Origin of the sequence: Brevibacillus sedimenti (assembly GCF_020923495.1) — a bacterium.
Lineage (GTDB): Bacteria > Bacillota > Bacilli > Brevibacillales > Brevibacillaceae > Brevibacillus > Brevibacillus aydinogluensis.
This window is the reverse complement of the sequence record NZ_CP064048.1, coordinates 2452551-2509324: the sequence shown is the minus strand read 5'-3', so window position 1 is coordinate 2509324 and position 56774 is coordinate 2452551. Positions and strand designations below refer to the sequence as shown.

The 56774-nt window shown below is 56.8% G+C and carries 55 protein-coding genes, 1 tRNA gene and 4 pseudogenes (2 of these 60 cut by a window edge); 24 read left to right on the top strand and 36 right to left on the bottom strand.

Translation table 11 applies throughout. The features are described from left to right. Positions 1–851, bottom strand: partial view of a virulence factor gene (locus tag IRT44_RS12265; protein ID WP_171565372.1) — the 5' portion only. Its footprint begins 292 nt before the window's first position; the window shows 851 of its 1143 coding nt (coding positions 1–851); the start codon lies at positions 849–851; its stop codon lies off the left edge, out of view. Between the two features lie 313 nt (positions 852–1164). Here IRT44_RS12265 and IRT44_RS12260 point away from each other — a divergent pair, with 313 nt between their 5' ends. Both IRT44_RS12260 and IRT44_RS12255 read left to right on the top strand, forming a co-directional pair. After that, the gene (locus IRT44_RS12260) at positions 1165–1389 is read left to right on the top strand and encodes a hypothetical protein (RefSeq protein ID WP_171565373.1); all 225 of its coding nucleotides are present in this window, start codon (positions 1165–1167) and stop codon (positions 1387–1389) included. A gap of 175 nt (positions 1390–1564) precedes the next feature. Continuing rightward, positions 1565–2551 carry a P1 family peptidase gene (locus tag IRT44_RS12255; protein ID WP_230076750.1) on the top strand — a complete coding sequence of 329 codons (987 nt, stop codon included), beginning with the start codon at positions 1565–1567 and terminating at the stop codon, positions 2549–2551. A 155-nt stretch (positions 2552–2706) separates the two neighbouring features. On the opposite strand, the gene IRT44_RS12250 is transcribed toward IRT44_RS12255, so the two are convergent. The 4 genes from IRT44_RS12250 to IRT44_RS12235 all read right to left on the bottom strand — a co-directional run bounded on the left by IRT44_RS12250 (position 2707) and on the right by IRT44_RS12235 (position 7733). Continuing rightward, positions 2707–3777 (bottom strand): branched-chain amino acid aminotransferase, encoded by a 1071-nt coding sequence (locus tag IRT44_RS12250; RefSeq protein ID WP_230076749.1) that lies wholly within the window; start codon positions 3775–3777, stop codon positions 2707–2709. A gap of 245 nt (positions 3778–4022) precedes the next feature. Beyond that, positions 4023–5957: an ABC-F family ATP-binding cassette domain-containing protein gene (locus IRT44_RS12245; RefSeq protein ID WP_230076748.1), complete on the bottom strand. Its 1935-nt coding sequence runs from the start codon at positions 5955–5957 to the stop codon at positions 4023–4025. A gap of 269 nt (positions 5958–6226) precedes the next feature. Beyond that, complete coding sequence (locus IRT44_RS12240; RefSeq protein WP_171565377.1) at positions 6227–6709, bottom strand: hypothetical protein; 483 nt, start codon at positions 6707–6709, stop codon at positions 6227–6229. A 271-nt stretch (positions 6710–6980) separates the two neighbouring features. Then, the gene (locus tag IRT44_RS12235; RefSeq protein WP_326838917.1) at positions 6981–7733 is read right to left on the bottom strand and encodes an arginase family protein; all 753 of its coding nucleotides are present in this window, start codon (positions 7731–7733) and stop codon (positions 6981–6983) included. Positions 7734–7796: 63 nt separating this feature from the next. Here IRT44_RS12235 and IRT44_RS12230 point away from each other — a divergent pair, with 63 nt between their 5' ends. After that, positions 7797–7934, top strand: coding sequence for a hypothetical protein (locus tag IRT44_RS12230; protein ID WP_171565378.1), 138 nt, complete (start codon positions 7797–7799; stop codon positions 7932–7934). Between the two features lie 71 nt (positions 7935–8005). Here the strand turns inward: IRT44_RS12230 and IRT44_RS12225 are convergent. Together IRT44_RS12225 and IRT44_RS12220 are read right to left on the bottom strand one after the other, a co-directional pair. Beyond that, a tRNA-Thr gene (locus tag IRT44_RS12225) sits at positions 8006–8080 on the bottom strand. Positions 8081–8207: 127 nt separating this feature from the next. Next, a complete protein-coding gene (locus IRT44_RS12220) occupies positions 8208–8936 on the bottom strand; it encodes an NAD-dependent deacylase (protein ID WP_230076747.1) in 729 nt (242 codons plus the stop codon). 85 nt (positions 8937–9021) lie between these two features. Here IRT44_RS12220 and IRT44_RS12215 point away from each other — a divergent pair, with 85 nt between their 5' ends. From IRT44_RS12215 to IRT44_RS12195, 5 genes are all read left to right on the top strand, one after another. Further along, complete coding sequence (locus IRT44_RS12215; RefSeq protein WP_212132419.1) at positions 9022–9810, top strand: metallophosphoesterase family protein; 789 nt, start codon at positions 9022–9024, stop codon at positions 9808–9810. A 205-nt stretch (positions 9811–10015) separates the two neighbouring features. Continuing rightward, the gene (locus tag IRT44_RS12210) at positions 10016–10444 is read left to right on the top strand and encodes a disulfide oxidoreductase (protein WP_171565380.1); all 429 of its coding nucleotides are present in this window, start codon (positions 10016–10018) and stop codon (positions 10442–10444) included. A 3-nt stretch (positions 10445–10447) separates the two neighbouring features. Continuing rightward, positions 10448–10915, top strand: coding sequence for a thioredoxin family protein (locus IRT44_RS12205; RefSeq protein ID WP_171565381.1), 468 nt, complete (start codon positions 10448–10450; stop codon positions 10913–10915). 239 nt (positions 10916–11154) lie between these two features. Then, entirely contained in the window at positions 11155–11943 is a 789-nt protein-coding gene (locus IRT44_RS12200; protein ID WP_212132420.1) for a FixH family protein, read from the top strand. A gap of 247 nt (positions 11944–12190) precedes the next feature. Further along, positions 12191–12628 (top strand): GreA/GreB family elongation factor, encoded by a 438-nt coding sequence (locus IRT44_RS12195; RefSeq protein ID WP_171565383.1) that lies wholly within the window; start codon positions 12191–12193, stop codon positions 12626–12628. A gap of 97 nt (positions 12629–12725) precedes the next feature. Here the strand turns inward: IRT44_RS12195 and IRT44_RS12190 are convergent, their stop codons facing one another. Both IRT44_RS12190 and IRT44_RS12185 read right to left on the bottom strand, forming a co-directional pair. Further along, entirely contained in the window at positions 12726–14345 is a 1620-nt protein-coding gene (locus tag IRT44_RS12190; protein ID WP_230076746.1) for an alkaline phosphatase family protein, read from the bottom strand. 191 nt (positions 14346–14536) lie between these two features. Next, positions 14537–14721: pseudogene (locus IRT44_RS12185) on the bottom strand (hypothetical protein); the annotation flags it as partial. A gap of 87 nt (positions 14722–14808) precedes the next feature. Here IRT44_RS12185 and IRT44_RS12180 point away from each other — a divergent pair. Further along, positions 14809–15390, top strand: coding sequence for an LOG family protein (locus IRT44_RS12180; protein WP_230076745.1), 582 nt, complete (start codon positions 14809–14811; stop codon positions 15388–15390). A 116-nt stretch (positions 15391–15506) separates the two neighbouring features. On the opposite strand, the gene IRT44_RS12175 is transcribed toward IRT44_RS12180, so the two are convergent. Continuing rightward, entirely contained in the window at positions 15507–16181 is a 675-nt protein-coding gene (locus tag IRT44_RS12175; RefSeq protein WP_171565386.1) for an NUDIX hydrolase, read from the bottom strand. Between the two features lie 199 nt (positions 16182–16380). On the opposite strand from IRT44_RS12175, the gene IRT44_RS12170 reads away from it, so the two are divergent. The 9 genes from IRT44_RS12170 to IRT44_RS12130 all read left to right on the top strand — a co-directional run bounded on the left by IRT44_RS12170 (position 16381) and on the right by IRT44_RS12130 (position 23787). Continuing rightward, complete coding sequence (locus tag IRT44_RS12170) at positions 16381–16563, top strand: hypothetical protein (RefSeq protein ID WP_171565387.1); 183 nt, start codon at positions 16381–16383, stop codon at positions 16561–16563. A gap of 193 nt (positions 16564–16756) precedes the next feature. Beyond that, positions 16757–16966: a hypothetical protein gene (locus IRT44_RS12165; protein WP_230076744.1), complete on the top strand. Its 210-nt coding sequence runs from the start codon at positions 16757–16759 to the stop codon at positions 16964–16966. Positions 16967–17401: 435 nt separating this feature from the next. Then, on the top strand, positions 17402–17800 hold the full coding sequence (locus tag IRT44_RS12160; protein WP_171565388.1) for a GntR family transcriptional regulator: 399 nt from the start codon (positions 17402–17404) through the stop codon (positions 17798–17800). Further along, on the top strand, positions 17790–18491 hold the full coding sequence (locus tag IRT44_RS12155) for an ABC transporter ATP-binding protein (RefSeq protein ID WP_230076743.1): 702 nt from the start codon (positions 17790–17792) through the stop codon (positions 18489–18491). Before IRT44_RS12160 ends, IRT44_RS12155 begins: the two co-directional genes overlap by 11 nt. A gap of 13 nt (positions 18492–18504) precedes the next feature. Next, positions 18505–19239 (top strand): ABC transporter permease subunit, encoded by a 735-nt coding sequence (locus IRT44_RS12150; RefSeq protein ID WP_171565390.1) that lies wholly within the window; start codon positions 18505–18507, stop codon positions 19237–19239. 12 nt (positions 19240–19251) lie between these two features. Beyond that, on the top strand, positions 19252–20175 hold the full coding sequence (locus IRT44_RS12145) for an ABC transporter ATP-binding protein (RefSeq protein ID WP_171565391.1): 924 nt from the start codon (positions 19252–19254) through the stop codon (positions 20173–20175). A gap of 25 nt (positions 20176–20200) precedes the next feature. Further along, on the top strand, positions 20201–21352 hold the full coding sequence (locus IRT44_RS12140) for an ABC transporter permease (RefSeq protein WP_230076742.1): 1152 nt from the start codon (positions 20201–20203) through the stop codon (positions 21350–21352). A 622-nt stretch (positions 21353–21974) separates the two neighbouring features. Then, positions 21975–23615, top strand: a complete 1641-nt coding sequence (locus IRT44_RS12135) for a recombinase family protein (protein ID WP_171565393.1) — start codon at positions 21975–21977, stop codon at positions 23613–23615. After that, positions 23578–23787 carry a sigma factor gene (locus IRT44_RS12130; RefSeq protein WP_171565394.1) on the top strand — a complete coding sequence of 70 codons (210 nt, stop codon included), beginning with the start codon at positions 23578–23580 and terminating at the stop codon, positions 23785–23787. Before IRT44_RS12135 ends, IRT44_RS12130 begins: the two co-directional genes overlap by 38 nt. Here the strand turns inward: IRT44_RS12130 and IRT44_RS12125 are convergent. Then, positions 23775–25274, bottom strand: a complete 1500-nt coding sequence (locus IRT44_RS12125; protein WP_171565395.1) for a recombinase family protein — start codon at positions 25272–25274, stop codon at positions 23775–23777. The two genes, IRT44_RS12130 and IRT44_RS12125, sit on opposite strands and share 13 nt — an antisense overlap. A 367-nt stretch (positions 25275–25641) precedes the next feature. Between IRT44_RS12125 and IRT44_RS12120 the strand changes: the two genes are divergently transcribed. From IRT44_RS12120 to IRT44_RS12110, 3 genes and pseudogenes are all read left to right on the top strand, one after another. Then, positions 25642–26418, top strand: a complete 777-nt coding sequence (locus IRT44_RS12120; RefSeq protein ID WP_171565396.1) for an IclR family transcriptional regulator — start codon at positions 25642–25644, stop codon at positions 26416–26418. A gap of 95 nt (positions 26419–26513) precedes the next feature. After that, positions 26514–26888, top strand: a pseudogene (locus IRT44_RS12115) (sigma-70 family RNA polymerase sigma factor); the annotation flags it as partial. Between the two features lie 12 nt (positions 26889–26900). Further along, positions 26901–27158: a hypothetical protein gene (locus tag IRT44_RS12110; RefSeq protein ID WP_230076741.1), complete on the top strand. Its 258-nt coding sequence runs from the start codon at positions 26901–26903 to the stop codon at positions 27156–27158. Positions 27159–27230: 72 nt separating this feature from the next. On the opposite strand, the gene IRT44_RS12105 is transcribed toward IRT44_RS12110, so the two are convergent. Together IRT44_RS12105 and IRT44_RS12100 are read right to left on the bottom strand one after the other, a co-directional pair. Next, entirely contained in the window at positions 27231–28076 is an 846-nt protein-coding gene (locus IRT44_RS12105) for an IS3 family transposase (RefSeq protein WP_230076740.1), read from the bottom strand. 17 nt (positions 28077–28093) lie between these two features. Next, positions 28094–28390, bottom strand: a complete 297-nt coding sequence (locus IRT44_RS12100; RefSeq protein ID WP_171566349.1) for a helix-turn-helix domain-containing protein — start codon at positions 28388–28390, stop codon at positions 28094–28096. A 78-nt stretch (positions 28391–28468) separates the two neighbouring features. Here IRT44_RS12100 and IRT44_RS12095 point away from each other — a divergent pair, with 78 nt between their 5' ends. After that, positions 28469–28684 (top strand): hypothetical protein, encoded by a 216-nt coding sequence (locus IRT44_RS12095; protein WP_230076739.1) that lies wholly within the window; start codon positions 28469–28471, stop codon positions 28682–28684. Between the two features lie 250 nt (positions 28685–28934). On the opposite strand, the gene IRT44_RS12090 is transcribed toward IRT44_RS12095, so the two are convergent. From IRT44_RS12090 to IRT44_RS12055, 8 genes are all read right to left on the bottom strand, one after another. After that, complete coding sequence (locus IRT44_RS12090) at positions 28935–29978, bottom strand: autoinducer 2 ABC transporter substrate-binding protein (protein WP_230076738.1); 1044 nt, start codon at positions 29976–29978, stop codon at positions 28935–28937. Between the two features lie 94 nt (positions 29979–30072). Continuing rightward, positions 30073–31014: an ABC transporter permease gene (locus IRT44_RS12085; RefSeq protein WP_171565399.1), complete on the bottom strand. Its 942-nt coding sequence runs from the start codon at positions 31012–31014 to the stop codon at positions 30073–30075. Positions 31015–31029: 15 nt separating this feature from the next. After that, the gene (locus IRT44_RS12080) at positions 31030–32013 is read right to left on the bottom strand and encodes an ABC transporter permease (protein ID WP_230076737.1); all 984 of its coding nucleotides are present in this window, start codon (positions 32011–32013) and stop codon (positions 31030–31032) included. Beyond that, positions 32010–33539, bottom strand: coding sequence for a sugar ABC transporter ATP-binding protein (locus IRT44_RS12075; protein WP_171565401.1), 1530 nt, complete (start codon positions 33537–33539; stop codon positions 32010–32012). The genes IRT44_RS12080 and IRT44_RS12075 overlap by 4 nt, the downstream gene beginning before the upstream one ends. Positions 33540–33553: 14 nt before the next feature. Then, positions 33554–34507: a ribokinase gene (rbsK, locus tag IRT44_RS12070; RefSeq protein ID WP_171565402.1), complete on the bottom strand. Its 954-nt coding sequence runs from the start codon at positions 34505–34507 to the stop codon at positions 33554–33556. Next, positions 34504–36177: a ribulokinase gene (locus tag IRT44_RS12065; protein ID WP_171565403.1), complete on the bottom strand. Its 1674-nt coding sequence runs from the start codon at positions 36175–36177 to the stop codon at positions 34504–34506. The genes rbsK and IRT44_RS12065 overlap by 4 nt, the downstream gene beginning before the upstream one ends. A gap of 175 nt (positions 36178–36352) precedes the next feature. Then, a complete protein-coding gene (locus tag IRT44_RS12060) occupies positions 36353–37117 on the bottom strand; it encodes a DeoR/GlpR family DNA-binding transcription regulator (RefSeq protein ID WP_171565404.1) in 765 nt (254 codons plus the stop codon). Between the two features lie 350 nt (positions 37118–37467). Beyond that, positions 37468–38532 carry an HD-GYP domain-containing protein gene (locus IRT44_RS12055; protein WP_230076736.1) on the bottom strand — a complete coding sequence of 355 codons (1065 nt, stop codon included), beginning with the start codon at positions 38530–38532 and terminating at the stop codon, positions 37468–37470. 175 nt (positions 38533–38707) lie between these two features. On the opposite strand from IRT44_RS12055, the gene IRT44_RS12050 reads away from it, so the two are divergent. Next, the gene (locus IRT44_RS12050; RefSeq protein ID WP_171565406.1) at positions 38708–39199 is read left to right on the top strand and encodes a Mov34/MPN/PAD-1 family protein; all 492 of its coding nucleotides are present in this window, start codon (positions 38708–38710) and stop codon (positions 39197–39199) included. Here IRT44_RS12050 and IRT44_RS12045 read toward each other — a convergent pair. The 10 genes and pseudogenes from IRT44_RS12045 to IRT44_RS12000 form a co-directional block, all read right to left on the bottom strand. Next, the gene (locus tag IRT44_RS12045) at positions 39111–40937 is read right to left on the bottom strand and encodes a peptidoglycan D,D-transpeptidase FtsI family protein (protein ID WP_171565407.1); all 1827 of its coding nucleotides are present in this window, start codon (positions 40935–40937) and stop codon (positions 39111–39113) included. The two genes, IRT44_RS12050 and IRT44_RS12045, sit on opposite strands and share 89 nt — an antisense overlap. A 157-nt stretch (positions 40938–41094) precedes the next feature. Then, positions 41095–42354, bottom strand: coding sequence for a group II intron reverse transcriptase/maturase (gene ltrA, locus IRT44_RS12040; RefSeq protein WP_230076735.1), 1260 nt, complete (start codon positions 42352–42354; stop codon positions 41095–41097). A 711-nt stretch (positions 42355–43065) separates the two neighbouring features. Further along, a pseudogene (udk, locus tag IRT44_RS12035) lies at positions 43066–43713 on the bottom strand (uridine kinase); the annotation flags it as partial. Between the two features lie 29 nt (positions 43714–43742). After that, entirely contained in the window at positions 43743–44411 is a 669-nt protein-coding gene (locus IRT44_RS12030) for an O-methyltransferase (protein WP_230076734.1), read from the bottom strand. A gap of 72 nt (positions 44412–44483) precedes the next feature. Next, the gene (gene mltG / locus IRT44_RS12025; protein ID WP_230076733.1) at positions 44484–45578 is read right to left on the bottom strand and encodes an endolytic transglycosylase MltG; all 1095 of its coding nucleotides are present in this window, start codon (positions 45576–45578) and stop codon (positions 44484–44486) included. Positions 45579–45807: 229 nt separating this feature from the next. Continuing rightward, positions 45808–46098, bottom strand: a complete 291-nt coding sequence (locus IRT44_RS12020; protein ID WP_171565410.1) for a DUF1292 domain-containing protein — start codon at positions 46096–46098, stop codon at positions 45808–45810. A 7-nt stretch (positions 46099–46105) separates the two neighbouring features. Next, positions 46106–46522 (bottom strand): Holliday junction resolvase RuvX, encoded by a 417-nt coding sequence (gene ruvX / locus IRT44_RS12015; protein WP_171565411.1) that lies wholly within the window; start codon positions 46520–46522, stop codon positions 46106–46108. A gap of 13 nt (positions 46523–46535) precedes the next feature. Beyond that, positions 46536–46799, bottom strand: coding sequence for an IreB family regulatory phosphoprotein (locus IRT44_RS12010; protein WP_171565412.1), 264 nt, complete (start codon positions 46797–46799; stop codon positions 46536–46538). A gap of 133 nt (positions 46800–46932) precedes the next feature. Further along, positions 46933–49581, bottom strand: coding sequence for an alanine--tRNA ligase (alaS, locus tag IRT44_RS12005; RefSeq protein WP_171565413.1), 2649 nt, complete (start codon positions 49579–49581; stop codon positions 46933–46935). 376 nt (positions 49582–49957) lie between these two features. Beyond that, positions 49958–51022, bottom strand: coding sequence for an AI-2E family transporter (locus tag IRT44_RS12000; protein ID WP_230076732.1), 1065 nt, complete (start codon positions 51020–51022; stop codon positions 49958–49960). Between the two features lie 375 nt (positions 51023–51397). Between IRT44_RS12000 and IRT44_RS11995 the strand changes: the two genes are divergently transcribed. After that, complete coding sequence (locus tag IRT44_RS11995) at positions 51398–52084, top strand: TerC family protein (RefSeq protein ID WP_171565415.1); 687 nt, start codon at positions 51398–51400, stop codon at positions 52082–52084. A gap of 78 nt (positions 52085–52162) precedes the next feature. Here the strand turns inward: IRT44_RS11995 and IRT44_RS11990 are convergent, their stop codons facing one another. The 5 genes and pseudogenes from IRT44_RS11990 to IRT44_RS11970 all read right to left on the bottom strand — a co-directional run. Next, positions 52163–52351: a hypothetical protein gene (locus IRT44_RS11990; RefSeq protein ID WP_171565416.1), complete on the bottom strand. Its 189-nt coding sequence runs from the start codon at positions 52349–52351 to the stop codon at positions 52163–52165. Between the two features lie 35 nt (positions 52352–52386). Beyond that, positions 52387–52593, bottom strand: coding sequence for a hypothetical protein (locus IRT44_RS11985; protein WP_171565516.1), 207 nt, complete (start codon positions 52591–52593; stop codon positions 52387–52389). A 19-nt stretch (positions 52594–52612) separates the two neighbouring features. Continuing rightward, entirely contained in the window at positions 52613–53110 is a 498-nt protein-coding gene (locus IRT44_RS11980; RefSeq protein WP_171565417.1) for a PRC-barrel domain-containing protein, read from the bottom strand. A 77-nt stretch (positions 53111–53187) separates the two neighbouring features. After that, positions 53188–55444: pseudogene (locus IRT44_RS11975) on the bottom strand (ATP-dependent RecD-like DNA helicase). Positions 55445–55679: 235 nt separating this feature from the next. After that, positions 55680–56774: the 3' portion of a cysteine desulfurase family protein gene (locus tag IRT44_RS11970; protein ID WP_212132435.1), read on the bottom strand. It continues 39 nt past the right edge of the window; 1095 of the gene's 1134 nt are visible here — the last part of the coding sequence; its start codon lies off the right edge, out of view — the gene reads right to left on this strand; the stop codon is at positions 55680–55682.

The window sequence follows — 56774 nt, the reverse complement described above, 5'->3', positions numbered from 1 at the left end:
ACGGATTCGTCCCGCAGCGCTTCGAACAGATGAGGCAGCACCGCGTCCCCGCCGACCATCCCCAGGTAGACAACCGCCAGCCGACGGATGGAGGCTTTGGGATCGTGCAGGGCCTTGATCAGCACCGGCAAATCCGCTTCGGTCGGCTCCAGCCCATCCAGGGCGGCATACCGCTTTTGCCAGTCGGGATCGTCCAGCATCTCCAGTGTAACCACTTTTGTTTCCCGGCGTTCCGGCTGCAGCGGCGCCTCTCCCGGCTCCTGCTGCATCGCCAGCTTCACCAGCTCGTCCACCCGCTCCTGCGGATATGCGGCGTCGATCTCCTGCGCCACCACCTCGCCGATTTCGCGCAAATCACCGTAGCGGACGCCATGTTCCACCCACTTCCGCTCCATAATCAGGTTGGGCGAAGCTGACCCCGCATGAACGGCTGCCTTGCCGAACCGCTCCGGCAGTGCGGTGCGTACCTGCTCCGTTCCCATCGTCACCTTCACCTGCATCGGAATGCCGCGGAACATCTGAATGTATACTTGCGCTTCCCCCCAGCAGGTATCGCCTGCTTCCTGCGCCACAGCCGGCAGTGCAACTTCTCCATCAGGACCAAACGCTTCCCTGGCCTGCGTCAGAATCCGCTGCCAGTCAGCGGTTGACTTTCGCTCCAAGGCGAAAAAATCGGCCGTGTGGAAAATGGACGTCACACCCTCAATCGCCAGCAACTTGCGGATCAGGTCCGGAAGGGACGCTGTCGTTTCTTTTGTATATACGCGCTGTACACCGTCAGGCAAACGCTCGTCCACGTTCAGCTTCATCACGTTGGGACTGGGCGTCGGCTCGATGGACAACAGTTTCATATGAATCACTCCTCCAGCCACAATCACTCCTGTTTATCGTAGCACGACTGTCCCTTGCTTTCCATGTCAGCGGCCCGCGAAACTGCACCTTGCTGCCTCGACGTGCGTCTCCGTCAGCCGCTTGCGAGACTGCCGACGGCCCGGCCGGCCGCTCGCATCAGCGCAGAAATCTTCCCGTATCGTACGCAAGTTTGCGTCATTCCATTCGTTTGGCGGCCCAAAACAAAAGGCCCCGGACGGCGGCCTTTTTTTATCTCACGATTGTGGCATAGAATGGTAATCAGGAATCCCCGGAAAGGTGTGTTGAGTTCAGATGGAAAAATCGTTTTACTACCCGGTAAGCTGGCGCGACGCCCAGCGGTACAAGACGCTGTTGAACGCCAAGGGGGTCCCCTACCGAATCCAGTCTCCCGTGGACCTGCCTGTGCTGGAAGACGGCGAACTGGCCATCGTCTTTCCGTCCATCCCGCTTCGCCTCTACGCCTGGGTGCGAACGCTGTTTGTCCGGGACGGACTGCGGTATCCTGATTTTCTGTAAATCAAGCGCCCTGCCACCCCTTGATCGGGCAATGGCCATCGTATATGATGAAGACACATCAGACGGAATTTTCGGGCAATAAAATGGCGAGAGCGGCGACGGTTCGCACATTCCGGCAGGGACCGGAGAGCCGCCAGTTGGCTTAGCGAAAACCACCAGGAAAGACGGTGAGAATGTGACGCGGGAACAACACGAGGCATACGGCAGCATCGTGGACGTGCCGGGCGTCAAGGTGGGACAGGTGCAGGACGCGGAGGCGCTGACGGGCTGTACGGTGTTGGTCATGGAAAACGGGGCGGTCTGCGGCGTCGATGTGCGCGGCTCTGCCCCGGGCACACGGGAAACCGATCTGCTCCATCCGACCTGCCTGATCGAACGGGTACACGCCATCTGCCTGTCGGGGGGCAGCGCATACGGATTGGATGCGGCAAGCGGTGTGATGCGCTGGTTGGAGGAGCGGAACATCGGGTTTGACGTCGGCGTGGGTGTCGTACCGATCGTGCCCGCTGCCGTGCTGTTTGACCTGTCCGTCGGCAGCGCCAAGGTGCGGCCCGATCAGCAAATGGGGTACACAGCGGCCCAGCAGGCAAACACCCATCCGGTCAAGCAAGGCAACGTTGGAGCGGGAACCGGTGCGACAGTCGGGAAGCTGGCCGGCGTGCGCCACGCGATGAAAGGCGGCCTCGGCTCCGCCTCCCGCCGCCTGCCGAACGGTTTGGTCGTCGGGGCAATCGTTGCCGTCAATGCCGTAGGCGAAGTGCGTGATCCGGCAACCGGCAAGGTATTGGCCGGAGTGCGGGACGAGCACGGACAGATTCGCGACATCCGCTCCCTGATGATCGAACAGGGCACTTCATCCATCCTGCCCGGAACAAACACGACGATCGCCGTCGTGGCGAGCAACGCCAATTTTACCAAGGCCCAGGCCAACAAGGTGGCGCAGATGGCTCACAACGGCCTGGCCCGGACGATTTTTCCCGTTCACACGATGCACGACGGCGACACCATTTTCGCAGCCGCCACCGGCGGAGTGGACGCCTCCGTCGATCTGGTCGGCACGCTGTCGGCAGACGTGCTTGCCGAAGCGGTCGTCAACGCGATCATTGCCGCCGAGACCGCCGGGGGAATCCCGGCCTATCGCGATCTGCGCTCCCAGGCTTGAAGTCGGTGCAGTTCGCTTGCCGTTTGTGGCAAACCTGCCATGCAACACGACAAACGCCCTCCGGCTGGACAAACCGCCGGAGGGCGTTTTTTACAGGTTCCGAACAGGGGCTTCTCCATTCCCGTGCCTTTTTTGTTATGAGCCGATACCCGTTTTCACTCGACTTCCACAATCCAGCCGTACGGGTCGGCGATCTCTCCGTACTGAATGCCGGTCAAGGTGCCGTAGAGCTTTGCCGTCAGTTCACCGATCTGTTCGTGGTTAATGACCATGTGGTGATCGTTCCAGCCCAGCACTCCGATCGGGGATACGACCGCCGCCGTCCCAGTGCCGAACGCTTCCTCCAGTTCGCCCCTGGTGTACGCGACGTACAAGTCTTCCATCGACAGCTTCTCCTCGCGCACGGGGATGCCCCAATCGCGCAGAAGGTGGTTGACGGAGTCCCGCGTAATGCCGCCCAGGATGCTGCCGTGCAGCGGAGGCGTCCACACTTCCCCGTTTATTTTGAAAAACACGTTCATGCTGCCTACTTCTTCAATGTATTTGTTCTCGATGGCATCCAGCCACAGCACCTGTTCATAGCCTTTTGCATGCGCGTCTTCCTGCGCCTTCAGGCTGGCCGCGTAATTGCCGGATACCTTGGCAAAGCCGGTCCCTCCCCTGACGGCACGGACGTAGCGGCTCTCCACATGGATTTTGACCGGCTTCATTCCCCCTGCGTAATAGGCGCCGACAGGTGACAGGACGATGACCAGTTTGTACGACTCGGACGCCCGAACCCCCAGGTAAGGCTCTGTGGCGAACATGAACGGACGTATGTAGAGCGACGTTCCCCGTTCCCGCGGCACCCAGTCTTTTTCCAGGCTGATCAGGGTTCGCAGCGCCTCCAGGAACAGTTCTTCGTCAATCGACGGCATGCTGAGTCTGGCGGCAGACAGGTTCAACCGCTGCGCGTTTTTCTCGGGACGAAACAGCAGGATGCGATCGTCACTGGTCCGATACGCTTTCATGCCTTCAAAAATGGCCTGTCCGTAGTGAAGCACCAAGGCCGCCGGGTCGAGTGCGAGCGGCGCGTACGGAACGATTCGCGGATCGTGCCAGCCTATTTCCGCGGAGTAGTCCATAACAAACATATGGTCGGTAAAATACCGGCCAAAGCCCAGACAGCTGCTGTCGGGCTTCTCTTTTTTGCGGTCGGTTTGCGTGATGGTGATCGGGTACGGCATTTCTTTTCATCTCCCTGTCTTTGATACAAATCCTGATTACTCGTAACTATAGCACAACCGTTCCGAAGTGAAAAACTATTCTGAACATTAATATGACGATCATGCTGTTACGGCTGTGTTCAATGGCGGGTGTGAGGTCACTCCCGCAAAAAAGAAGCCCTCCGCAAAATGAAGCCCCTCCCGGAAGCCGAAACATCCGGGAGGTCTCCTGCCATACGAACTAAAGCTGTGTCTAAAGCTGCCGACTATTTGCTGCGTTCAATCTCCTCGATCAACGCGGACAGTTCCGCCCAGCGATCAATTGCCGCTTCCAGCTCGGCTGACACCTGCTGTTCTTCCGCAAACAGCTTCTCCACCTTGGCGTAATCGCTGCCCGCTTCGGCAATGGCTTGTTTCAACACTGCGCTCCGCTCCTCCAGCGCCGCGATCCGGGACTCGATCTGCTCCCATTCTTTCTGTTCCTTGTAGGAAAGTCGACGCGGACGGTTGGTTCCCCTGCCCGCTCCGCTTCCGTCACGGGAGTCGGCCGCCGCAGACTGCGCCTTGTCCGCGCGCCGTTTGGACAGGGCTTCCGCTTCCTGTTCCCGGCGTCGCGTGTCCAGGTACTCCGAGTAATTGCCCATGAAGTGGCGAATTTTCCCATCCCCTTCGAAGGCAAACAGGTGGTCAACGGTCCGATCAAGAAAGTAGCGGTCGTGAGACACCGTAATGACAGTGCCGGGGAAGTGTTCCAGATAGTCCTCCAGGATGCTCAGTGTCTGAATGTCCAGATCGTTTGTCGGCTCGTCCAGGAAAAGGACGTTCGGCTCGCCCATCAGCGTGCGCAGCAGGTAGAGCCGCCGTTTTTCCCCGCCCGACAGCCGGGAGATGGGGGTCCACTGCAGATGCGGCGGAAACAAAAACCGCTCCAGCATCTGGGATGCGGTGATCGTCTGGCCGTCGCTGGTGCGAATTACTTCGGCCGCTTCCTTGACGTATTCGATCACGCGCATGCTTTCGTCCATCTCCACGTTCTCCTGCGTGTAGTAAGCCAGTTTGACCGTCTGCCCCACCACGATGGTGCCCGCGTCCGGCTGGATACGGCCCGCGAGCATGTTCAACAGGGTTGACTTGCCGCTGCCGTTGGGGCCGATGATGCCGACGCGGTCCCCGGGCTGGACGATGTAGCTGAAATCGTCAATCAGCTTGCGCTCCCCATACCCTTTACTGATGTGCTGGATCTCCATCACGGTTTTGCCCAATCGGCTGGCCCCAAGCGACATCTCGATCGTTTGCACCGGTCCATCCACTTTACGGTCGCGCAGTTCCTCCACGCGTTGGACGCGGGCCTTCTGTTTGGTCGTCCGCGCTTTTGCCCCTCGGCGCAGCCAGGCCAGCTCCCGCCTCAGCAGATTTTGCCGTTTGCTTTCCGCAGCTGCTTCGCGCTCTTCCCGTTCCGCTTTCTTTTCCAGGAAGACGGCGTAGTTGCCCTCATAGCTGTACAGCTTGCCGCGATCCAGCTCACAGATGCGGGTGGTGACGCGGTCGAGAAAATAGCGGTCGTGCGTGACGAACAAGAGCGCCCCTTTGTAGCGGGACAGGTAATCTTCCAGCCACTCCACCGTCTCATTGTCCAGGTGGTTGGTCGGCTCATCCAGGATGAGCAGGTCTGCCGGTTGAATCAGGGCGCGGGCCAGCGCCACCCGTTTGCGCTGCCCGCCGGACAGTTCGTGCACCTGTTGGGTAAAATTGTGGATGCCCAGCTTCGTCAAGATCGTTTTGGCCTGAGTGCTGGCCTCCCAGGCATCGGCCGCGTCCATCCTGCTCTGCAGCGAGTACAGCCGCGCCTGTTTTTTCTCGTCATGCGGGTCGGTCTGCAGGTCAGCCACGGCCTGCTCGTACTGGCGCAGCAACTGGATGAGCGGCGTGTCGCCGTAAAACACCTGTTCCAGCACGGTGGAGCGTTCCACGAAAACCGGATGCTGCGGCAAATACTCCACGCGAAAGGATTTGGCGTGAACGATCTGTCCGCTGTCTGCCGTCTCCTGTCCGGCCAGGATTTTCAACAGCGTGGATTTGCCCGTGCCGTTGACGCCGATCAGCCCGATCCGCTGTTGTTCGGCGATATGAAAGGATATGTCGTCAAACAGGACTTTCTCCCCATAGCTCTTGGAGAGATGTTCAACTGATAGGATATGCATTGTCGTCACCCAAACTTGTGAAAGATGGATCAACCCGTGCTCCGGAAGACAGATAGCAAAAAACCAGGGGACTTCTCCCCTGGCACCCGTTTTCTTCCGGTGGGGTTGGTTCTGCTAGACGTCACGTAGAGGAAACCTCGCCGTTTCATCGTAGCAAACCCCAGCTTCTTTCGTCAAAGGGGACGGCCTGTCGGGAGCAGTCAGCTGCACCGGACGATGGCGATATCTTAGAAACAGACCGCAGCCCCCCGCGCTCCAGGCTCCAGGAATTACTGCAGGGAAAACAGCAGTTTTCTGCCTTCCTTCGATACCCGAACGCGATCGGTATGCTTCAATGCCTTTTGCACAATTATGTATGGACTTGGCCATTCAACGCCCTTTTTCTGCTGCAGTTTGTCATACAACTCTGCAAGCGTCAGCGGTCCTGCCGCTTCCTCCAGAATCGCTTCAATATCCTTGGCGATTCCCGGATAATCGTGGTGCTGATACGCCTTTCTGGGTCTCCCTACGTGTTTGTCCAACACTTCTCGCGGCATCGCCTGCCAGCTCGCAAGGTCCTCTTCCTGCTCTTGTGTCTCGGCAGGAAGGCCGTACTGCTCGTCCAGCTCACGGATTCGGTGCAAAACCTGTTTGATCTCGCTCCCCAATTCTTTGTCACGATCAACGTACTCGCGTCTCAAGGATACCCGCAGTTCCAGCAATGACTGCAAGGTCATCTGTAACGCCTTCCGTTCATGAAACGCTGCTGACATATTTTCCTCCTCTGTTTTTGTTTGTTACCATGATAAACCATTTCCTGGAGGCCGAGGAGTAACTGCAGTCCTGAAAGAAAAGCGCGGATTGGAACGATAGTAGGAATCCAGGCGAGTGAACGCGCATTTGCGCAGGGGAAGTCGAGACAAAAGCCCTAGGGAGGCATGGACAGAAATGGTGCAGCGGAAAAAAGCGGTTGCGCGAAAACTCGCCGGGATGCGTCGCTTAAACGCCGGCTGTCCCCCGCCCGCGTTTTGTTTGTCTAACCGGCTAGGCGCACATGACTGATTGCAGGATGGCCAGGTTGGTCCGTTCGTTCAACCGAAGCTGGTCGGCGTGCAGCCAGACGTCGACTGGCGTCACCGGCAGTTCGCCGCAGACGTCGATGCCGAGTACGTTTTTCTGCCGAACGAGCGCCTTGAGTGATGCGAGCAGTTCCCGCAGATGCATGTTTCCATGATCCCAGTTGGTTACGGCGAAGGCGCGATTCAGCACGTCCTTGTCGATACTGATGTACACATCTTCGGTCGCGATGGCGGAAAGCAGCTCCTGCGGATCGCCTGCGTTCGGGCGAAGTACAACTTTTCCCTGCGCATCGGACAGGCAGAGCGTTTGCTCCGCAGAAACGCCGACAATCAGCACGCGCCTGAGGTGAGGAAGACGTGCTGCCGCTTCGGCCACCCACGAACCGCACGTCAACACCCCGGCCATGTCGTCCGAACGCTTCGCATCAGTGTGATTGTCAAACAGGACGAGGCTGAACGGCCGATTGATTTCGCTCAGCAGAAGATAGGTGACATAGTGATAATTGCCGTTTCCGATAAACGTGATGCCGCGACCGGTCCGGGCCGACAACCTGCGGCTGATTTCTGTCAGCGCCCTTTCTGCGCAAAACAGGTTGGCTTCCGCAATGTCCGCCAGGTCGATCCATTCGTCGGCAACATCGGACAGCTTGTGCTGCCAGGGGTATGCATCGTCAAAGTTCAGCAACGTCACGTCATGATGAAGGAGTCCCATGATCATCAAATCCTTTCCTTGCGAAAACGAAATTGTGCTCAACGGTGTTCCTTTCATGAGGTGTCGGGTATGAACTTTGTTGATGGCTTTATTATACAACACAAACGCCAGGGAGGGAAAAACGGGAGGCAGATAAAAAAAGAGCCGACCACCATGCAAGTGATCGGAGGAGTAGTACGTGAATACGTTCATTATACAAATGAATGATGCCAATCTCCTTAGGGGAGTGATGGAAAGACAGGAAAAAAGCAGGGGACTGCTCTCCCCTGCCTTGTGTATGGTGCTGGTGAAGGGACTCGAACCCCCGACCTGCTGATTACGAATCAGCTGCACTACCACTGTGCTACACCAGCATTATGTTCTTTTGTGAGTCAGGTCGACCGACCAGTTTTTGTATCGATCGCGCTCACAGGTTTTATTCTAGTAAACATTCCACAAAAAATCAAGAGGAAAATGAAAAAAATCCTCCACTTTTTTCTGTCAGTATCCCGACAGCTCCGCTTCCACTGTTTTCAGCACCGTGCCGATCAATGCGTCGCCGATCACCAGGTCGGCCAGATCGTCCAAAGGGGTGGGCTCTCGGTTGATGATCACCAGTCTGGCCCCGGCTGCTTTTGCCTGCTGCGGAAACCAGTTGGCCGGGCTGACCACGAGCGACGATCCCAACACGAGAAACAGATCGGCTTGTTCCGTCCACTCCGATGCCTTCGCCAGCGCTGCTTGCGGCAGCGCTTCTCCAAACAGCACGACCGTCGGACGCAGAAAACCGCCACAGTCGCATACCGTCCCGTCCGGCTGCAGGTAACGCGCTGCCGGGTAGGTACGCTCGCACGCCAGACAGCACAGCGTGCCCAGGTTTCCGTGCAATTCAGCCACGTTCCGGCTGCCCGCCTGCTGATGGAAGCCGTCCACGTTTTGGGTGATGATTCCGCGAATCCGCCCGCGACGTTCCCATTCGGCCAAAATGGCGTGCCCCTCGTGCGGACGGCAGGCCAGAAGCCCTTCGATGCGCATCCGGTAAAAAGCTGCAAACCCCTCGCGATTGTGCCGCAGCGCCTGAGTGCTGGCCAGTTGGGTCGGGTCCTTGCCCTGCCATATTCCTGACTGCGCCGAACGAAAATCGGGCAGCCCGCTTTCCGTCGACATGCCCGCTCCCGTAAACACGACGGCCTGTCTGGCATCCCGGAGCCATTCCGCTAGCATCTTCATCTGCGTCTCTCCCCTTTTCACGCAAACGTCTCCTCCACATATTGTATAGGAAGAGCGTTGTGTTTGTATACGAGGGGGTGTCGGCATGGCCATTTATTTGGTGTCGGATATTCACGGTCACTATGAGGTGCTGCGGACAGCGTTGGATCGCGTCAGCTTTTCTCCGCAGCAGGGCGATCGCCTGTACGTCCTGGGGGACGTGGTGGACCGTGGACCGCAGTCGAGGGAGGCACTGCAGTACCTGCTGAATTTGAGACAAACCTATCCGGACCGAATCGTTCTCATCAAGGGCAATCACGAGCAGATGCTGCAGGATTGGTTGGAAGGAAAGGGGGACGCCAACCTTTACTTGCGGATCAACGGCGGTGACGCCACCATCCGCTCCTATCTCGGCCGACAGTCCCTGCGGCGCGCCTTCCTGGGCGGCCTTCCCGCTTTGAACGATCAGGAATCGGCACGCAGATACATTCTCTCCCGCTATTCCTATCTGCTGCCTTCGCTCGCCTCCCTGCCGCTGTACGTGGAAATGCCAGCCGATCCGGCATCCGGGGCTCCGGCCGCCCTCTTCGTTCACGCCGGCATCCGTCCCGGCATCCCGCTCGACCAGCAGCGGCCCGAAGACCTCCTCTGGATCCGCCAGCCGTTTTACCAGTCATACAGGGGAGAAACGGTGATCGTATTTGGCCACACGCCTGTTTCCATGCTCCCCGGCTATACCAGGAACGGGGTGTGGCGGCGCGGCAACCTGATCGGCATCGACGGCGGCGCGGCCTCATGGCAGGGCGGTATTTTGCTGGTGGAGTGGCCGTCGCTTCGCTACGTGTACGTACCGGTGCGTGAGGTGTATCCCTCGCCGCGCATCCATCTTCGCTAGCTGCCGCCGTATGATTTCGGCGGCTTTTTTGCGCGTGTCTTTGGAATTTTGATCCGCTGCACAGGGCAGCAACCGGGACAAGCCATCCCGCCGCCGACAACTGCCGGCGTCGCTTTTTTGGGCAATCAATGTCTTTCAAAAAAATTACTTTAAATAAGTTACTTCCCATTCGTAATGTGTGATAAGATGAGGACGAGGTGTTGATATGCGACGAGAACAAATAAAAGAATACGCGCTGTTCGGTTCATGGGTGGTATCACTCATCGCTACAGCTGGAAGCCTGTTTTTTTCGGAGGTGATGAAATACATTCCCTGTGAACTGTGCTGGTTCCAGCGGATTTTCATGTACCCGCTGGTCATTCTGTTGGGAGTCGCCGCCGTAAAAAAAGATTACCGCATGTCATCATACGCCTTGATCCTTTCTGTCATCGGCGGGTGCATCTCCCTGTACCACTATCTGATTCAAAAAGTGCCCGCTCTGAACGATCTGGGTAATGCTTGCGGCATCATTCCCTGCAACACGGACTATATCAACTGGTTTGGCTTTATCACCATACCTTTTCTCGCCCTGGTCGCCTTCATCATGATTGCTGTGCTGCAAATCTACATTCGCAGATACGAAAAGGAGTGCTAAGTCATGAAAAAGGTCATTGTTCTTTCAGTCATTGTGGCCGCCCTGTTGATCGCCGCAATTGTCTACTCCGACATCGCGAACAAAAAGGCAGCGGAAGGCAATCCCTTCGGCAAAGCCAACCTACATCCGGCCACGATCGAACAACTAAACGATCCGCTTTACGACAACCAGATTCTCCCGGATCAACTGAAAGCAAAGCTGGACGAAAAAGAGGAACTGTTCGTCTACTTTTACAGCCCCACCTGCGAGCACTGCCGGGCTACCACGCCCGTCCTGGTGCCGGTGGCCAAAGAGCTGAACGTGGACGTCAAAAAGCACAACCTGCTGGAATTCAGCGCCAGTTGGGACGCGTACGGCATCGAGTATACCCCTACCCTGGTCCACTACAAGGACGGCAAGGAAGTCTCCCGCCTCGTCGGCGGACAAACCGGCGAGCAGCTGAAATCCTGGTTCCAGGAGCAAACGAAATGACATGAGCCTCCCCCCGCGGGAGGTTTTTCCGTGTTGTTGGCCATAAAAATGGCAGTTGTGTGAACGATCCATCCATCTGTCCGGAAATAGCCCGTTCGAGCCATTAGGCTTTTCCCTGTTCTTGCCTATAATTGAGGGAGGTGGGTCATCCTCAATCGAGCCTCGTCTCTGAGTAAAAGCGATCATCCGACGGCGTCTGACAACCCGTCGGGAACAGGAAGAAAGAGGGGTCATTCAGCATGAAGCGATACATAGCCGCGTTGATCGGGGCACTGGCTCTGATGGCCGCTGGCTGCGGCGGCCAGGAAGAAGCCGTGCCGTCCGCCAGTCCGGTGGAGGTGGTGCTGGCGCTCACGCCGAAGGAACCGGTCGCCGGAGAAGCGATCACCTTTGCGGTCACGGTGACACAGGACGGCGCTCCCGTCAACGACGCCAGCAGCGTGGAGTTTGAACTGTGGAAAGACGGGCAGGAACAGCACGCAACGATCCCCGCGACGCTGGCAAAAGACGGCGTCTACACGGCGCAAACATCATTTGCCGAACCCGGCTCCTACTACGTGATGTACCACGTGACCGCGCGTGACTTCCACAACATGCAGAAGCATCCTTTTACGGTCAAGGCAGCCGGCAGCGACCAACCCACGTCTCAACCGGAGAACCATGACGGTCACGGCAACGGACAAGCCGTCAATCACGAGCACGGCGGTGAACACGGCGCGGACCACCAGCACACCAGTGGCATCAACTATCACTTTCAAGCAGCTGACACGCTCACAGCCAACGAAACGGCCGCTTTGACCGTCAGCCTGACAAAAGACAACCAGCCGCTTAGCAAAGCCGCGGTACGTTTTGAATACTGGCGCGCAGGCGAAGAACGCCATCAGTTTGTCGACGCCGCGGAAACGCAGCCGGGCGTATACAGCGCATCCGTCACCCTGCCCGCTTCCGGTGACTACACGGTCAACGTCCACGTGGAAAAAGACGAAACGATCCACGACCACAAGGAGTACACCCTCCACGTCCGATAATCGCAGCGAAAACCCTTGCAGGTGCAAGGGTTTTCGTGTTGCAGGCAAAGTCCTAAGTGTCACTGGAAAGCATGTTGTATTTTTCCTCAAATAAGGTAAAATGGAAGCAAGGTCCCATGCGTTTGAGCAGGGGGCCACATTCTTTTATTCGGAGGAGATTGCAGTATGAAGATGAGGCGAACGCCCTGGCGACTCACAACCTTTGCTGAACGGTGGTCCATTCCAATACGAATAGGAGATGATTACGGTGAACCATAGCACCCTCACCCCCCTGCACCGCCGACTGGTGGAGCAGCTTGTCTATTTTGACGAACAGCGCACTCCATTCCTGGATTTGCATTTTGCCGGAAAACCGGCCGAACGCCAAAAAGCCAGCCAGTGGCTGGATCTGTACGTATCGACAGTGGAATCCCTGCTGCAAGAGACAGCCGGGAACACAACGTCCGATCTGCCCAAAGTGGTGATCGGATCACAAGTAACGCTGCACTATGTTGAAGATGGATACGAGGAGCAGTTGACGATCTGCTTCCCGGAACAGACCGATCCGGATGCGGGACGCATCTCGTTCCTGTCGCCCCTCGGTCGACAGTTGCTGATGCAGGCCGTAGACGACACACTGCGCCTGGAAATGCCCATGGGCACGACAGAGGTGATCGTGCGCGCCGTCCGCTTCGTCGACTGGTAACGTGGAAAACAACGGCACTTCCGCCGTGTATATACAGTTCATAGACTGCGGCCATCGGCAAAGGATGGCCGCTTTTCTTTTCCGTGTGCATTCCGTGTCAACGGCCTGTTTTGATCTGCCCGCGGTTCGCCTTAATGAGCGACAGCAGGTACGCCTTCACGTCCACGATGCGGGCGGGCGGTGCGGGCAGCCTCCCTTTCCCCGCTGCGATGAAGGGAACCAGGGAGTCCTCGCGATGCAGTCCCCCGTGGTTGCCTCCGCCCGGATGGTTGGGCGATCCGTTGGCGTGAAATTCGGCACCTGGAACGGCCGTCACGACCAGGTACTTGCCGGGATGCGAATGCAGCGCGCCATGCAGGCGGCTCAAGCCATCAGGGTATGCCCGTGAATGGATGCGCCCGGTGACGCCATCGCGGGCCAGGCCCAGCACCGCCCAGTCCCCCTCGACGTCCCATGTGCGCCCGTACGGGTCCCGGTGCGTTCCGCCAAGCCGGAAGCGCAGACGGTTGCCGCTGCCGCCGCGTTGGACCTGTACCCACTCTCCTTCCTTCCAAGCGATCAGATCGATCCGCGGTTCGTTGCCCAAGGCGTTGAGCAACCCGGACAGCGTCGCTTGCGGCGACAAGGCGTATACATAACACATCCGGCCGTTGACGGCAATTGCGACATCGTCTTGGGTGTCTGCCTGCCTTCCCAACGGCAGGACGCGATACCCGGCTGCGGTCAACTTCTTGTCCAGCTCGATGACGGCAGCCGTCCTGTCCGCTGCCGTCGCTGCCACACCGCTGTCGCCGATGACGACAAACACATGGTGTTCCAGCGCCCGCCGCCAATCGCCGAACGCATTGAGGATGATCTGCAGCTGCCGGTCCAAGGTTTCTACGCCGGACGTATCATCGGGGCCGTTTTTGTGCAGCCGGCCGTCCATGTCGGGAAAATAGGCAACGGTCACATCCGGAAGCCGGCCCTCACCCACCAGGCTGACGAGGCTCTGCGCGGTGTAGGCATCGTTAAAGCCGAACGCCTGCAGCGGCCCCTCCGGCAGTGGCTGACGCGTTACACTGGACAGCGTCCCGAAGCCGAGCAGATGCGGCCCCCTGACGGAAATCTTCTGTGTGTTCAGGACGAGCTTGGCCAGATTGGCCGGCAGGATCAGTTCGTGCGGAACGTTGCCCCGATAGATCAGACCGTTGATGGAGGCGGAGGTGAGTCCCGCCTGATCCAGCTCTTCATGCAGCGTCTCAACCCGCTTGGAGAGATGCTGCTGATTCAGGTTGTACAAGCTGTCCGTCAGCAGTTGCCGGGGACCGTACTGCCACACGACACGCGAGCCGTCGCCGTAGTTGACGATCCGCTTTTCCGCGGAATGATACCAGAGCAGTCCGGGAATTCCGTGCCCGTCGGCATAGGTTCCGGTCAACAGCGAACTGTCGACGGTGAGTGACATGGTGGGAAAAGAACTGATGACATCCCGCTTGTAGACGCCGTTTTCGATGAGAAACCGGAGCGCCGGTAGCTTGTTGGCGGCGAGCAGCCGGTCGATTGACGAGGACAGCAGGGAATCGACCAGCAGGACGATGACCTTTGGGCGATCGCCAGTCGCTTGGAGACGGGCTGTCCGGGGCTGGGGCGTCTCGTCCGCATGCGGACCGCCGCAGGAGACAATTGAGAGGGACATCAGGGCAGTGACAAGCAGTGCGACACATGTTTTTCGCAACACCATTGATCCTCCATACCGAACGTGAAATAGTCTTGTCGATATGGTTACATTTCCCGCACACCCGCATGATTATCCCCGCAAGGCACCCATCCGACTGAGGTAATGTAACATCGTTCCACACCAAGCTCCACCGATGCGGCGGCATCTGCTTCTGCTATGAGCCTGCTTTGTCAGACTGGCTGTTAAACCTGTTCAGCAGTTTGTTTCGGCGACTCGTCCGGACGATCCCGGCGGATTTCCGCGGCGCGGACGGCTCGTGCCAGCTCGCCCACTCTTCCATTAAAAAACCGGTCCGGATAAACGGTCCGTACTCCGTCCAGCAGCGACTGCTGTGAAACCGGGAAACCCATTGCTGAAGCTCGACAATGGTCATGCTCCTCTTCCTTCCTTTTTCTGCAATCGCTGGTATACTATACGGTGGTGAAAAGAGAGTCAATCAGAGAGACAGGAGGGAGAAATCATGAACAATGTATGTGTCTACGCCGGCTCCAATCCGGGCGTCGATGCAGTGTACGCCGAGACGGCCCGAAAACTTGGCCAAGAGATTGCCCGGCGGGGACTGGGGTTGGTCTACGGCGGCTCCAACCTGGGGCTGATGGGCTGCACCGCAAATGCCGTGCTGGAATCTGGAGGCACAGCGATCGGAGTGATGCCGCGCGGATTGTTTCGCGGCGAAATGGCCCACACGGGATTGAGCCAGTTCTACGAAGTGGCTGACATGCACGGGCGGAAAGCGAAAATGGCGGAGCTGTCGGATGCCTTTATCGCCCTCCCCGGCGGCTACGGTACGTGGGAAGAACTGTTTGAAGCCGTCAGTTGGTGCCAGTTGGGCATCCACCAAAAACCGGTGGGCATTCTCAACGTCAACGGGTACTACACGCCGCTCCTGCAGATGATTGGGAACGCCGTAAGCGCCGGGTTCATGCCCTCCTCCCACGCCGACCTGCTCGTCAGCGACAGCGACCCGGCCCGCCTGCTGGACAAACTGGCCGCCTATCAACGGCCGGAACTGTCGAACAAGTGGGGGCAAAAAGACGAATAGGGAAATGAAAGAATAGAAGGAGTCGAGCCATTTTCACGATTCGGACATGGCTCGACTCACGCTCTTGTTCATATGTGGAAGGTATGGTGGAAGTCCTTAAAGTACACAAACGGTCATCAACGTTGATTGCTTTCCATGTAATTCAAGTAGTATGACAATGCCTCAGCCGTTCCGATCGGATAGACAATCACATCAGGCTGGATGTGGGGACTGCTTGCGATCAGGCGAGCCCCTTCGTCCACAAGCGTTTGCAGGGTGGCTCTGCGGAAAACCCCTTTCTTGACCTGCTCTTTCTTCATGGCAATGACCCCGGATACTTCATCTGTTTTCAAGTGTGTGAGTGACGATCTCAATGTTGCCTGATAGATGACCAGGTAATAGATCTCCCCTTCCCTGGGACTACCGCTCGGATGTATCATTTCATAAATGGCCAGCGGTTTGCATTCATCTGTCATGGTAATGGTCCGGATTTCCTTGTCTTTGGAGATGTACACCGGATTTACGGGTGAACACTGTATGTGCACCTCCGCTCCGATTTCTTCCATCGCTTCTCTTTTTCCGCACGACAGCAAATCTTCTCCTGGTTCCAGATGACCGCCAATTCCAGCGTAAAATAATTCATTTGAAGTGAACTTGTGTCTTGTTCCAGCTAGAAAGAACACATAGTTTTCCTGTTCATCCAGCAGCGCAAGTCCAACGCCAATCTCCGCATGATTGGGCACGTAACGGAATACATCACTCATACGAACCTCTCCCTGCATGATTTTCATAAACAAGCCATCCAATTCCATTCTATCGTCTCCGGCATCCTGGCAAATGCGACGCGAACACATAAACCAACGAAATCCTTCTCAACCGGCACTTTCAGAATTTCGTGATTTTACCGATACATGAGGTGTAGGGAAGGAGGCGCGCGGCACCTGAACCGAAGTCCTCGTTCCCGTGAACACCCTGCCTCAGTGGCAAGCTGCGAAAAGGAGACTGGTACAGATGAAGGCGGTAAAAAACATCACCTTTTATTTTTCCGGAGGCGAATCCGTTACCATCCGGTCGAGCGAACCGGAAGAGATCGTCCAGATGATTGCCAACCTCAGCGACGGGTGGCTTCAATACGATGACATCGTGATCAACGTACAAAACATTTCCTATCTGCGCATTACCGACGCCCAATGATCGGCATGCACCTTTTCCAGCCCCGGCGACGCGTTCCGGGGCGTCACTTTGGCTTAAAGGCTTCAGATCACCCCCTGGCCGATCACGGTTCCCCAGCCGTTCCGTTCGCGCCGTCCTTTTTCCCGTACAGGCACGCATGGGCAGCCGCCCACATATGGATAGGAGTAAGCATCCAGACGTGGAGGTGGCAGACGTGTCCAGCATCTTAGCGGCGCTTTCCCTGTTGTTCAAGGAACTCATGCTGTTTGTGGCCTACGTCAAGAACAACGCGTTTCCCCAGCCACTGCCCGATACAGAAGAGGAAAAATACCTGAAGCTGATGGCAGAAGGGGACCCGTACGCGCGCAACAAACTGATCGAGCACAATCTGCGGCTTGTGGCCCACATTGTCAACACGTTGTAAACACGATCCTCGGAAACGAGCATTAGGTCGCCAGCCGGCTGCTTCAACCGTTTGCAATCTGCTCCTGTATTCGGTATATGCGTACATATTCCTCCCTGGTCAGCGAAAAGGTCGAGGGCGGCGGCGTTATCACGTGAATGCTGCTTTTTTTTGCTCCCGGCATCTTGATGAATTCGGCCCCTGCGGCAGCATTCATCCGCGGCTGCTTCAGGCTCTCCCACCGGATTTCCTCAGCTGTCTTGTCTGCGTTGTTCTCCCTCTCTCCCCTTTCCCCTCCCCACGGTTAAGTCACATTCATTCGAATGATCAGTTCCTTTGTTACACGCTTGTCCCAGAAATCTCTTTATTGACTCAAGTGTCTTAAGTGATATAATACACTCAGAACGATTGCTTAGAGTAGCTGCAGCCGTTTCGACCGGAAAGGGGGGGAGACGTTTGAATGAATTTCGGTACGGTCCGATTCGGTTTGTGCTGGACTACAGCCAGCCTTTATATGAGCAAGTGCTGGAACAGTTCCGCAATTCCATTGCAAGGGGAGAAATCGCTTTGGGAGAAAAAATACCTTCCGTTCGGGAACTGGCGCAGGCGCTGAAAATCAACCCGAATACAGTGTTGCGCGCTTACCAGGAACTGGAGCGTGACGGGTTGACGGAGACGCGGCGGGGACAGGGAACGTTTATAACAAACAATGCGAATCGGGTCGCGGAAGTTCGCCAAATGTTGGCGGAGCAGGCAACGACGGATTTTTTGAACAAAATGAAAAGTCTCGGACTGACAAAGGATGAAATACTGCGTTTGTTGCACGAGAAGGAGGACGATGGGCTTGACAGCTAACGCGATTGTCTTCGACAGATTGACGAAGTACTACGGCAAACGCCGCGGGCTGAACGAACTGACTCTTGCGATTCCTGAAGGAAGCATCACGGCGATTCTTGGGCCGAACGGGGCCGGGAAGTCGACAATGATGCGCATCATCGCGGGAATGACGGTTCCCGATCAGGGGACAGTGAACGTGTTTGGCCGGCAGCCCGGGTGGGAGCGTAACCATTTGATCGCCTACCTGCCCGACCGGGCGCGATGGTACGGCGGCCACACGGTGGCAGACGCCTTGGAGTGGGGAGAACGGCTGCTTCCGGGATTCAACCGGGATCGCGCTCACCAACTGGCGAGTGATTTCAAACTGGACGTGGAACTGGAAGTCGAAGGCATGTCCAGAGGCCAGGAGGCTCGGCTGATGCTCGTGCTGTGTCTGGCTCGCGACGTGCCGCTGCTTGTGCTGGACGAACCGTTCTCGGGCATCGACATGATCTCGCGGGAGCAGATCGTGCTGTCCCTGATCGATGCCTTCAGCGAACGGAAGCAGACAGTGCTGATCAGCACGCACGAAATCGGAGAAACGGAAAGTCTGTTCGACTATGCGGTGTTCATTCAGGACGGTCGGGCCGTATTGTGCGGCGAAGTGGAGGAGCTTCGGGCGCAGCGGGGCTCGATGCGGGACATTTATCGCCAACTGTTCGGTGATTAAGGGGGACGGATATATGAGCGAAAACACGTTTCGTTATTTGCTTCGGCACGAATTCCGCCTGGAATTGCGGAAGTTTTTCCAGAAGAAATGGATGGCGAAGTATGGCGGAGTCATCGTCCTGCTGTTGGCGGCGGCATTGACTGTCTGGAAAGAACGGGGAGGTTTTCGGACGGAGTATTTGTTGTATTTGGCCTATATGCTTCCTTACCTGACCTTCATGATTTCGTTCCGGGTGCTGCTGCGGGAGTGGAAAAACGGGACTGTCGGCTGGTGGATTACGCTGCCCTATTCCCGCTCCACACTGCTGCTGGCCAAATTTGGCGCCGCATTCCTGCACATGCTGCTCGTCTACGTGCTGTTTTTCGGAAGCCTGACGCTTCTTGTCCTTTACAACGCAGCGGTTCACGGGCTTGGAACCGCGCCGCTGCACAACTTGTTCGCTGGTGAAGCAGTCTTCGCGACCGTTCTGTTGGGCTTGGCCCCGTTCATGCTGGCGCTTGGCCTGCTGACGGCGGCAGTCGCCCATTCACGCTGGGTAGTGTTGACGCCGCTTCTGTGGATCCTGTTCGGTCTGTCAGCCAACACGCTGACATGGGTGGCCGGAAACGTGCTCTCCAAGCAACCGGATGCTTGGGTGTCAGCAGTTTTGCCCGGATGGATCTACCCGGCGATTCCGCTCGTCTGGGCGTTGGCAGGGCTGACTTTAACGGGTGCAATTCGCATCGTTTCCCGACATTTACGATTTTAAGGAGGAATTCCTTTGAAACCTGCAATTGAAATACACGGTCTCGGTAAATCATACGGCAGCAAAATGGCGCTCAAAGACATTTCGTTCACCGTCCGGGAAGGAAGCTGCTTCGGTCTCCTCGGTCCAAACGGCGCCGGCAAATCGACGACGATGAAAATTTTGGCTGGTTTGCTCGAATTCGACGCGGGAGGTGTGAAGGTGCTCGGCGAAGACATTCGCCGTTCCGGCGACCGGATCAAGGCAAAGCTGGGATATGTGCCGCAATCGATTACGCTGTACGAGAAGTTGAACTCGCTGGACAACCTGACCTATTTCGGGGAAATGTACGGAGTACGGGGCGGCGAACTGAAGAAACGGATTCGTGAGGTGCTGGAGCAAGTCGGCCTGGCAGACCGGGCAAAAGATCCGATCGCTTCCTTCTCCGGCGGGATGAAACGCCGGATCAACATCGCCGCCGCACTGCTGCACAAACCGAAGCTGATCATTATGGACGAACCGACCGTAGGCATCGACCCGCAATCACGGAACCACATTTTTGAAATGATTCGCTCTTTGAAGCGGGAGGGCGTAACGGTGCTGTACTCCACTCACTATATGGAAGAAGTTGAAGCATTGTGCGATCGCTTGGCCATCATCGACCACGGCAGCGTCATCGCCCAAGGTGAATTGAACGAGGTGCTCGACCGATTTGGATCACAGGCCGTCTACCTGGAACTGGCGGAAGGCGAACGGCCGCCGGCGCTTCCGGGCTTCGACGAACCGGCGGCGCAAGGGCGCGGCTGGCTGCTGGAAACGGCGGCGCCGCTCGATGCGCTCGCCTGCTGGGCTTCCGCATGCAAAGAGCGATCGCTCAACGTCAAACGGCTGGAAGTCGTCCGTCCATCGTTGGAGACCGTGTTTCTGGCGTTGACCGGAACGACGCTGCGCGATTCCTGAGTGGAACCTGAAAGGAGATCTTACAATGTGGAATGTAGCACGCAAAGAATGGAAGCTGCTGCTTAAAGAGAAAGGGTTGTTTTTCTGGCTGATCGTACTGCCGATTGCCTTTATCGTATTGTTTGGCACCATCTTCAACGGCGCCGGCAATACGTCCCTCAAGATATCCTACATTGACCTTGATCAGACAACCGCCTCCAGGGCGTTCATTCAGGCAATCGAAGACGCCGGCGGCTACAAGATGGTTGAGGCGGTCGAGAGCGAGATGGCGGACAAAATTCAACAAATCCGCGACGGCAAGGAAACGGTGCTGCTCGTCATTCCAAGAAAATTCGGGCAAGGGATCGAGTCCCAAGAAGGAAAGCAGACATCGGTAACGGTCTATCGCGACGCCGCGGCCGAAGCTGCTGCCGGCCCCCTGCTCGCCATTCTTGAAAACCTGGCGAACGGTTATCGGGACAACAAGGTGAAAGCCGCTCTCCAGGCGACGGCGCGGTCCAAGTCGTGGCAGGAGCAGGTCATGGCCGCGCCGTTCCGCATCGACGACAGACCGGAAAACGCTTTGACCAACAGCAGTATTTCGCAATATGTACCCGGCTATACCGTCATGTTCGTCTTCTTCGTCATCATTTCGATGATTCGGCGGTTTATGAGCGACAAGGAATCGGGCATGATCGCGCGTATGCGCAGCACGACGATCAAGCCGATCAGCTACCTGGCGGGCATGTGGCTGGCCTATCTCGCGGTGGCGCTGATCCAATGCACGGTGCTGCTGTTGTTCGGACACTGGGTTTACGGCTTGCAGCTCGGCGACATCACTGCAATCGCCTTGCTGGTGTTCGCGCTTGCGCTGTGCGGAACGGGGCTTGGCCTCGCACTGTCAATGCTGGTCAGGAGCGAAAACCAGGGAATGGCACTCACGCAGTTGTTGACGATGGGCGGGGCTGTGCTCGGCGGTCTCTGGTTCCCGATCGACCTTATGCCGTCCACGATGCGCGCGATCGGTCATTTCACGCCGCAATTCTGGGCGCAGAAGGCGTTCCAGGACATCATCGTTCGCGGCATGCACACCGCAGACATATGGCAATCGCTGCTCGTACTGGCGGCTGTCGCGTTGGCGGGACTTGCGGTAGCGCTGCTGCGATTTAAAGCTTTCCTGAAAACGGCGCTCGGATAATCGGTGCCTTGAAAAAACCGGTGACAACTCGCGAAAAACGAGTGTTACCGGTTTTTTATACCATGAGCGGAGCCAGTCCAATAACGTTGCCCACCTGCCGTTCACCTCTGCCACACTGGCATGTCGTTTGCGCTCTTCTCAAAAAAACCGGCAGCAAACTTCATCCACCAGGCGGATCAGATACGCTTCCGTGATCTTCTCCTGGCGGATGAGATTCTCAACGCGCAGCTTTTTTCCGGCTATCACAACACAGGCACAGGTTTGTGACATTCCGTCCGATAGCGCCATCCGCGGCAACTCCGCTCCCCTGACCTATTGAGGAAAGAGAAATGCACCTTTGTCGAAAACATCGATCGGTTGTGTTAGGACAATCGACCGGCGGAATAAGGTGTATTGAGGTGAGGAGCATGGGACGAATGTCGACCATCAAAATCGTATATGTGCCGCAGCCTTTTGCGGTTCCCCCCCCTCGAGCGCCTTATCCGCCAACGAGGCCAAATACGCAGTTATCGACTATATCTTAAAACGATTGATTTTTAAAACCGACTGAATAAGCCGGTTTTTTTGTTGCTTCGGGTGTCATTGGTTGTATTAGCAAAGATTGAAGGGAGCCTGTTTCATCATGTACACCGCAATCTACTCAAGGGTTTCAACGGGCATGCAGGCGTCTGAGGGAACCAGTCTTGATGCGCAAGTTGAGATTTGCATTCGAAAAGCGAGAGACATGGGGCTTTCCGAAAAGATGCTAAAGGTATATCGCGAAGAAGGTTTTACGGGCGAGGACATCGACCGACCGGCGATGAATGACTTAAGGCAGGATGTCGCGCAGGGAATCATCAATCGATTGATTGTTACACATCCCGACCGATTGACCAGAGATTTGACCGATAAATTAATCCTCTGCCGAGAATTGGAGAGAAGCGATGTTGAGATCATCTTCGTGGATACGGAGTACCGAAACACTCCGGAGGGACAGCTCTTTTTCAATCTCATGAGCTCCATTGCCCAGTACGAGTTGTCGTTGATTAAAAAACGGACGGTGCGCGGCCGACTCAAAGCGGTGGAGAAAGAGAAAAAAATTATGCCGATGCGGACGGCTCCGTACGGTTATGACCTGAGCGGGCATACGTTGGTGATCAATGAGGAGGAAGCAGAATTTGTCCGCAAAATGTATCACTGGTATGTCTATGATCATTATACGCTGCGGGAGATCGGGGAACGTCTGTATTCGCTCGGAGCCGTGCCGAAACGCGGTGAAAGCCGGAACTGGAGTGCCAGTTCCATTCGGCGCGTGTTAACGTCGGAAGTGTATATCGGCAGGTTTTATTACAATCGGCGGGAAACACGCAAAATCCGCGGAGAAAAAACGAAGAACGGGAACCCCAAAAAAACGGTTACGTTCCGCGATGAAAATGACTGGATTCTGGTCGAGGTTCCTCCCATCATTGACCCGCAGGTTTTCGCCCTGGCGCAGTCGCGGAGAGAGAAAAACAAAAAGAAATCGGGAAACGTCAAATATGATTACTTGTTAAAATCCATGATCCGTTGCGGACATTGCGGCCGGATGTGGCAGGCAACGACGTATAGCGGGCGAACTCATAAAGAGACAGGGGAAAAGATCCGTTACACGTGTTATCGTTGTCCAAACAAAACTCCAAAGCGGTATGGCGAAGGCGTCGAAAAGTGTCCAACCCGAACGCTGCGCGCCGATATGCTCGACGATTTCGTATGGCGGTTAGTCCTGGAAACGCTGTCCAATCCCGCTGATTACATCGAACGGTTGCAAAACCGATCGACAGAGCTTCATATGGAGCTGCAGTCTGCTGCGGAGAATATCAAACGGCAAATCGAGCAGAAAGAAAAGGAAAAAGAAAAGATTAAACTCATGTTCAAGCGAGAAGTCATCGACGAACAAGAGATGCTCAACGAAATGCGGCACATCAACGCCGGGTTAACGTCGCTAAAGCAAGAACTCTCCGGCTATGAAAAGCAACTGTCCGAAGTGTTGGAAAGAAAGCTTTCCGCCACCCAAGCGGCTCAGCTGACGCAAACGATTCGAACGTTTGTAGAGAGCGGCGGCGATCAACTCAGCTTTGCGGATAAGCGCCATATCGTGGAAACGTTGGTTGATGAGATCCTGATCCGCTTTGATGGCGACGAAGTGCAAGTCACGGCCGTCGGCGCCCTTGACGAGTTGAAGCGGCAGCAGTTCCTTTCATCTGGAAATGGCATCGAATTGTGTTCACATCCTCAAAAAGTTTGAAAACACCGGCGAAGACAGCGAAGACCTGATTTCCATCGGGACGATCGGACTGATCAAAGCCATCGAGAGCTACCAGGTAGAAAAAGGGACCAAACTGGCGACGTATGCCGCCCGCTGCATTGAAAATGATCTCCTACTGTCAATCGGGATGCATCTGAATCAGAAGGTGTAGACGGCGATGTGATCCTGAAAGACCTTGACCTCGCGTACGACATGGCGAATCAGTTCCCGTTTATCTTCAAACGTAAGCTCCTCAGGCGCCTTGGACAAGTAGTAGTTGGCCGCTTCCCAAAGGACATTCCGGTTCTCCCCCGTTTCCTCCATGCGTTTCACCCGCTCCTGCCATTCTGCAAGCTGCTGCACCAATCGCTCTTCTTTGTTCTTCAGCTCTTGCAGTTCCTGGCGAAGCTCCTCTTCTCCCAGTGCATCTTCCCCTGACGCAAACAGCTTCAGCAACCGCTTGCGGCCGACTCTGGTTTTGTTCAACTCTTTCGTCAGCCGGTCCATTTCAGCTTGCTCAAACGAGGGTTCGTCGCGCTGCTCAACGGCTGCCGCCATTTCCTCCGGCTGATTCAGCCAGGTTCGGATGGTTTCCCACACTTCCCGGTCCAGCTCGTCGCACTTCACGCGCCGCCCGCAGCCGCGGTGTTTGGCTCCCGCCGTGTTTTTGATGTCCGTGTACTCGTAGACGTCCCTCCCCCAATGCTTTGTCTTTCGCCCGGTCATCGTATTGCCGCAGTCGCCGCAGCGGACCAACCCGCTTAACAAATAGGAATGAAGCCGTCTGCCGGCCCATCGCCTCCGCGCTTCCTTCAGCATTTTTTGTGCCAGCGCAAAGGTGGATTCATCGACAATCGCAGGGCACGGGAGTAAAATCCACTCTTCTTTTGGCCGCTGTCTCATCCGGACTTTCTCCTCGGGCGAACGAAACCTGTTTCCCAGCATCCCCTCCGTATTCCAGCGATTTTGATAAAATTTCCCGATGTACGCTTCGTTCATCAGAATCTGCCGAACCACTTGCCGGTGCCACACTTTCGCTCCCCGTTTTGTCGGCACTCCCTTGTCCGTCAGGTACTTTGCAATTCCATTGATGCCCTGCACCAGGCCGTTGGGCTGTGTGAAAAGATCAAAGATGAGCCGGATCACCACGGCCTCGTCCTCTTTCACCACCAATTGCTCGGTGGCGGGATCATAGCCGTATCCGTAGATTTTAAAATCCCGCAGCACTCGACCTTGCCGCGCCTTTTCCCTCCGTCCCCGGCTCATCCGCTCATTGATCTTGGCTTTTTCAAATTCCGCGATGGCCCCGCGCATGCTGTAAAACAGCTGCCCTTCCGGCGTTTTGGCGTACTCTCCATTGACAAACACCAGCTCAACCCCGCGTTTGTCAAATTCATCCGTGATGATCAGCTGGTTCATCAGCTTGCGCGAAAGCCGGTCCGGGTCCAGGCAGATTACTTTTGTAATCAAGCCTTCTTTTACATCATGCCGCAGTTTGGTGAGGGCAGGCCGGTCGAGAAACTCACCCGATACGTCATCGACGTATTCGACCACCTCGCAGGTCCCCGCTTTCTTCCGGCACTCCCTGATTTGGTCGTTGAGGCTGAATCCGCTTTTCGCTTGTTCCTCCGTACTCACCCTGGCGTAAATCCCGACCATTCAGCTTCTCCCTCCTGTATTTTCCTGACAAGTACTGATAACAGGCGGATCGGAGACTGTGAGCAGAATCTCCAGGTATGAGCTGTACACGCACCGCACATCCCTCCCTGTCAGAAGGTATGCGGCTTGGGCTTGTCAAAAGTAGCGGATTGGCAAACAAAGCGAAATTGGACTGCCAGCCCTCGTCCATTTTCAAAATGTACATGTTGATTTTCTCATTTACGAAATACTATCATAATAGTAACAATTTTGAAATGAATGTTCTGAAATACGGAACACCACTCTGCGGCGGTCTGTGCATGACCAAATCTTCACCCGTAGTCGTTGGGGTCCATCTTTTGATTGGCTGGGGAGGATCAAGGGGCTCATGGTACAACACAAGAACAAGACACTTGTCAAATCGATGGAAGTGCTGAATCTGTTTCTCCAACACGCGAAACTAAGCCTCAATGAGATGGTAGAACTGTCGGGCATGCCCAAAACGTCCATTCACCGCATGACAGGGTCGCTGGAAGAGATGGGATTCTTACAGAAAAACGAAGACGGCAGCTACTCGCTGGGGTTGACATTCCTGCAGTTCGGCCAATTGGTGGCCGAGCGATTGGATATCCGCCAAATCGCGTTGCCATTGATGAAAACCTTGCGGGATCAGGTGGACGAGGCTGTCAATCTGATCGTTCGCGACGGGGACCAGGCCATGTATATTGAGAAGTTGGACACACTGCATCCGGTCCGGCTTTATACGAAAATTGGCAGAAGATCCCCACTCTACGCGGGAGCCTGTTCCCGCATCATCCTCGCCTTTCTGGACGAACAGGAACGTGAACAGTATATAAACGCGACCACGCTGGTTCCATACGCTTCCGGAACCATTACGGACAAGCAGCGGCTCCGGGACGTACTCGCCGAAGCGCGGAAAAACGGCTATACCGTCAGCTATTCGGAACTGGAGGAAAACACCGCGGCGGTGGCGGCGCCCATTTTTGACCATCTCGGCCGCATCTGTGCCGGATTAAGCATTGCCGGTCCGGATGTTCGATTCGGCGACGAGCGGCTGCCTGAATTAATCCAGGTGCTTAAGGAGACTGTCAGACGGATTTCGTACGAGCTCGGCTGGCGAGAGAATGTGACGTTGAGGAGATAAGCACAACACAGACACACCAGTCACGGATTGCACGCCAACAAGCGGCACCCGCCGCTGCCACATACGACGGTCCGCATACGTTTGACAGTAAACTCGAGATTCTGATGCATCTGCGCAGTTTGAAAAAAACCAAAAAGGACGTGTCGCTGCACGACCCCATCGGAACCGACAAGGAAGGGAATGAAATCACCCTGATCGACGTGCTGGGCACGGAGATTGACGAGGTCGTGGACACCGTGCAGCTCAAGCTGGAGTCAAACAAGATCTACCAGCACATCCACATCCTCGATGAGAGGGAAAAAGAAGTGATCATTGGCCGGTTCGGTCTGGACCAGGACAAAGAGAAGACACAGCGGGAAATCGCCCGCGAGCTGGGCATTTCCCGTTCGTACGTGTCGCGGATCGAGAAGCGGGCATTGATGAAGTTGTTTAATGAGTTTTATCGGACGAAGCAGACGCAGGGCAGGTAGGAGAAAAAGGATGTGATTGACAGAAAATCAATCACATCCTTTTTCTGCATTGTAGCAGGTTTCCCGGCTGGCGCCGCAGGATTGGCGCAAGCGGTTCTTGCAGGGGCTGCAACTGTGACTACGCTAGCGGGTATCACTGGAGATGCGTATGCAACCTACTCTCGTCTGCAAGCGAGTGCAGAAGTTGCTGCCAACCTTGCCTCAGCCCAGAAAGTGATGAATTACAAAAATTGGACGAATACGAAGTTTACTTTAGTGAGTGGATATTAAATAATAAGAAAAAAGCCATTAGTCTGTATGGTCAAGACCCCATTTTGTAGACACTTAAAAAACCCCCGGCCGTTAGGCCGCATGCTGACGCCTGTACTCGACTGGCGTCAGCTTATTTAATTTGATTTGCAAACGCTCCTCATTGTAAAAACGAATGTACTCCTCAATTCGTCTTTGCGCCTCATCCAAACTTCGAATATCATAAGGATAGAGAGCTTCTGCCTTTAAGTGCGAGAAGAAACTCTCCATAGGGGAATTGTCTAAACAATTGCCCCTTCGGGACATGCTGATTCGGGCGCCAACCTTTTGCAGCATGTCGTGGTATGCATGGGACGTGTACTGGAAGCCTTGATCGCTGTGTACGATCAGTCCAGTCACGTCCTTATGCTTTTCAAATGCTTTCCGAAACGTCTCCAGGACAAGGACATTGTCATTGTGTAAGCTCACATGGTGCGCCACGATTTCGTTGTGAAACAAGTCTTTAATCGCAGATAAGAAGATACGTTGATCTCCTACACGAAACTGGGTAACATCGGTGACCCACTTCTGGTTCGGTTTCTCGGCTGTGAAGTCACGCTTCAACAAATTTTCGGCAACACGACCATCTGATTCAGCCGCTCGATACGTGCTCCGATACGCTCGCTTGCCACGAATAATGGCTTTCAGCCCAAGAATTTGCATGAGTCGTAACACCTTCTTATGATTCACAACCTTGCCGTATTGACGAAAGAGTTCCGCTTGAATTCTTCGATACCCATATATTCCTTTTCGTTCATCATAGATGGTTTGAATCTGCTGTTTCAGTTCTCCGTCTCTATCCCACTCCTTCTGTGCAAGATACCGATAATACCCACTCCTCGATACACCAAGAAGTTTGGAGAGTTCGGTAATCGGGTACAATGCTGCCACATTCTCCATCACACGATACTTTTTTCTTACACCTCCCGCATCCAGATTTCCAAACACTTTTTTAGAATTTCGTTCTCCCGTTTCAATTTTTTCACATGTCGATCTTGATCGATGTACTCTGGACGTCGTCCACGCTGATCCAAAAGACCGAACTCCCCAAGTTGTTTGTATTTCCGCATCCATTTTTTTACTCGATCCTTATCCTGGATTCCTAAATGCTCAGTGATACGTCTGTATGTCCACTTCTCCTCTACATGCAATCGTATTGCCTCCATTTTCAACGACAAAGGATAATGCTTGAACTTTTGACCTTTGATAGCCATAAAAAATTCACCCCTTAAAGTAACATCGGTTATCCCAAGGGGTTTTTCCAATGTCTACTTTAAGGGGTGCACTCTAGTATGGACAATGGCTTTTTTAAACCTTCAACGACTATGGATCGAGGTGCGAAAATGGATAAGAAAGTTGTTTTACAAATCACTATCTTAATCTTGTTTATCTCGCAAGTGATCGGAATGTTTTTTTTGGATGTTCCTCTTCCCGTACTAGTCTTACTTGCCGGAGGGGCTCTTGGTTCTTTAGTTTGTTTTTATATTATTACAAAACATTCTCAATAATGCATGTATGACTATAGATAACAAATTACCAGCCATGGCTTGAAGAAGTTCAACATAGAGTTTGGAGAGCAGCTTACCTTTGAACCTCTCTCGGGTAACGATCTCCAAGAAAACCTAATTTGGAGATATAACTCCGGGGGCTGCCGGAAAGCGATTGGCTCCGGTTGGAAGAACAGTTCCATCGGAGCAAACGAAAGGCTGCCTGAATACAGGCAGCCTCCGTTTGTTGACAGCGTCTGTGCGGCTCTGATTAAAAATCGTAGTTGCCGGCGTTTTCCTTGGTGAAGTCGCTCGGCGGTCCCATGATGACGGTTTTGCCGTCTTCCTTCACTTCGATCTTGCCGACGTTCGCCACCTCCTGGCCGTCGGTCGGCTTCTTGCCTTCCGCCAGGTCTTTGGCCAGGGTGACGGTCAAATAGCCCAGTTTCACCGGGTCCCACAGCGTCGCCGTATCGAGCGATCCGTCTTCCAGGAACGGTTTCGAGTCCTTGGGCAGCGCCACGCCTACGAGCGACACCTTGTCCTGCAGGCCTTTTTCCTGGATCGCCTGAGCTGCACCGAGCGGCGCCACCGTGGAGTAGGCCAGGATGCCGTTCAGGTCGGGGTTGGCCTTCAGCAGGTCAAGCGTCTTTTGGTACGCCACCTGCTGTTTCTCGTCCGTGCCGATCTTGTCCCCGATGATCTGCAGGTTGGGGTACTTCTCGGCAATCTGCTTTTTCGACCAGTCGATCCAGGTGTTCAGGTTTTGCGCCGACAAGCCGCCCGTCACGATCGCCACTTTACCGCTGTCGGTGCCCATCGCCTGGAAAAGAAGGTCAACCATGTGGCGTCCGTACACTTCGTCGTCGATTTGATGGACGGACAGTTCAACCACCGAAGGATCGGCTGGCGTGTCCCAGTCCATCACCTTGATGCCTTGATCCTTCGCCTTTTTCAGCACCGGCGTCAGCGCGGCGGCGTCGTTCGGCGCGACGGCGATCACATCCACCTTTTTGGCGATCAGGTCCTCGATCACCTTCACCTGCTGCGCGGCGTCCGGTTGGGTCGGGCCGGTGTAGATCAGCTCAACGCCCAGTGCGTCTGCTGCCTGCTTTGCCCCTTTTTCCGACGCGTTGAAGTACGGGATACCGACCAGTTTGGGAACGACGGCGATTGTCAGCTTGCCGTCGCTTTTCCCCCCTGCCGCGCCATCAGCAGGAGCGGCCGGATTTTTCTGTACGGCACAGCCCGTCATCAAGCCCAGTGTCAGCAAAACGGAGACGGAAACAGACAGCATTTTGTTCATCTTTTTCATCAAAACTCCCCCTGTGTCTCTTGATCAGAGATTTTGTATTGGACATAAGGTGAAAGAAGCGGATGACTTTATAGGTTCGGCAGCATCCCTCCCTTCACGCGGTCTGACTTTGCTTGCGCTTTGCTGAGACATAGTTGATCAGCAGGACGCCAATCAGGATGGTGCCCATCAGGATGTCGATGACCATGCTGGAGACGCCCAGCAGATTCAGCCCGTTGGAGATGATCTGGAAAATCCCCACGGCCAGCACGACTCCGATCACTTTGCCGTACCCGCCGGAAATGCTGGTGCCGCCCAGGACTGCGACCGCGATGCTTTGCAGCAGGTACGAGCTGCCGATGTCCACCTTGGCAGAATTGTAGCGGCTGGTCATGATGATGGCCGCCACCGCGGTCATTAATGCGGCAAACAGGTAGACCAACAGGACGACCCGGGTCGTGTTAATCCCGGAAAACAGCGTCGCCGTCGGGTTGTTGCCGAACATGTAGACGCTGCGGCCCCACGCTGTCTTGTTCAGCAGAATGGACAGGATCACGGCAATCACCGCAAAGATCAGGATCGGAATCGGAACGACTCCCAAGAGGCCGTTGCCGATCAGTGAGTAGCTCTCCGGAAAGCCGGAAATGCTGTTGCCTTTTGTCAGCAGCAGGACAATCCCCTCAAACAAAGTCATCGTGCCCAGCGTGACCAGAATAGGGGAAACGCCGACGACGGCGATGAAAAATCCGTTGAGAAGCCCCCCGGCCAGCGCAGTGGCGAAGCCGGCCAGGATGGAAACCGGCACGGAATACCCGTTGGTCAGCAGCATTGCCACGATCACGCCAGCCAGCGCCGCCAGGAAGGTGATCGACAAATCGATCCCCGCCGTCAGCAGCACGACCATCATTCCCAGCGACAATATGCCCAGTTCGGGGAGTTGAAACAGCATGTTGATCAGGTTGTACGTGTCAAAAAATCCCGGGACAAACAGCGTCATCAACAGAAACAGTCCCGCAAACACGTAGCCGAGAATCCATTCTTTCGAGAGAAAATTCATGTCCTCACCCCGCTCCTACGCCTCGATCTCGATTTTTGCCCGGTTGGCTTCCTCGCGCTTCCGCTTGATCACGTCATAGGTGACGGCGATCAAGATAATCGCGCCGGTCACGATATCCTGCCAGAATGTATCGACATGGGCGAGGATCAGACCGTTCTGCATCACACCGAGCAGCAGCACACCCAGGATCGTTCCCGGGATGGAACCGTAGCCGCCCATGATGTTGGCCCCGCCCAGGACGACGGCGGCGATAACGGTCAGCTCGAAGCCGTTGAACCCGTTCGGGTCCACCCCTTTGGTGTACGCGGTTTGCACGATCGCGGCAATGCCCGCCAGGCAGCCCATGTAAGCGTATACAAACAACTGTACGGACTGCAGGTGAATCCCCGCCCGCATTGCCGAAACCGGATTGCCGCCCATCGCCACGACCGAGCGGCCGATGACGGTGTGATTCAGCAGAAACCAGGTAAACAGCGCGACCGCAAAAAAGATGAGGATGAGAACCGATACCCCGAAAGGTTTCCATTGGGCGAAGCGGAGAAACGCTTCCGGCAAATCGCTGCTGTTCATGTACGCCCCGTTTGTGACGTACAGCGTGGCACCGGCCAGGATGCTTTTGGTGCCCAGCGTGGCCACGATCGGTGGAATCTTTGTTTTGGCGACGAGCAGCCCATTTACCAGGCCGAACAGCACTCCCTCGAGCGGCGCGGCGAGAAAAATGGCGGCCAGACTCCATCCGCTGTCGTGCAGCGAAACGGCCAATTTGCCGATGATGACGGTGATGGCGGCCGTCACTGCAGCGACGGAGACGTCAATCCCGCCGGTGATGATCACCAGCGTCATCCCAATTGCGAGGATTCCCAGCACGGCATTGCCCTTCAAGATGTCGAGGATGTTGTCCGCCGTCAAAAAGACGGGACTGGTGACCGCCAGCGCCGCGGACAGCAGCAGCAGGATGACTCCGATTCCAAACTCGCTTGATTTCAGGATTTTGTTCATAATCCGACCGCCTCATTTCCTTTTGCCTTTGGTCGCCCGATCAAAGCCAGGTTCATGATTTTCTCCTGGGTCGCTTCCTTTATGGACAGTTCCCCGCTAATCGTCCCTTTTCGCATGACCAGCACGCGATCGCTGACGGCCAGCACTTCCGGCAAATCGGACGAGATGACAATCACCGCCAGCCCGTTGGCAGCCAGAGAGCGGATCAGTTTGTGAATTTCCGTCTTCGCCCCGATGTCGATCCCGTTGGTCGGTTCATCGACGATCAGGATGCGCGGGTTTGTCGACAGCCATTTGGCAATGACCACTTTTTGCTGGTTTCCGCCTGACATGTTGCCGGTGGCCATCTCCGGGATGGCGGGGCGAATGTCCAGCGAGCGGATGTATCCCTCGGCCAGTTTTGCCTCCTGATTTCCGTCGATCCACCCCAGGCGGTTTTTCAACTGCTTGAGGATCGGCAGGGAGACGTTGCGGACGATCGACTGCTGCAGGATCAGTCCTTCCCGCTGCCTGCTTTCCGGCACATAGGCGATGCCCAGTTTTACCGCCTCCGCTGTGGATGAAATGTTCACCACATTTCCGTTCAACCTGATCTCGCCCGCGTCCGGCCGCTGCAAGCCGAACAACGCATGCGCCAGCTCCGTTCTGCCCGAACCGACCAGCCCGGTGATGCCGACCACTTCCCCTTTTCGCAGGGTAAACGAGACGTCCTTGAAATGGCCCCGCTTGGACAGCGAGACGACTTCCAGGACCGGCTCGCCCGGCTGCGTCTCCTGCCTCGACACCGCCTCCACTTTTCGTCCGACCATCAGTGCGATCAGCTTATCTTCGTTTAGCTCTTCCCTGGCGTACGTGCCGACGTACTTCCCGTCCCGCAGCACGGTGAACCGGTCCGACACCTTGAACAACTCCTCCATCTTGTGGCTGACAAACAGGATGGCGATGCCTTTTCGTTTCAAGTCGTCAATCACCTTGTACAGCAGCTCCACTTCGCCGGACGAGAGCGACGAGGTGGGCTCGTCCATGATGATCAGCTTGGCCTCGAAGGCAATCGCTCTGGCAATGGCGACGAGCTGCTGCTTTGCGATGCTCAGCGTGTCCAGGCGGGCGTCAGGATCAATGCCAAACCCCCATTCGTTCAGGATGCGGGCGGCCAGCTCCCTCTTTTCTTTCCGCTTGACCAGGCGAAATGGTCCTTTTCCGGCATCGCGGCCCATGCAGATGTTTTCCGCCACGCTCAGGTTGGGAAAGAGGCTCAAATCCTGATAAATGATGGAGATGCCCTGCAGGGTCGCGTCCAGCGGCTTTTTGATCTCCACTTCCTTGCCGTCAAAGAAAAAGCGGCTTCCGGGGTCGGGGTGATACACGCCTGCCAGGATTTTGATCAGCGTCGACTTGCCCGCCCCGTTCTCTCCGATCAAGGCGTGCACTTCACCTGCACGCACCGCCAACTGCACGTCGTCGAGCGCCTTCACCCCCGGAAACGTCTTGCTGATGTGTTTCATTTCCAACAAATACGGCTGCATCGTCCACACCTCCGTCAGTCATGTGCCGCGGCTGTCCCGTCCAAATATTCGCGCAGTCCGCGTTCGGCGATGAAGGACCGCACTTCCGCCAGTGTGGGGATGCCCACCTGGGCGCCGAAACGGGTTGCCTTCAGCGCACTGACAACGCTTGCAAAACGGGCTGCCTGAAACAAGTCTTTTCCGTCGGCCAGCGCACAGGCCAGCGCGCCGGAAAACGTGTCACCGACGACTGTGTCCACCGCCTGAACCGGAATCGCTTCGATGTACTCCGAGCGTTCCGGGGTGAAGACCAGGCAGCCCCGCTGCCCCATCTTGATGATCGACCGGGAAACGCCGAGCGACTGGAAGTACCGGGCCGCTTGCCGGGCGTCGTCGGGACCATCAATCTCAATGCCGGTCATGTACTTCGTCTCCTGCTCGTTCGGAATGACGATGTCAGCGTACTGCAGCGCCCGCATCGTGATGCCTTCCGCCGGCGCCGGGTCGAGAATCACCAGACTGCCGTTCTCCTTGGCCTTCTGCATCGCGTAGACGACCGCCCGCTCGCCCGTTTCCATCTGCGTCAGCAGGATGCGGCAGGACTGGAGCTCGGGGAGCACCTTGTCGACGTCCTCCGGTGCCAGGTCCGCATTGGCCCCGCGCACCACCAGCATGGTGTTTTCCGCGTAGGCGTCAATCGTGATCATCGCCGTCCCGGTCTTGGCCGCTGCGCTGCGCTTCACCCCCGACACGTCGACGCCGTTGGCCTTGAGCTCCGCCAGCAGCCGATCGCCAAACGAGTCCTGTCCGACCGATCCGACCAGCAGCACCTTTTTGCCCAGCCGGGCGATCGCGGTCGCGGCGTTGCCGCCCTTGCCGCCCGGGAGGATGTCTAACGTCTCGCCAAACAGCGTCTCCCCTCTGCGGGGGTACGTCTTGGTCCTGATTACCATATCCGTGTTCAAACTGCCAACCACGCAAATTTTCATGTCAAACGCTCCGTCCATTTTTTTACCGATTTCAATTCCTTCATCAGGGTTCCCCGTCCAAAGGTGTCGTGAAGCTCCTTGTACAGCCGGTAGAGCCGGTCGTACGTCTGACGCGCCTGATCATCCGGCCGGTAGACGACGGAGTGGCCGTCTTTCATCTGGCTGGCCGCTTCCATGATCGAATCGTAGCCGCCGGCGTTTGCCCCTGCAGCGACCGCGCCGAACATGGCGGCGCCCAGCGCGGAAGCATTGGGGCTCGAAACTGCTTCCACCTGCTTGCCTGTCACGTTGGCGAAAATTTGCATCAGCAGGCGGTTGTTGACGGACAAACCGCCGCAGGCGTACAGCTTGCGGATGGGGAGGCCCCCGTTTTCAAACGCTTCGATGATGGTGCGCGTGCCAAACGCCAGGCTTTCCATCAGGGCAAGGTAAATCTCTTCCGGCTTCGTCTCCAGCCGGATGCCGACGATCAGGCCGGACAGGGAGGCGTCGTTGAGCACGGAGCGATTACCGTTCAGCCAATCCAGCGCGATGAGCCCGCTCTCTCCCGGCTTGATCGCCCTCGCTTTTTCTTCCATGAGGGCGTACAGGGACATGCCCCGCTGTTCCGCTTCCTGGTGATAGGCAGCTGGCACGCCGTGACGGATAAACCAGGCCAACGTGTCGCCTCCGGCAGCCTGCCCAGCTTCGTATCCATACAGTCCGGGGAGAATCCCGTCTTCCACAACGCCGTTTATCCCCGGGATAAACAGTTCCTCTTCCGCCATCACCATGTGGCAGATGGACGTTCCCATCACCATCAGCATCTGACCGGGTTCGACGATCCCCGCCCCAGGCACGCTCGCATGGGCATCTATCGTGGCCACGGCGACAGCCACCTGTTCCGTCAGGCCCAGCCGACGGGCCATCTCTTCCGTCAGATGGCCGGCGTAGGTGCCGACCGGGCAGATCGGGGTGGCAATCTTGTCACGGACAAAATGCTCCATGTCCGGATGAAGGGCTTTCAAAAAATCAGACGGCGGGTAGCCGTTCCGTTTGTTCCAGGTTTCCTTGTACCCCGCCGCGCAGGAGTTGCGCTTCAATTCGCCCGTCAACTGCTGGACGATCCAGTCCCCCGCCTCCACGAAGCGGTCTGCCGCATGGTACACCTCGGGGGCTTCGCGCAGAATCTGCAGTACTTTGGGCAGGAGCCACTCAGACGAGAGGGAGCCGCCGTAATAGCGGAGAAACGCTTCTCCTCGCTCCCGTGCCAGCGCGGTGATCTCGTTTGCTTCCGGTTCTGCTGCGTGGTGCTTCCACAGTTTCACCCAACTGTGCGGGTTGCCGCGAAAGGCGGGATCGGCGCAGAGCGGTTCTCCGTCAGCGCGGATCGGCAGTATCGTGCAGGCGGTAAAGTCCACCCCTATGCCGATCACCTGCTCCGGTCTGGCCCCGGCCTCTTTCATGCAGGCTCGGATCGTATCCACCAGCGCATCCAGGTAATCCTGAGGGTCCTGCAGCGCCCATTCGCTGTCCAGCCGAACCGACGTACCCGGCAGCGTCTCCACGATTACGCCGTGGGTGTACGGTTTGGTTGCAATCGCTTTCACTTCTCCGTTTGCTGCATCCACTAGAACGGCGCGAGCCGATTCCGTTCCAAAATCAATTCCAAACACCAGCTTGTTCTGCATCTCGGCTCCTCCTGAATCGATTGATGCTTTGTTTGTCCCACATATTATCCGCATTTTTTTGCTTTTTCAATATTCCGAAACCAACAAAAGAGAAGCAATCCCACACGATTTTGCGGAATTGCTTCTCTTTTCCAGGCGAAAATGTTGGGTTGGAAAACAGAAAAGAACCCACCTTTTACGACTGGGCGAGTTGTATATTCAACCCCTCTGCTTTGAAAGCGGACAACTGGTTGAGCGGCAATCCGTGATCCGTGATGATCTGGTCCACCTTGTCCAGGGAGAGCAGGTTGGTCAGCGACTTCTGCCCGAACTTCGTGTGGTCGGCCAGCAGGATCAAGCGGTCGGAGATTGAGATAAACTTCTGTTTGACCTGCGCTTCCATCTCGTTGTTCTCGTATATGCCGTGTTCCAGATGAACCCCGTGGCAGGAGAAGTAGAACTTATCCACGTGGTAACCTTCGATGGACTTTTCCGTCATCGTTCCGAAAAACGAGGTGGAGTCCTTGTTCAAGTAGCCGCCGACGGTGATCACCTTTACCTTGTCCTGACGGAGAAACTCCAGGGTGACGGCGATGGAATTGGTGATTACGGTGATCTCCCGCTCGCCCAGAAGCCGGGCCAACTGAAAGGAGACGTCGCTGGAGTCGAGGGCGATGATGTCCCCGTCCTGGATGCCTTTGGCCGCTTCCCTGGCGATCTCCCGCTTCGCTTCCAGATGGGCGACTTCGCGCTGTATGAGCGGCGATACTTCTTTTTCCCGCTGGTTCATCACTGCACCGCCGTGCGTGCGGTGAATCAATCCCTGTTTCTCCAATGCCTCCAGATCGCGGCGTATCGTCTCTTTCGTCACCTGAAACTGCTTGCTCAAGTTGGATACGTAGACGTGTCCCTTCTGTTCCAGCAGTTCGAGAATCTCCTGCTGCCTTTTTGAAACCAACATGACACGCAGTTCCTCCTTTTGTTTGTCTTGTCAACCGGTTGATTTGCAACATATTTCATACGATTTTAATTGCTTTTTCTTGTTATTTTACTCCCACAATTTTGGCATATCAACATCAGATCGTTTCTTCCGCTTCCCATAACGGACAGGAATGCTTTTGTTTTTTTACAAGAACAAACACCTCCCGCCTTGCCCCGGGGCTTGGAAACGGATACCGCGGGCATGCGGAAGGTATCGGTTATTACGGATATTGATGGTCGTACCTTTACCATGACCGTACATGACCGGGACGCGACGATTGGCCTCGTCGGCTTCCGGCAATGGGCATCACGACGACCGGCCAACGGCGGCTATCCCAGCATTTTATCGATGCACAACTGGCGGTGGTTGCGAAGATCGACAAACTCTCCCTGCCGGCGAACCAACGGACGCATCGGCTCATCCCGGTGAATCAGGATCACTTGCACCTCTTCGCCGTTGTTGAGCCGCGCCTTGGCTCCCACGTAAAGCTGGGCGATGTAGTGGACGAACGGGGAGACGATTTCAATGTTGAGCAGACCGTCGCACGCCTCCTTCCACAGCATGCGGGCCGCTTCAAACGGGGACGTCCGCTGCTTGTAGACGCGGTCGGAGCAGATTGCGTCAAACATGTCGGCAACTGCCACCACCTGACACTCCAGCGGGATCTGCTCATCCTTCCGCCCGTCCGGATAGCCGGAGCCGTCCAGCCGCTCGTGGTGCAGCAGGGCACAAATCGCGAGTGTTTCGTGAGCGTCCTCCATCTGCTTGAGAATCTCGTACCCGTACACGGTGTGCCGCTTCATCTCGGCAAATTCCTCGTCCGTCAGCTTGCCGGGTTTGAGCAGGATTTCCCGCGGCACGCGCGTTTTGCCGATATCGTGCAGAAAACCGGCCGCTCCCATCAACGAGATACGCTCCTCGTCCCATTTCAACAAGCGGGCGATCAGCGTACAGAGAATCCCAACGTTGAGGGAGTGGCGGTACGTGTAGCTGTCCGCACCTTCCAGCACGTACAGGGATCGAAACAGCCCGAGCCGCTCCCCCACCTGATCCGCCAGCGTTTGAAACGCCTGGCAGAACTCGTGCAGGCTCGGCATCTGTCCAATGTCCACGCGCTCAAACAGCCGCCTCGTCTGCTCCATCGCTTCCAGGTAGCAGACCACAATCTCCCGGTCCCCACCCTTGTCCAGCAGCTGGGCGGAGATCTTTTCGCCATTCCCCTCAGACAGGTCTTCTGCGATGCTGACGCGCGTGATGCGCTGTTTGCGCAGCGAATTCACGTGAGCGGCTGTCAGTACGGTTCGCCGAGGCAACAGCAGCACACCGGCATCCGAATAGAGATCCTCGGCCAGCACTTTGCCGACCAGTTCAGGATTTACAGAAGCCATTGGCATAGCATCAAACCTTTCCTAGCATTCATATTTTTTCTAAATTATAGAAAACAACCACTTTTTCTGACAACCTTTTTTCGACAATAGTCGCATGACAAAAGTCACAATCACATTGGCATGCTGCAGCATAGGATAAATGGCGGACCTGTGGAGGTTGAGTCAAGGAGGTAACCAGGCCATGACCTCGCTGTATATCACGCCCAAGGCGTGGAAGCAGATCGAACTTTCAGTCAGAAATAATCCCTCCCTGGAAACGGGAGGGATATTGATGGGATACGCGTTAAACGATAAAGAGTGGCTGATTACCTATGCCAGCGATCCCGGTCCCAAAGCCGTTCGTCATCCCAACGCCATCTTGTTTGACGACGACCACCTGCGCAGGCTGGTGCGCAAGTTGAGCCGACGGCAGCGCTGGCAGTACATCGGAGATTGGCACAGCCACACCATCAAAAGGCTGACGCCCAGCAAGGGAGACCGCCGTACGATTTGGACGAAGGCAAATCAGTCCCTCTACATGTCTTCATCGCCGATCATGCTGATTGTCGGACTGAACAGACAAGACAAGCTGCAGGCGCGCGCTTTTATTCTGGAAAACTCCCTGCGCGAAGTGGAGAAGGTTGAGCTTGCCACTCGGCGATCGCTTCGACAGCGCGACGGAAAATCTCCATAGCCTTGGTCGACTCCCCGGCTGGCTGGTTTGCCGCGACGACGGCAATGGCGTACCGGGGGGTGTCGACCGGCGTGTAGCCGACAAACCAGAGGTGGTTGCTGCCGTCGCCAGCCCCCGTCTGCGCGGTGCCGCTTTTGCCCGCCACCGGCCACGGCGCCTGCAGCAGCAGCCGGCCCGTTCCTTCGGTTACGACGAGGCGCAGCAGGCGCCTCATTTTTTTGGCTGTCACATAGTCAATCCCCGACTCCGGCAGCCGGTGCTCCGGAAAGCGGTAAAACGTCTGACCGTTTCGATACGCGATCTCACTCACCAACCGCACCTGGCCGGGCTGCCCGCCCCGCAGGATGGTCACCATCAGATTGGCGGCCTGCAGCGGCGTAATCCGCACATCCCGCTGGCCGATCGCTGTCTGGATCAATACACCTTCATCCTGGCGGGATACCGACTCGGCGAACACCCGTCCCTGCTCCTCGCCGTCCATCTGCCGAAAACCGTCCAGTTTGAACAGGTGCGGCGTGACGTGGCCCACCGGAGAAGACAAGCCCAGACGGCGGGCGTAGTCTTCCAGTTTGTCCCCGCCGATCCGTTTGGCAATTTCGGCAAAGGTGATGTTGCAGGACTGGGCAAACGCCTCCTCCATTGTCAGCGCACCATGACCGTCCCGCTTCCAGCAGGAAAAGCCGTATTTGCCATAACTGCCGCGGCAGACAAACCGCTCGGTGGGGGAAACCAGCCCCTCCGCCAGGGCAGCCGTGGCCACAACCGTCTTGAATACGGAACCGGGAGTGTACTGCTTGACAGCGCGGTTTCGCCACGCCCCCTGCTGCACGTCCACCTTCGTCTGGTCGTACTGCGGCCGGCTGACCATCGCCAGGACGTCTGCGTGTTCGGCATCCAGCACGACGATCGCCCCTTCTTGCATACCGGCGCTGTCCGCCGCCCGCTCCAAGCGGCGCTGCAGGTCGGCGTCCAGCGTGGTGACCAGCGACAGCGGGTAGTACTCGTTTTCCTGCCGCGTGTAGCGGATGTCCAGACCCTTGAGCGGCTTTCCCTCGCCGTCCACATAGTAGGAGAGCACGGACGGCTCCACGCCCTGCAAAAACCGGTCAAAGCTGCGTTCCAGGCCGGACGCGCCGACCGTGCTGTCCGCGTTCATTTTTCCTTCCGCCCACTCGTCCGGATAGAGCTTGCGGACCAGATCGGGATTGCGGTGGATGTAGCCGATCACGTGCTTGGCCACCTCGTCCGTCCGATAGCGCTCCGTCACCTTCAGGGCGAGGACGCCGGGAATCCCCAGCGCGTTTACCTGATCCGCCTGCCGCTCGCTCAATGGGACCAGCCTGCCGTCTGTCTGCCTCAGCATGATCGGAGCTTTCGCTTTGGTCATCACGTCTGTCAGCATCGTTTTCGGCACTTGCACGATCTCCGCCAGCCGCTTCCAAACGCCGTTGTCCTGCAGGCTGCTCCTCGCCAAAGGGAACAAAAGCAGGGCGAGTTGTTCCTCTCCTGTAAAGGGGTAGCCGTTTCGGTCGAGGATGTCGCCCCGGCCGCTGTTTAACACGATACTCTGCTGCCGCTGCTTGACCGCATTTTTCACCAAATCGATGCCGTGTTTGGAGAAGCGGTGCGATGCCCACAGTTGTATCCACCAGAGGCGGACCAACAGCCCGGCCCACACCAGCGTCATGAACAACAGCACGAGAAAGTGGCGCCGTTTCACCCGTCGTTCCAGGTCCATGCGCAATCCCCCGCCTTTTTTTTCCAGTATTGCCGGAGAAGGTGGCGGGAAAACCTGATGGGACCCTTCGTTTTCACAGCTCAGGCAATCGAGTAGGAGGGGGTGGTTAACCCCCGTCCTCTCACACCACCGTACGTACCGACCGGTATACGGCGGTTCACCAAGCTTGACGAAGTGTGAAATATCGCTGTATCAAACTCATCAGCCCTTGTTGTTGCCAGTAGGCAATACCAAGGGCTTTGTGCATGTGCGGGGATTTTGTTGTCCGCCACGCCCCCTTTCGGGTGTTTGCGATTTCCAGTGCTCTGTTGTGAGAAAATCCAAGCGAACGAAGTTCGCGGTACCTCGTACGAACTCGTTTCCACTGCGTCCATAGACAGAGCCGGAGCCTTCGGCGAATCCATTCCTCTATTCGCAGAAGATGGGTTTTCGCCTCGGCCAGCGCAAAATACCCGATCCATCCCATGAGGTATTGGTTGAGTTTTTGAATCCTCTCCTGCATGGTCATGCTTCGATGTGGGTTGGTTAATTGGCGAATTCGTCCTTTTAACCGGGTGATCGATTTGGGATGCAGACGTATCCGCGCTTCCTTTCCCGGAATAAAGCTAAAGCCGAGGAACTTCCGGTTGCACGGGCGGTCCACCGCACTTTTCTGTTGATTTACCTTGAGTTTGAGAACCCTAGTCAAGTATCGCTCCACACTTGCCTTTACACGTTCACCCGCACGTTTGGAGCGGACGTAGATGTTGCAGTCGTCCGCATAGCGGCAGAAACGGTGTCTCCTTTTCTCCAACTCCTTGTCCAGGTCGTCTAGCAGAATGTTGGCCAACAGCGGACTTAAGGGGCCACCTTGCGGCGTGCCCTCTTCCGTCGTGACACACACTCCGTTGACCATGACTCCGGATTGCAGATAAGCGCGAATTAGTTTAAGAAGGCGCTTGTCCTTCACCTTGCGGGCAACCCGGCTCATTAGGATATCATGGTTGACCCGGTCGAAGAACTTCTCCAAGTCGATGTCGACCACATACCGGAATCCTTCGTTGATGTACTGTTGTGCTTTCCGCACAGCACTGTGAGCACGGCGGCCTGGACGGAACCCGAAGCTGGAGTCGGAGAACTCTGGGTCGAATATGGGAGTCAATACCTGCAGGATGGCCTGCTGGATGAAGCGATCTACCACGGTAGGGATGCCTAGCAATCGTATTCCCCCGTCAGGTTTCGGGATTTCGACCCTGCGGACAGGAGACGGCTTGTAGGTTCCCTTCTCGATTTGCGACCGGATGGTCGCCCAGTGCTGACGAAGGTAGTCGCGCAGTTGTTCGGTTGAAACACCGTCGATTCCCGCAGCACCTCTGTTGGCCTCCACTCGTTTGAGAGCGGCCATGAGGTTGTCCCGTGACAGCACTTTCTCCAGCATGCCCCTGACGATACTCCTCTCTTCGCACACATGTTGCTAAGCTTGCCGTACGATGCTCAGCCCTTCTCTGTACCCTCGGGGCTTCACCCCTACTATTCAGAGGAAGTTCCATTTCGGAATTCTGCTTCGACGCACCGTATCGAAAGGGATTAGAACATGTGTTGACTTGATGTTCGGCCCTTCCTCCTTCGAGCGTCCTCTATCGGAGTACTATGGCCTCTGCTGACTTCTGCATGTTCAGCGCCCCCTCGCGGAGACGGTTGCCAACGGTAGTAGGCGTATCATGCAGACCTCCCCGGGTAAGGACGGTAACTTTCGTCCCATGTACCTGCCCAATTTACTGCTGCACTCCTTGGCTGTATGGGGCTTCACCTTGTTCGGCAGGCTCGCCCGAGTACAACAGCCTCAAATTGGGTTCGTGTACCTCAGGTCAGGACTTTGCCGCCGGCTTCCTTCAGATTCCGCCTCACGGCGGACACCCTTGCCTTAAGCTAACGGTTGGTACAGCCAACCCCCGTTCGGGACTTTCACCCTATAGCTACCGCCCATGCCGGGCGCACTGAAAAAAGCGCGCCGCTAGTTAGCGGTGCGCTCGCGTATCGGTTCAGATATTCACGTGCGGTGATGTCCCTGACTGAGCCGGTCACGCTGCCTGCGGCTTCGATCGGCCCGGCAAGGCAGCGATCTTTTTCCCGGCCTGGCTGACGTCGCTTACGCGTTGGAGAGCTGCTGTTTCTCCAGCAGGATGTTGCGGATCTTGGTCGACAGGAGATCGAGCGCAACCCGGTTGTAGCCGCCTTCCGGGATGATCACGTCGGCGTACCGCTTGGTCGGCTCGATAAACTGCAGGTGCATCGGCCGTACGACGTTGAGGTACTGGTTGACCACCGATTCAAGCGAACGGCCGCGCTCTTCGATGTCGCGCATGATCCGCCGGACGATGCGCACGTCCGCGTCAGTGTCGACAAACACCTTGATGTCCATCAGGTCGCGGATGCGGGGATCTTCCAGGATCAGCATGCCTTCCAGAATAATCACGTCTTTCGGCTCCACCAGCACTGTTTCCTTTTTCCGATTGTGCACCTTGAAATCGTAAATCGGCTTTTGGATCGGTCGGCGCTGCATCAGCTCCTGCAGGTGAAACAGCAGCAGATCGTTGTCAAACGCAAACGGGTGGTCGTAATTGGTCATCGCACGCTCTTCCAGACTGAGGTGGCTCTGGTCCTTGTAGTACGAATCCTGCTCAATCATGGCGACGCTGTCGTTTTGAAACTGGCGAAACAGTTCCCGCGCCACGGTAGTTTTGCCGGAGCCGCTGCCCCCGGCGACCCCAATCAATACGGGGTGACCCATGCTCCATGTCTCCTTCCTCTTGCTACTCCCTGGCCTTACAGCCGGGGACCGTTCTCAGTTGTGTAATCGGCTGTCCGCTTCAGGCTGACGGCCAGGCCGTCGCCCACCGGAACAAACGTCGTTTCCAATTGCGGATGCTGCGCCAGGCAGGTGTTGAACTGCCGCAGCTTGTCCACCAGCGGCCGCTGTCGTTTTCCCGCTTCTTCCGGCGCCGCCACCAGCCCGCGAAACAGGACGTTGTCAGACAGCACCAGCCCTCCTTCGCGCAACAACGGCAGGTAGAGATCGAGAAACGTGCGGTACTGTCCCTTGGCGGCGTCGATAAACAGACAGTCAAATTGGTACGTGTCCGGCAGACCGAGCGTGGCGTCTCTATTGAGAATCTCGATCCGCTCTGACAACCCGGCTTCGGCGATGTTGGCACGCGCCCGCTCCAGACGCTGTTCGTCGATGTCCATCGTGACGATACGGGCTTCCGGTGCCGCCTCCGCCATCCAGATGGTGGAATAACCGATGGCGGTCCCCACTTCCAGAATCGACTGCGGCCGGTGAAGCTGGAGCAACATCCGGATCGTCTGCGCTGTCGGCAGTTGGACGATGGGAATGCCCTCTTCCGCCGCTTCCCGCTCCAATCGCGCCAGCAGCGGGGAACGCGGCGGGATCAGCCCCGTCACATAAGCATCAATCGCCGGATTGGTAATCATCACATCACGCTCCCTAACCTAACAACCGGATCATTATAGCATACCCGCGGGCAAAAAACAGAGGAAACCGCGTCAGTTCCCTCTGCTTTTCGCATCGTTGGCCTGGTGCTCGGCCAGCGTGCGGGAAAAGTAATGCTCGGACGAACCGTCCTTTTTGGTCACGTAAAAGAAATAATCGTGTTGGGCCGGATGGACGACGGCTTCCAGCGACGCCCGGCCGGGGTTGGCGATCGGCCCGGGCGGCAGTCCCGGATGCTTGTACGTGTTGTACGGACTGTTTACCTTTAGATCGTCATACGTCAGCCGGTCGCGCTGCTTGCCGAGAACAAACTGGACGGTGGCGTCGGCCTGCAACAGCCACCCTTCACGCAGCCGGTTGTAGTAGACGCCGGCCACGATCGGCCGCTCCTTGTCCACCACGACTTCCCGCTCCACGATGGACGCCAGGCGGACTGCCTCATCCATGGTCATGTTCCTCTGCTTCAACGTTTCCGTCCACTCCGGTTGCCATTCCTTTTGGAACTGGGCGAGCATCTTGGCGATGATCTCGTGCGCGCTGGCCCCCTTTTTCACTTCGTACGTCTCGGGGAACAGGTAGCCCTCCAGGCGGTATTTTCGCCCTTCCGTTTTCGGAATGGCCGCGACAAACGGAAACTCCGGAAAGCTTCCCTGCTCCACTTCCCGCAAAAATTCCGCCTTGTCAACAAGTCCTTTTTGGGCCAGATGATCGGCGATCTGCTCCACGTTCCAGCCCTCCGGCACGGTAAAGCGAACGGAGTTCACCACGATCTTGCCCTGCGCCATGGCTAGCAGGATCTCATCGACGGTGGCACCCGTCTGAAACTGGTAGGTCCCGGCCTGCAGGCGGGAGCCGATCCCCTGGTATTTGGCATAGTAGGCAAACAGGTCGGCGTTGCGGATCAGCCCCTGCTCCTCCAGCAGACGGCCGATCTCCCGCACCGACGAACCGGACGGAATGGTTACCGTTTTAACTGTGCGCTCGCCATTTGGCGGCTGCAGCCCTTGATACACGTAAAATGCCGCTCCTCCCGCCGCGATCAGCAGACAGAACAGCGCGACCCCCAACCGAAACAGGCGGCCGCGCCTGCGCCGCTTGGGCGGCGGCCATTCGGCGCTGCGATCTTGTTTCAGTGACAGATGATTCACGACAGAGTCCTCCTTTTTTCGCGGTGCCTCGCTGCCAATCCATTGATTTCGACACGCGGCACCTGGGACCCCAAAGAGGGCTCGTCCCTGCATCTTTTCCATTATACCCAAGGCATGTCCTGCTGTCATCAGCACGTGATCCATGCAGTTTTTGGGCACATCATGCAGGCGGAGCGCAACGCCACGGGCAAAAAAACGAGAGGGCTGCATCGCCCTCCCGTTATTGCTCTTACAGCTCTTCTTTTTCCAGGTCGGCAATCAGGGTCTCGAACGTCGCCTCCACCTGTTCCCACTCCGCATCGTCCTCGATTGGCTGGAGCATGTCAGTGCCGTCGTAGCGCAGGAAGTGAACCTCGTACTCCTCTTCATCTTCCTGGTCGACGGGAACCAGCACGAGATACGTGCGGTCTTCGATGTCAAAAATGTACATGATGCGGAAATCACGCGGGTTGTCATCGCCTTCTTCGGTCAGTGCGATCACATCCCCGACTTCAAACTCATCAAACAGTTCTTCGCTCATATCTCGGTCACCTCGATTTTGCGTCCAAGTAACCCTGCAGGATTAATGTGGCCGCCATTTTGTCTATCACGTTTTTGCGTTTTTGCCGGCTGACATCGGCAGTAATCAACATTCGCTCCGCGGCCATGGTGGTCAGCCGTTCGTCCCAAAGACGTACAGGCAGCCCCGTCCGTTCCTCGAGCCAACGGGCAAACGCCTGGCAGCTTTCCCCGCGCGCTCCGATGGTGCCGTTCATATTTTTGGGCAGGCCCACGACAATTTCGCCGACCTGATAATATTGTATCCATTCTTTCAAGCGAGCGAGATCCTTCTCCTTTGACTGGCGCCTGATCGTCTCCACCCCTTGGGCGGTCCAGCCCAGCTCATCGCTGACGGCCACGCCGATGGTTTTCTCGCCCACATCCAATCCCAGAATTCGTGCCATTGCCTGCACACACCTACTTGCGTTCTTCCGACAAGTAGACGGTTACCAGCTCTTCAATAATTCTGTCCCGCTCAATTTTGCCGATCAGGCTGCGCGCATTGTTGTGGCGGGGAATGAATGCCGGATCACCGGAAAGCAGGTAGCCGACAATCTGCGTAATCGGGTTGTACCCCTTCTCTTGCAGGGCCTTGTAGACCTCTGTCAGCGTCTCCCGCACTTCCACCGTATTATTTTCCTTGGGCACCGTGAACTTCATGGTTTTATCCATCGAACTCACGATCAACACCTCGATTCCTCTGAGACTCTTCCGCATTCGCTCTTCACATGTGTATTCGCCTCAAAACGGCCGATTCCTTGTCGATCGAACACTTTTCTTGTCAGGCAATACGTGGCGAGGAAAGACGGCGGCGTTACTTCGCCACCGCCTGTCCTTTCACCAGATCGTAGACCAATTCCAGCGCCTCTTGCAGCTTGGCAGGGTCCTTGCCGCCCGCCTGGGCCATGTCAGGACGGCCTCCGCCTCCTCCGCCGCAGCGGGTGGCCACTTCCTTGATCAGTTTGCCTGCATGGAAGCCCTTGTCCATCAGGTCTTTGGTCACGCCGGCCACCAGGTTGACCTTCTCGCCGTCCACCGCACCAAGGACGATGACAGCCGATCCCAGTTTGTTTTTCAGCTCGTCTACCATGCCGCGCAGGTTATCCATATCGGTCGCGGAGACGCGGGCAGCCAGCACCTTGACGCCTTCCACCTCTTTCAGCTTGTCGGTCAGCGACGCTGCTTCGATGTTGCCCAGTTTGGCGCGCAGCGATTCGTTTTCGCGCTGCACGTCCTTCAACTGCTGCTGGAGCGCCTCGATGCGGGCCGGCGTCTCTGCCAGGACCGGTGCCTTGAGTGCGTTGGCCACCTCTTTCAGCGTGCTCAGCTGCTGGTTGAGGTAGTGGTAGGCGCCGCGTCCCGTCACTGCTTCGATCCGGCGCGTGCCCGCCCCGATGCCGCTCTCGCTGACGATCTTGAACAGGCCGATTTCCGCCGTGTTGGACACGTGGCAGCCGCCGCACAGCTCCAGACTGTAGTCACCCACCTTGACCACGCGGACGATCTCGCCGTACTTTTCACCGAACAGCGCCATCGCTCCCATCGCCTTCGCTTCGTCAAGGGACTTGTGGAAGATGTCTACGTTCAGGTTGGCCCACACTTTTTCGTTGACGATCGCTTCGATCCGCTCCAGTTCTTCCGGAGTCACCGCGCTGATATGGGTGAAGTCAAACCGCAGGCGATCCGGCGCCACCAGCGAACCGGCCTGGTTGACATGCGTGCCCAGCACGTCTTTGAGCGCCTGGTGCAGCAGGTGTGTGGCCGTGTGGTTTTTGGTGATGTCGAGTCGGGCATTCCGGTTCACTTCGGCGCGGACTTCTTCGCCGACGCGCAGTGTGCCTGCCTCCACAACGACGGTGTGCACGTGTTGGCCCATCGGCCCTTTTTGCACGTCGGTGACGCGCGCCTTGACGGAGTCGGAAATGATGAGGCCCTCGTCGTTGATTTGACCGCCGCTTTCCGCGTAAAACGGGGTACGGCTCAAGACGACCTGGACAGTCTGTCCTTCTTCCGCCTCGTCAGCCAGCTGGTTGTTGGCGATGATCGCCTCCACCTTGCCATTCGCTACCAATTCAGTATACCCAACAAATTCGCTCGTAACCGTCAAATCGGCAAGCGGGCCGCCCTGTGTCTGCATGCTGTCCACGTCCTGGCGGGCGGCACGGGCACGCTCGCGCTGTTCCTCCATCGCCCGCTCGAATCCTTCGCGGTCCACCGTCAGCCCTTGTTCGCCGGCAAAGTCTTCGGTCAGGTCAACCGGGAACCCGTAGGTGTCGTACATTTTGAAGACGTCCTGGCCGGACAGTTGGCTCTTGCCTTCCGCCTTTGCCGTTTTCACCATTTCGGCCAGAATGGCGAGGCCGTCGTTCAACGTTTCGTGGAAGCGTTCCTCTTCGGCGCGGATCACTTTTTCGATGAAGGCGCGCTTCTCCACCACTTCCGGATAGAAATCGCCCATCATCCTGCCGACCGTTTCCGTCAGGCGATAGAGGAACGGCTGCTCCACGCCCAGCTTTTTGCCCATCCGCACTGCACGGCGCAGCAGGCGGCGAATGACGTAGCCGCGCCCTTCATTGGAAGGCAGCGCGCCGTCGCTGATGGCAAAGACGACGGTGCGGGCGTGGTCGGCGATCACCTTCAGCGCCACGTCCAGGTCCGGGTCCTGCTTGTAGGCGACGCCGGAGATGGCACTGGTCGCCTCGATCAGCGGGAACAGCAGGTCTGTTTCAAAGTTGTTGTCCACGTCCTGGATGATGGACGCCATCCGCTCCAGCCCCATGCCGGTGTCAATGTTCTTTTTCGGCAGCGGCGTGTAGCTGCCGTCCGGGTTGTGGTTATACTGCGAGAAGACCAGGTTCCACACTTCCAGGAAGCGCTCGTTTTCGCCGCCCGGGTACAGTTCCGGGTCGTTGGGATCGTTGCCAAACCGCTCCCCGCGATCGTAAAAAATCTCGGAGTTGGGACCGCAGGGGCCTTCGCCGATGTCCCAGAAGTTGGCTTCCAGGCGAATGATCCGCTCTTCGGGAATGCCCACTTTTTTGTGCCAGATGTCAAACGCCTCGTCGTCCTCGGGGTGAATCGTAACCCACAGACGCTCCGGTTCAAATCCGATCCACTGCGGGCTGGTGAGGAATTCCCATGCCCAGGTGATCGACTCTTCTTTGAAATAGTCGCCGATGGAGAAGTTCCCCAGCATTTCAAAGAACGTGTGGTGACGAGCCGTGCGTCCCACGTTTTCGATGTCGTTGGTGCGGATCGATTTTTGCGAGTTGACAATTCGGGGGTTGTCCGGCACGACTCGGCCGTCAAAGTACTTTTTCAGCGGTGCCATCCCGCAGTTGATCCACAGAAGCGACGGGTCGTCGTGCGGAATCAGCGGCGCGCTCGGCTCCACGTGGTGTCCCTTGCTTTTGAAGAAATCGAGATACATTTGGCGGATTTGGCTGCCAGTCAGTTTCTTCATCGAAAATCCTCCCAAAAAATGAGTGTGAAACGCGTACATGATCGGAAAAAGGGTCGCTCCCTCCCGGACGAAGCGACGGACCTGCGCGAAAAAAAAGTCCCCATCCCCTCAGGGACGAGAACTTGTCTCGCGGTACCACCCTGCTTACAGGCAGCCTGATCAGACGAATCTGCCTGTCGCTCGCTTGCGGACAGATAACGGTGTCGAACCGCCGGTTTTTGCCCGGTCTTGGGAGTAGCCTTCCGCTGCACTTCTTCTGGCCGCTCTCCCAGCCTGTGGAGCGTCCTCTCTGGAGAAGGGCTGCAGCGTACTCATTCCTTCATCGATCCATGCTCTTTTTCATTATTCGTATTATAAAATTGTTTGCCGAAACCTGTCAACTTTCGTGCATCATCAGGGCAATCCGGCTGATCACCACTTTACATACTGCCAGCACCGGAACAGCGACGATCAGACCGATGATGCCGCCCACCGCCTCTCCGGCCAGCAGGGCCATGATGATCAGGAGCGGATGCAGATGAAGCGAGCGGCCGACGATGTTGGGCGAGAGAATGTTGCCCTCCAAGATCTGAATGACAATGTTGACGGCCAGCACCATGAGCGCCATTTTCATGGAGATCGTCAGGGCGACGATCAGGGCGGGAGCAGCGCCGATGATCGGGCCGATGTAGGGAATGACGTTGGTCAGGCTGACAAACGTGGCCAGCACGAATGGATACGGCATGCCGATCAGCCAGTAACCGACGCATGCGCAGGCGCCCACGATCAGGGCCACGGTCATTTGGCCGTGTATGTAATTGCCGAGCGACTCGTTGACGTCGCGCAGAACGGCCAGCACCTGCTTGCGGTATTTCGCCGGGATGATGGACATGCCTGTGCGGTGCAGGTCTTTCATGTCCTTGAGCAGGTAAAAGGCGATAAACGGAACCACTGCGTAGGCGAGCAGCTTGCCCAGCGTATTGCGCGCATTGTCGACCAAAAGTGTGATCGAATGGGACATCCGTTCCTGGGACTGGATAATGACCCGGTCCACCCCCAGCGAGATGCTGTCCGGCAAAAAGTACTTGTACGCTTCCCACTCCCGCATCCACGTGTGGTACCACTCCGTCAGGCGCGGCAGATCGTCGGACAGCTCCGCGAGCTGGCGGGCAAAGATGGGAATGGCATTGACAATCCCGATGGTGATGATCAGCACGAACCCCGCGTAGATCAGCAGCACGGCCACCATGCGCGGCACTCGCCTGTTTTCCAGCGCCTGCACGATCGGATGCAGCACGTAGGCGATCAGCAGGCCGACGAGAAAGGGCATCACAATCTCCGACAGCAAGTGAAACGTTTTGGTGACCACAGGGCGCAGCAGCCAGAGCAGATTGCCGATGACCAGCAGCACAATCGCCCAGACGGCCGCGGCAAACAGGCGGCTGCGGCGAAGATCCTCCACCCTGCCCCTCCTCCCTCTGATTCGTATCTGTTAGCGTGTGCAAGTCGCGGAATTTCATGTACGGTATTGACATGCGTGCGGCACCGGTGTACGATGATACTACAAACGGATATATTCTCCAAAGGGGAGTAGCTTGTCACAGCAAAGTCGTCATTACGGGAGCAATCCCCGGCTTTGTTGGCAACGTAATGTTGTAAGCAAGACCTTTGCCGAGTGATGGGTAAGGGTCTTTTCTGTTCATACGACCTTTACCCGTTGAGGTAAAGGTCGTTTTGTTTTCCTCCCCTTGACGCAGACTACATAGCGCATGTCTGTTCGAAGGAGGACGCCGGCCTTTACGAGAAATGTCCGCATTAAAGGAGGTTGTAGAGACAAATGGACGTGTTGTTTACCCCCGCATTCTGGTCTGGACTGTTAGCGATCATCGTAATTGATCTGGTACTGGCGGGCGACAACGCAATCGTAATCGGGATGGCCGCACGCAACCTGCCGTCCCATCAGCAAAAGAAGGCGATCATCTGGGGAACGATCGGGGCGATTGTGATTCGAGCCACCGCTACGCTGGCGGTTGTCTGGCTGCTGAAAATCCCGGGGCTGCTGTTCGTCGGCGGATTAATGCTGATCTGGATCGCCCTGAAACTGCTGGTGCAGGACGATGGGCACGAGACGGTGAAAGCGGGAACGAGCCTGGTCTCGGCCATCTGGACGATCATCGTCGCAGACGCCGTGATGGGTCTGGACAACGTGATCGCAGTCGCAGGGGCCGCACACGGCAGCTTTCTGCTCGTCGTGGTCGGTCTCTTGATCAGCGTACCGGTCATGGTGTGGGGCAGCACCCTGGTGTTGAAGCTGATGGAGCGCTTCCCTGCCGTCATCTACATCGGGGCAGCCATCTTGGCCTACACCGCGGGCAGCATGATCACGAGCGAGAAACTGTTGGCCGGTTTCTTCACCGCTCACGTGATCCTGAAATGGATCTTCATCGTGGCCGTGGTCGTCGGCGTACTGCTGATTGGCCGCATCAGGAATCAACAGCAAAAGCGCATGGCGGAACAATCGTAACCGCAAAAAAGCAGCCCGAACGGCAGTGGACCGTTCGGGCTGTCTTCATGGACTTTTCCGCTTGCCATGTGACACCGGCTAACGGGCGACGGCGCGAAGCAGCGAGCGGCTCATGTTGATCACGTTCATCATGTTGCGCAGCGAAACGGGCATACGGTTGACCCGAATCCCAAACCGCCGTTTGCGCCGCCGCGGTGAGACCATAAACCCGACCGCCGCGATCAGACCGCTGGCGGCAATCACGCCAATCAGATTGCGTCCGGACATGCCGATGACACCTCCTCGGGTAATGGGCCGTCTGTTCACATGTTCAACTGGGCGGAAACATTCTGGTCGTCGATAAACAGGTCGTTGAGCGAATGCAGCGAGCCATCCTCTTCCACCTGGTAGACGGAAGCGATCTGGTCGCCGTCGACGCTCATCTCGATGAAGCAGTTCCAACAGTAATACTGCGTGGTTCCAATCTTGCCGATGTCTTTGGAACCGCAGTTCGGGCATATGACACGCATCACACGCAATTCCTCCCTTTCACGCCTGGCTGCGAACCCAGTCCGGCACGATCAGGTTTTCTTCCCCGACGATGACGGAAGGTGGCGCGGACAGGCGTTTGCGCCCTTCGGTAATGTCCGCAAGCCAACCGTTCGATAGTTCGTACCCTACAAGTTTCTCCCAATCCGCAGAGAAGTAAACATCTTCCAGTATGCCCAAGCGTTCCCCGGAAGCGGTGATGACCGTTTTCCCCTTCAGCTTTGTTCTGCCCGTCAGGATGCCGGTGAGCGGCAGGTCGGCGAGACGGTCAAGGGAGGTGATGGCGTCTTTGCCCGTCACGGTAAGGCAGGATTCCCCTACCGCGTGGATGCGTTCGGAAGGAATGCAGGTGCCAGGGTGGAACCAGCCCTGTTCGCTCAGCAAGACCCCCCTTACACGCCAGGCGGAGTCACAGAGAATGTCACGGACCGTGCCGATCTCTTCCCCCGTTTCCAGGCAGACGATCGGCAAGCCGATTACATCCAATGCCTTGCGCATGTCGGGACATCCCCCTTCCGCTTTCTTTAGTATCAAGCGGTGCGGGACGATCCATGCGGAACAACTTGTTCCAAGGCTCACCCTTGCTTCAATCGCTCTTCCAGATAGCTGTAGCGCACGCCCTCTTCGTCGGTCTCTACCGCGAGGCGAAACGCATCCGGCTCCCCGCACATGATCAAAAACGACTTGCTGCGGGTAATTCCCGTATACACCAGCTTGCGCCGCAGCATGCGGTGGTAGCTGCGGACAAACGGCATGACCACGATGGGAAACTCGCTGCCCTGCGACTTGTGCACGGAGCAGCAGTAGGCCAGTGTGAGCTGGTGATACTCCGGACGCTTGTACACCACTTCCCGGCCGTCAAAGGAAACGACCATCATCTCGGTGTTCTCTGCGTTTTCATTCGGGTAAAAAATGGCGACAATTTCTCCCATGTCGCCGTTGAACACCTGTTCCTCGGCGTTGTTGACCAACTGCAGCACCTTGTCCCCGGTGCGGAAGACGGTGTCGCCAAACGTCACCTCCCGCTTCTGTTCAGTCTTGGGATTGAACAGTTGCTGCAGCTCTTCGTTCAGCCGGTTTACTCCGGCATTTCCCTTGTACATGGGAGCGAGGACTTGTACATCTTTGGCCGTATACCCTTTCTTTACGGCTCCGGCGCAGATTTGTTTCACCGCTTCCACCACATCTTGTGGCGAACTTGTGAAAAATCGACGGTCAGGCGTCGTGGCCAACAAATCGGACGGGACCAATCCCTTGCGGACATCGTGAGCCAGCCGGATGATCGAGGACTCCTGCGCCTGCCGGTAAATCTCGCTGAGCTGTACGCGCGGCAACAGACCCGAGCGGATCATGTCCTGCAGCACGTTGCCGGGGCCGACCGACGGCAGCTGATCCGGGTCGCCCACCATAATCACCTGCATCTCGTCCGGCACGGCGCGAAACAGCTGATTGGCCAGCCAGACGTCCACCATCGACATCTCGTCGACGATCAACAGCCGTCCCCGGATCGGATGCTCCGCGTCGTGCTGAAAGCTGTCCCCTTTCCAACCGAGGAGGCGGTGAATGGTCATCGCTGGCAGACCGGTTGTCTCCGACATGCGTTTGGCTGCCCGACCGGTGGGAGCGACCAGCAGGATGGGGAAGGGATTTTCTTCGTCGTAGGTCTTCAGGTCTAGCGAAATGCCGTGCAGTTGGGCAAACACGCGACAGATCCCGCGAATCACCGTCGTTTTCCCCGTGCCGGGACCGCCGGTCAAGAGCATCAGTCCGGATTTGATCGCCTGCTCGATCGCATCCCGCTGCGTTTGGGCGTACGTGATGCCCAGCTCTTCTTCCACTGCGCCCAGCGCCCGGTAAAACTCCGAAGCGGGAAAGGCGCCAAACTCGTCCCGTTCGGCAAAGTAGCGCAGCCGCTTGGCCAGCCCAATTTCCGCAAAAAACAGCGAAGGCAGATAGACCCGGTCTTCGTCCCAGACCACTTTGCTCTCGACAAAAAGCGATTCCACGGCAAGCGCAATCTCCTCCGGCTGAAAGCGGTGTCCCCCGCACTCGTCCAACAGGCGCAGCGTTTTTTCACACAGCTCGTCCGCCGGCAGAAACACGTGTCCTTCGGAGTAGCAGGCTTCCTGCAAAACGTACAGGGCTGCCGCCTTGACCCTCTCCTCCGAGGAAGCGGCAATTCCCGTAGCCCGGGCGATTTCGTCCGCCCGCTTGAACCCGATGCCCGCGACATCCTCGATCAGCCGATACGGCTGTTCCGTCAGGACAGTCATCGTCTCCAGCTTGTACGTCTGATAAATCCGCAGCGCCAACTGGACGCCGATGCCAAACTCGTAGAGAAACACCATCGCTCGCTCCAGGGAGCGGTGTTCCATCACCGACTCGTAGATCTGCTTGGCGCGCGTCTCCGAGATACCCGGCACCTCCACGAGCCGCTCCGGCTGCTCGGCGATGATTGTGAGCGCCTCTACGCCCAGATGCTGCACGATGCGTTTCGCTCGTCTTGCCGATGCCTTGAAACAGTCCGCTGGCCAGATAGCGCTCCACTCCTGCCCGGGTCTTGGGCGTTTCCCGTTCATACCTGTTGACTGCGTACTGCTGCCCAAACTTTGGATGCGTCTTCCACTCACCGTAAAACGTGTACAGCTCCTCCGGATGCGGCCGGGGGAAGTTCCCGACGACCACGACCTCGGCATCCTTCACCGGTTCTGTAGTCTCCTCCACTGTTAGACGAATGACACCGTACCACGTTTCTTCATTGTAAAAAATTTCTTGCGCGACATAGCCGCGTATGTAAGGTTCGGCAAACAAGGAAAGTGTCTGCTGTGACACCGCACACGCCTCCCGGATGGGAAAATCCCGCGGGATTCCCCCGAAACTCTTGTTCGATTATAAAATCGTTCTGCCAGCTCTGACAACCGCGCCGACGGCAAACGGGCCGTCCTTCACGTCGATTGGCAAGAAAAAAACCAGCAGCGTCCTCGTGCGCTTGCTGGTTGTTGTGACTTCTGTGAATCGGTCCGGCCCAGGCTCATCGGCCGCAACCGTCTGCAGCTGTCTGAAAAGATTACCGCGCCACCCGTTTGACGATGTCCGCCGTCGTTTGCGCCGCCTGCTTCACCTCTTCCACCGTGTTGGTGATGCCAAAGCTGAAGCGAACAGCCGAACGCATGACCGGATCGTCCAGGCACATCGCCTGCAGAACGTGGGACAGTTCCAGCGAACCCGACGTGCAGGCGGAGCCGCTGGCGGCGGCAATGCCGGCCAGATCCAGGTTCATCAGCATCGTCTCGGTATGGACGCCCGGAAAGCTGACGTTGAGGATGTGCGGCAAATGCCGTTCGGGGTGACCGTTTACGTGATACGCGATGCCCGCCTCCCGCCAGACGGCAAGCATCGCTTCGCGCATCTGCCGGTACTTGGCGACGCGCTCCTCCATCTCCCTGGCCGCGATCTCCGCCGCCTCTGCAAAGCCGACGATGCCGGCCAGGTTTTCCGTGCCGCCCCGCCGATTCCGCTCCTGTTTACCGCCGTGCAGATGCGGCTGAATCGGCACCTTCCGTCCCAGGTACAGGGCCCCTACGCCTTTCGGGCCGTTGATCTTGTGGGCGGAGACGGAGAGCATGTCCACCGGCAGTTCGCTGACGTTGAGGGGCATCACGCCGAATGCCTGCACCGCGTCGGTGTGAAACACGATGTTCCGTTCGCGGAGAAACCGGCCAATCTCCTCGATCGGCTGGATCGTCCCCACTTCGTTGTTGCCGTACATGATCGAGACCAGCACGGTATCCGGTCGGACCGCCTGTTTGAGTTCCTCCGGGCTGACCATGCCCGTCTCATCCACCGGCAGGTACGTCACTTCAAATCCCAACTGCTCCAGGTGCGCGCAAGCATGCAGGACGGCGTGGTGCTCCACGCTGGACGTAATGACGTGCCGCCCTCGATCCTGCTGGGCCATCGCTCCCCCGATGATCGCCATGTTGTCCGCCTCCGTCCCGCCGCTGGTAAAGACGATCGTCTGCGGTTCGGCACCGAGAATGTGAGCGATCCGGTCACGCGCACGTTCCAGGCCCATGCGCGCCTCCCGGCCAAAGCCGTGCAGACTGGAGGGATTGCCGTATACGTTCGTCAGATAGGGGTGCATCGCTTCCGCCACGCGCGG

Bases quoted from the DNA above. Each gene is read 5' to 3' on its own strand.
- IRT44_RS12200 (WP_212132420.1), top strand. From the start codon at position 11,155: ATGAAGCGATACATAGCCGCGTTGATCGGGGCACTGGCTCTGATGGCC.
- IRT44_RS12130 (WP_171565394.1), top strand. From the start codon at position 23,578: ATGGCATCGAATTGTGTTCACATCCTCAAAAAGTTTGAAAACACCGGC.
- IRT44_RS12230 (WP_171565378.1), top strand. From the start codon at position 7,797: ATGAACTTTGTTGATGGCTTTATTATACAACACAAACGCCAGGGAGGG.
- IRT44_RS12170 (WP_171565387.1), top strand. From the start codon at position 16,381: ATGAAGGCGGTAAAAAACATCACCTTTTATTTTTCCGGAGGCGAATCC.
- IRT44_RS12140 (WP_230076742.1), top strand. From the start codon at position 20,201: ATGTGGAATGTAGCACGCAAAGAATGGAAGCTGCTGCTTAAAGAGAAA.
- IRT44_RS12215 (WP_212132419.1), top strand. From the start codon at position 9,022: ATGGCCATTTATTTGGTGTCGGATATTCACGGTCACTATGAGGTGCTG.
- IRT44_RS12100 (WP_171566349.1), bottom strand. From the start codon at position 28,390: ATGGCTATCAAAGGTCAAAAGTTCAAGCATTATCCTTTGTCGTTGAAA.
- IRT44_RS12175 (WP_171565386.1), bottom strand. From the start codon at position 16,181: ATGGAATTGGATGGCTTGTTTATGAAAATCATGCAGGGAGAGGTTCGT.
- ruvX (WP_171565411.1), bottom strand. From the start codon at position 46,522: ATGGCACGAATTCTGGGATTGGATGTGGGCGAGAAAACCATCGGCGTG.
- IRT44_RS12250 (WP_230076749.1), bottom strand. From the start codon at position 3,777: ATGCCGTACCCGATCACCATCACGCAAACCGACCGCAAAAAAGAGAAG.
- IRT44_RS12105 (WP_230076740.1), bottom strand. From the start codon at position 28,076: ATGGAGAATGTGGCAGCATTGTACCCGATTACCGAACTCTCCAAACTT.
- IRT44_RS12150 (WP_171565390.1), top strand. From the start codon at position 18,505: ATGAGCGAAAACACGTTTCGTTATTTGCTTCGGCACGAATTCCGCCTG.
- IRT44_RS12095 (WP_230076739.1), top strand. From the start codon at position 28,469: ATGGACAATGGCTTTTTTAAACCTTCAACGACTATGGATCGAGGTGCG.
- alaS (WP_171565413.1), bottom strand. From the start codon at position 49,581: ATGAAGAAACTGACTGGCAGCCAAATCCGCCAAATGTATCTCGATTTC.
- IRT44_RS12055 (WP_230076736.1), bottom strand. From the start codon at position 38,532: ATGCCAATGGCTTCTGTAAATCCTGAACTGGTCGGCAAAGTGCTGGCC.
- IRT44_RS12075 (WP_171565401.1), bottom strand. From the start codon at position 33,539: ATGCAGCCGTATTTGTTGGAAATGAAACACATCAGCAAGACGTTTCCG.
- IRT44_RS12085 (WP_171565399.1), bottom strand. From the start codon at position 31,014: ATGAATTTTCTCTCGAAAGAATGGATTCTCGGCTACGTGTTTGCGGGA.
- IRT44_RS12125 (WP_171565395.1), bottom strand. From the start codon at position 25,274: ATGGTCGGGATTTACGCCAGGGTGAGTACGGAGGAACAAGCGAAAAGC.
- IRT44_RS11995 (WP_171565415.1), top strand. From the start codon at position 51,398: ATGGACGTGTTGTTTACCCCCGCATTCTGGTCTGGACTGTTAGCGATC.
- IRT44_RS12120 (WP_171565396.1), top strand. From the start codon at position 25,642: ATGGTACAACACAAGAACAAGACACTTGTCAAATCGATGGAAGTGCTG.
- IRT44_RS12210 (WP_171565380.1), top strand. From the start codon at position 10,016: ATGCGACGAGAACAAATAAAAGAATACGCGCTGTTCGGTTCATGGGTG.
- IRT44_RS12030 (WP_230076734.1), bottom strand. From the start codon at position 44,411: ATGATTACCAATCCGGCGATTGATGCTTATGTGACGGGGCTGATCCCG.
- IRT44_RS12065 (WP_171565403.1), bottom strand. From the start codon at position 36,177: ATGCAGAACAAGCTGGTGTTTGGAATTGATTTTGGAACGGAATCGGCT.
- rbsK (WP_171565402.1), bottom strand. From the start codon at position 34,507: ATGAAAATTTGCGTGGTTGGCAGTTTGAACACGGATATGGTAATCAGG.
- IRT44_RS12180 (WP_230076745.1), top strand. From the start codon at position 14,809: ATGAACAATGTATGTGTCTACGCCGGCTCCAATCCGGGCGTCGATGCA.
- IRT44_RS12240 (WP_171565377.1), bottom strand. From the start codon at position 6,709: ATGTCAGCAGCGTTTCATGAACGGAAGGCGTTACAGATGACCTTGCAG.
- IRT44_RS11980 (WP_171565417.1), bottom strand. From the start codon at position 53,110: ATGCGCAAGGCATTGGATGTAATCGGCTTGCCGATCGTCTGCCTGGAA.
- IRT44_RS12235 (WP_326838917.1), bottom strand. From the start codon at position 7,733: ATGATCATGGGACTCCTTCATCATGACGTGACGTTGCTGAACTTTGAC.
- IRT44_RS12220 (WP_230076747.1), bottom strand. From the start codon at position 8,936: ATGAAGATGCTAGCGGAATGGCTCCGGGATGCCAGACAGGCCGTCGTG.
- ltrA (WP_230076735.1), bottom strand. From the start codon at position 42,354: ATGCTGGAGAAAGTGCTGTCACGGGACAACCTCATGGCCGCTCTCAAA.
- IRT44_RS12260 (WP_171565373.1), top strand. From the start codon at position 1,165: ATGGAAAAATCGTTTTACTACCCGGTAAGCTGGCGCGACGCCCAGCGG.
- IRT44_RS12080 (WP_230076737.1), bottom strand. From the start codon at position 32,013: ATGAACAAAATCCTGAAATCAAGCGAGTTTGGAATCGGAGTCATCCTG.
- IRT44_RS12205 (WP_171565381.1), top strand. From the start codon at position 10,448: ATGAAAAAGGTCATTGTTCTTTCAGTCATTGTGGCCGCCCTGTTGATC.
- IRT44_RS12045 (WP_171565407.1), bottom strand. From the start codon at position 40,937: ATGGACCTGGAACGACGGGTGAAACGGCGCCACTTTCTCGTGCTGTTG.
- IRT44_RS12060 (WP_171565404.1), bottom strand. From the start codon at position 37,117: ATGTTGGTTTCAAAAAGGCAGCAGGAGATTCTCGAACTGCTGGAACAG.
- IRT44_RS11985 (WP_171565516.1), bottom strand. From the start codon at position 52,593: ATGCGTGTCATATGCCCGAACTGCGGTTCCAAAGACATCGGCAAGATT.
- IRT44_RS12090 (WP_230076738.1), bottom strand. From the start codon at position 29,978: ATGAAAAAGATGAACAAAATGCTGTCTGTTTCCGTCTCCGTTTTGCTG.
- IRT44_RS12050 (WP_171565406.1), top strand. From the start codon at position 38,708: ATGACCTCGCTGTATATCACGCCCAAGGCGTGGAAGCAGATCGAACTT.
- IRT44_RS12245 (WP_230076748.1), bottom strand. From the start codon at position 5,957: ATGCATATCCTATCAGTTGAACATCTCTCCAAGAGCTATGGGGAGAAA.
- IRT44_RS12020 (WP_171565410.1), bottom strand. From the start codon at position 46,098: ATGAGCGAAGAACTGTTTGATGAGTTTGAAGTCGGGGATGTGATCGCA.
- IRT44_RS11990 (WP_171565416.1), bottom strand. From the start codon at position 52,351: ATGTCCGGACGCAATCTGATTGGCGTGATTGCCGCCAGCGGTCTGATC.
- IRT44_RS12135 (WP_171565393.1), top strand. From the start codon at position 21,975: ATGTACACCGCAATCTACTCAAGGGTTTCAACGGGCATGCAGGCGTCT.